The organism is Reyranella sp. (genome assembly GCF_052439685.1).
In the GTDB taxonomy this organism is placed as follows: Bacteria; Pseudomonadota; Alphaproteobacteria; order Reyranellales; family Reyranellaceae; genus Reyranella.
This window is the reverse complement of sequence record NZ_JBQVQG010000015.1, coordinates 1-56,543: the sequence shown is the minus strand read 5'-3', so window position 1 is coordinate 56,543 and position 56,543 is coordinate 1. Positions and strand designations below refer to the sequence as shown.

Annotated in this window: 51 protein-coding genes (1 of these 51 running past the window's edge); 26 read left to right on the top strand and 25 right to left on the bottom strand. The window is 66.2% G+C overall.

Going from position 1 to position 56,543, the window contains the following annotated elements:
• The 7 genes from ruvA to ACT6UX_RS18820 all read right to left on the bottom strand — a co-directional run.
• Positions 1-586 carry the 5' portion of a Holliday junction branch migration protein RuvA gene (ruvA, locus tag ACT6UX_RS18850; protein ID WP_444776690.1) on the bottom strand. 29 nt of this gene lie to the left of the window's left edge, so 586 of the gene's 615 nt are visible here — the first part of the coding sequence; its start codon is at positions 584-586; its stop codon lies off the left edge, out of view.
• Positions 583-1,074 carry a crossover junction endodeoxyribonuclease RuvC gene (ruvC, locus tag ACT6UX_RS18845; RefSeq protein ID WP_444776689.1) on the bottom strand — a complete coding sequence of 164 codons (492 nt, stop codon included), beginning with the start codon at positions 1,072-1,074 and terminating at the stop codon, positions 583-585. Before ruvC ends, ruvA begins: the two co-directional genes overlap by 4 nt.
• Positions 1,075-1,084: 10 nt before the next feature.
• Positions 1,085-1,843 (bottom strand): YebC/PmpR family DNA-binding transcriptional regulator, encoded by a 759-nt coding sequence (locus ACT6UX_RS18840; RefSeq protein WP_444776688.1) that lies wholly within the window; start codon positions 1,841-1,843, stop codon positions 1,085-1,087.
• 298 nt (positions 1,844-2,141) lie between these two features.
• Positions 2,142-2,948, bottom strand: a complete 807-nt coding sequence (locus ACT6UX_RS18835; RefSeq protein ID WP_444776687.1) for a TIGR00282 family metallophosphoesterase — start codon at positions 2,946-2,948, stop codon at positions 2,142-2,144.
• A 3-nt stretch (positions 2,949-2,951) separates the two neighbouring features.
• Positions 2,952-3,527, bottom strand: a complete 576-nt coding sequence (locus ACT6UX_RS18830; protein ID WP_444776686.1) for a 5-formyltetrahydrofolate cyclo-ligase — start codon at positions 3,525-3,527, stop codon at positions 2,952-2,954.
• 275 nt (positions 3,528-3,802) lie between these two features.
• On the bottom strand, positions 3,803-4,135 hold the full coding sequence (locus tag ACT6UX_RS18825) for a cell division protein ZapA (protein WP_444776685.1): 333 nt from the start codon (positions 4,133-4,135) through the stop codon (positions 3,803-3,805).
• A 108-nt stretch (positions 4,136-4,243) separates the two neighbouring features.
• Positions 4,244-4,477 (bottom strand): hypothetical protein, encoded by a 234-nt coding sequence (locus ACT6UX_RS18820; protein WP_444776684.1) that lies wholly within the window; start codon positions 4,475-4,477, stop codon positions 4,244-4,246.
• 215 nt (positions 4,478-4,692) lie between these two features.
• Here ACT6UX_RS18820 and tkt point away from each other — a divergent pair, with 215 nt between their 5' ends.
• The 3 genes from tkt (at position 4,693) to ACT6UX_RS18805 (ending at position 11,154) form a co-directional block, all read left to right on the top strand.
• Positions 4,693-6,681, top strand: a complete 1,989-nt coding sequence (gene tkt / locus ACT6UX_RS18815) for a transketolase (RefSeq protein WP_444776683.1) — start codon at positions 4,693-4,695, stop codon at positions 6,679-6,681.
• 14 nt (positions 6,682-6,695) lie between these two features.
• Positions 6,696-7,703 (top strand): type I glyceraldehyde-3-phosphate dehydrogenase, encoded by a 1,008-nt coding sequence (gene gap / locus ACT6UX_RS18810; RefSeq protein WP_444776682.1) that lies wholly within the window; start codon positions 6,696-6,698, stop codon positions 7,701-7,703.
• 115 nt (positions 7,704-7,818) lie between these two features.
• On the top strand, positions 7,819-11,154 hold the full coding sequence (locus ACT6UX_RS18805; RefSeq protein ID WP_444776681.1) for a hypothetical protein: 3,336 nt from the start codon (positions 7,819-7,821) through the stop codon (positions 11,152-11,154).
• A gap of 10 nt (positions 11,155-11,164) precedes the next feature.
• Here ACT6UX_RS18805 and ACT6UX_RS18800 read toward each other — a convergent pair whose 3' ends face one another.
• Positions 11,165-11,920: a GntR family transcriptional regulator gene (locus tag ACT6UX_RS18800; RefSeq protein WP_444776680.1), complete on the bottom strand. Its 756-nt coding sequence runs from the start codon at positions 11,918-11,920 to the stop codon at positions 11,165-11,167.
• 147 nt (positions 11,921-12,067) lie between these two features.
• Between ACT6UX_RS18800 and ACT6UX_RS18795 the strand changes: the two genes are divergently transcribed.
• From ACT6UX_RS18795 to ACT6UX_RS18760, 8 genes are read left to right on the top strand one after another with little or no spacing between them, the layout of a single operon-like run.
• Positions 12,068-13,153 carry an ABC transporter ATP-binding protein gene (locus ACT6UX_RS18795; protein ID WP_444776679.1) on the top strand — a complete coding sequence of 362 codons (1,086 nt, stop codon included), beginning with the start codon at positions 12,068-12,070 and terminating at the stop codon, positions 13,151-13,153.
• Between the two features lie 19 nt (positions 13,154-13,172).
• Entirely contained in the window at positions 13,173-14,192 is a 1,020-nt protein-coding gene (locus ACT6UX_RS18790) for an extracellular solute-binding protein (RefSeq protein WP_444776678.1), read from the top strand.
• The gene (locus ACT6UX_RS18785; RefSeq protein ID WP_444776677.1) at positions 14,189-15,028 is read left to right on the top strand and encodes an ABC transporter permease; all 840 of its coding nucleotides are present in this window, start codon (positions 14,189-14,191) and stop codon (positions 15,026-15,028) included. The genes ACT6UX_RS18790 and ACT6UX_RS18785 overlap by 4 nt, the downstream gene beginning before the upstream one ends.
• On the top strand, positions 15,021-15,842 hold the full coding sequence (locus tag ACT6UX_RS18780) for an ABC transporter permease (RefSeq protein ID WP_444776676.1): 822 nt from the start codon (positions 15,021-15,023) through the stop codon (positions 15,840-15,842). Before ACT6UX_RS18785 ends, ACT6UX_RS18780 begins: the two co-directional genes overlap by 8 nt.
• A gap of 13 nt (positions 15,843-15,855) precedes the next feature.
• Positions 15,856-16,329, top strand: coding sequence for an ureidoglycolate lyase (locus ACT6UX_RS18775; protein WP_444776675.1), 474 nt, complete (start codon positions 15,856-15,858; stop codon positions 16,327-16,329).
• A gap of 14 nt (positions 16,330-16,343) precedes the next feature.
• Positions 16,344-17,267 (top strand): polysaccharide deacetylase family protein, encoded by a 924-nt coding sequence (locus ACT6UX_RS18770; protein ID WP_444776674.1) that lies wholly within the window; start codon positions 16,344-16,346, stop codon positions 17,265-17,267.
• Between the two features lie 11 nt (positions 17,268-17,278).
• Positions 17,279-17,611 carry a hypothetical protein gene (locus ACT6UX_RS18765; RefSeq protein WP_444776673.1) on the top strand — a complete coding sequence of 111 codons (333 nt, stop codon included), beginning with the start codon at positions 17,279-17,281 and terminating at the stop codon, positions 17,609-17,611.
• Positions 17,608-18,531, top strand: coding sequence for an allantoinase PuuE (locus ACT6UX_RS18760; protein ID WP_444776672.1), 924 nt, complete (start codon positions 17,608-17,610; stop codon positions 18,529-18,531). Before ACT6UX_RS18765 ends, ACT6UX_RS18760 begins: the two co-directional genes overlap by 4 nt.
• Positions 18,532-18,534: 3 nt before the next feature.
• On the opposite strand, the gene ACT6UX_RS18755 is transcribed toward ACT6UX_RS18760, so the two are convergent.
• On the bottom strand, positions 18,535-19,854 hold the full coding sequence (locus tag ACT6UX_RS18755; protein WP_444776671.1) for an MFS transporter: 1,320 nt from the start codon (positions 19,852-19,854) through the stop codon (positions 18,535-18,537).
• A gap of 185 nt (positions 19,855-20,039) precedes the next feature.
• On the opposite strand from ACT6UX_RS18755, the gene ACT6UX_RS18750 reads away from it, so the two are divergent.
• Entirely contained in the window at positions 20,040-20,960 is a 921-nt protein-coding gene (locus ACT6UX_RS18750) for a class I fructose-bisphosphate aldolase (RefSeq protein WP_444776670.1), read from the top strand.
• A gap of 77 nt (positions 20,961-21,037) precedes the next feature.
• Here the strand turns inward: ACT6UX_RS18750 and ACT6UX_RS18745 are convergent, their stop codons facing one another.
• Positions 21,038-22,567 (bottom strand): hypothetical protein, encoded by a 1,530-nt coding sequence (locus ACT6UX_RS18745; RefSeq protein WP_444776669.1) that lies wholly within the window; start codon positions 22,565-22,567, stop codon positions 21,038-21,040.
• A 233-nt stretch (positions 22,568-22,800) separates the two neighbouring features.
• Between ACT6UX_RS18745 and ACT6UX_RS18740 the strand changes: the two genes are divergently transcribed.
• Complete coding sequence (locus ACT6UX_RS18740; RefSeq protein WP_444776668.1) at positions 22,801-23,316, top strand: ester cyclase; 516 nt, start codon at positions 22,801-22,803, stop codon at positions 23,314-23,316.
• Here ACT6UX_RS18740 and ACT6UX_RS18735 read toward each other — a convergent pair.
• Positions 23,288-24,352 (bottom strand): hypothetical protein, encoded by a 1,065-nt coding sequence (locus tag ACT6UX_RS18735; protein WP_444776667.1) that lies wholly within the window; start codon positions 24,350-24,352, stop codon positions 23,288-23,290. The two genes, ACT6UX_RS18740 and ACT6UX_RS18735, sit on opposite strands and share 29 nt — an antisense overlap.
• 127 nt (positions 24,353-24,479) lie before the next feature.
• Here ACT6UX_RS18735 and thiE point away from each other — a divergent pair, with 127 nt between their 5' ends.
• Positions 24,480-25,124: a thiamine phosphate synthase gene (gene thiE, locus ACT6UX_RS18730; protein ID WP_444776666.1), complete on the top strand. Its 645-nt coding sequence runs from the start codon at positions 24,480-24,482 to the stop codon at positions 25,122-25,124.
• Here the strand turns inward: thiE and epmA are convergent.
• Entirely contained in the window at positions 25,104-26,099 is a 996-nt protein-coding gene (gene epmA / locus ACT6UX_RS18725) for an EF-P lysine aminoacylase EpmA (RefSeq protein WP_444776665.1), read from the bottom strand. The two genes, thiE and epmA, sit on opposite strands and share 21 nt — an antisense overlap.
• 44 nt (positions 26,100-26,143) lie before the next feature.
• Between epmA and ACT6UX_RS18720 the strand changes: the two genes are divergently transcribed.
• From ACT6UX_RS18720 to ACT6UX_RS18700, 5 genes are all read left to right on the top strand, one after another.
• The gene (locus ACT6UX_RS18720; protein ID WP_444776664.1) at positions 26,144-26,497 is read left to right on the top strand and encodes an MmcQ/YjbR family DNA-binding protein; all 354 of its coding nucleotides are present in this window, start codon (positions 26,144-26,146) and stop codon (positions 26,495-26,497) included.
• 133 nt (positions 26,498-26,630) lie between these two features.
• On the top strand, positions 26,631-27,200 hold the full coding sequence (gene efp / locus ACT6UX_RS18715) for an elongation factor P (protein ID WP_444776663.1): 570 nt from the start codon (positions 26,631-26,633) through the stop codon (positions 27,198-27,200).
• A gap of 72 nt (positions 27,201-27,272) precedes the next feature.
• Positions 27,273-28,121 (top strand): inositol monophosphatase family protein, encoded by an 849-nt coding sequence (locus ACT6UX_RS18710; RefSeq protein WP_444776764.1) that lies wholly within the window; start codon positions 27,273-27,275, stop codon positions 28,119-28,121.
• A gap of 263 nt (positions 28,122-28,384) precedes the next feature.
• The gene (locus ACT6UX_RS18705) at positions 28,385-29,530 is read left to right on the top strand and encodes a flagellar motor protein MotA (protein WP_444776662.1); all 1,146 of its coding nucleotides are present in this window, start codon (positions 28,385-28,387) and stop codon (positions 29,528-29,530) included.
• Positions 29,531-29,535: 5 nt separating this feature from the next.
• Entirely contained in the window at positions 29,536-30,735 is a 1,200-nt protein-coding gene (locus tag ACT6UX_RS18700) for a peptidoglycan -binding protein (RefSeq protein WP_444776661.1), read from the top strand.
• 9 nt (positions 30,736-30,744) lie between these two features.
• Here ACT6UX_RS18700 and ACT6UX_RS18695 read toward each other — a convergent pair whose 3' ends face one another.
• On the bottom strand, positions 30,745-31,173 hold the full coding sequence (locus tag ACT6UX_RS18695) for a DUF1489 family protein (RefSeq protein WP_444776660.1): 429 nt from the start codon (positions 31,171-31,173) through the stop codon (positions 30,745-30,747).
• 175 nt (positions 31,174-31,348) lie between these two features.
• Between ACT6UX_RS18695 and ACT6UX_RS18690 the strand changes: the two genes are divergently transcribed.
• Entirely contained in the window at positions 31,349-36,325 is a 4,977-nt protein-coding gene (locus tag ACT6UX_RS18690; protein WP_444776659.1) for an alpha-2-macroglobulin family protein, read from the top strand.
• Positions 36,326-36,331: 6 nt separating this feature from the next.
• Positions 36,332-38,368, top strand: a complete 2,037-nt coding sequence (pbpC, locus tag ACT6UX_RS18685) for a penicillin-binding protein 1C (RefSeq protein ID WP_444776658.1) — start codon at positions 36,332-36,334, stop codon at positions 38,366-38,368.
• A gap of 6 nt (positions 38,369-38,374) precedes the next feature.
• On the opposite strand, the gene ACT6UX_RS18680 is transcribed toward pbpC, so the two are convergent.
• From ACT6UX_RS18680 to ACT6UX_RS18645, 8 genes are all read right to left on the bottom strand, one after another.
• Positions 38,375-38,968 (bottom strand): LysE family translocator, encoded by a 594-nt coding sequence (locus ACT6UX_RS18680; protein ID WP_444776657.1) that lies wholly within the window; start codon positions 38,966-38,968, stop codon positions 38,375-38,377.
• Between the two features lie 50 nt (positions 38,969-39,018).
• Complete coding sequence (locus ACT6UX_RS18675) at positions 39,019-39,927, bottom strand: hydroxymethylglutaryl-CoA lyase (RefSeq protein WP_444776656.1); 909 nt, start codon at positions 39,925-39,927, stop codon at positions 39,019-39,021.
• 67 nt (positions 39,928-39,994) lie between these two features.
• Positions 39,995-40,966: a hypothetical protein gene (locus tag ACT6UX_RS18670; RefSeq protein ID WP_444776655.1), complete on the bottom strand. Its 972-nt coding sequence runs from the start codon at positions 40,964-40,966 to the stop codon at positions 39,995-39,997.
• 270 nt (positions 40,967-41,236) lie between these two features.
• Positions 41,237-42,055 (bottom strand): ABC transporter permease, encoded by an 819-nt coding sequence (locus tag ACT6UX_RS18665; protein WP_444776654.1) that lies wholly within the window; start codon positions 42,053-42,055, stop codon positions 41,237-41,239.
• Positions 42,052-42,882 (bottom strand): ABC transporter permease, encoded by an 831-nt coding sequence (locus tag ACT6UX_RS18660; RefSeq protein WP_444776653.1) that lies wholly within the window; start codon positions 42,880-42,882, stop codon positions 42,052-42,054. The genes ACT6UX_RS18665 and ACT6UX_RS18660 overlap by 4 nt, the downstream gene beginning before the upstream one ends.
• An 88-nt stretch (positions 42,883-42,970) precedes the next feature.
• A complete protein-coding gene (locus ACT6UX_RS18655) occupies positions 42,971-43,993 on the bottom strand; it encodes an extracellular solute-binding protein (RefSeq protein WP_444776652.1) in 1,023 nt (340 codons plus the stop codon).
• A gap of 11 nt (positions 43,994-44,004) precedes the next feature.
• Positions 44,005-44,967 carry an ABC transporter ATP-binding protein gene (locus ACT6UX_RS18650; protein WP_444776651.1) on the bottom strand — a complete coding sequence of 321 codons (963 nt, stop codon included), beginning with the start codon at positions 44,965-44,967 and terminating at the stop codon, positions 44,005-44,007.
• Complete coding sequence (locus ACT6UX_RS18645) at positions 44,968-46,278, bottom strand: aspartate aminotransferase family protein (RefSeq protein WP_444776650.1); 1,311 nt, start codon at positions 46,276-46,278, stop codon at positions 44,968-44,970. It abuts the gene before it with no gap.
• Positions 46,279-46,430: 152 nt separating this feature from the next.
• On the opposite strand from ACT6UX_RS18645, the gene ACT6UX_RS18640 reads away from it, so the two are divergent.
• The 4 genes from ACT6UX_RS18640 (at position 46,431) to ACT6UX_RS18625 (ending at position 50,457) form a co-directional block, all read left to right on the top strand.
• Positions 46,431-47,189: a GntR family transcriptional regulator gene (locus tag ACT6UX_RS18640; RefSeq protein ID WP_444776649.1), complete on the top strand. Its 759-nt coding sequence runs from the start codon at positions 46,431-46,433 to the stop codon at positions 47,187-47,189.
• Positions 47,190-47,202: 13 nt separating this feature from the next.
• The gene (locus ACT6UX_RS18635; protein ID WP_444776648.1) at positions 47,203-48,132 is read left to right on the top strand and encodes an aminotransferase class IV; all 930 of its coding nucleotides are present in this window, start codon (positions 47,203-47,205) and stop codon (positions 48,130-48,132) included.
• A gap of 140 nt (positions 48,133-48,272) precedes the next feature.
• The gene (locus ACT6UX_RS18630; protein WP_444776647.1) at positions 48,273-49,157 is read left to right on the top strand and encodes a DUF2189 domain-containing protein; all 885 of its coding nucleotides are present in this window, start codon (positions 48,273-48,275) and stop codon (positions 49,155-49,157) included.
• A gap of 10 nt (positions 49,158-49,167) precedes the next feature.
• Positions 49,168-50,457: a solute carrier family 23 protein gene (locus ACT6UX_RS18625; RefSeq protein ID WP_444776646.1), complete on the top strand. Its 1,290-nt coding sequence runs from the start codon at positions 49,168-49,170 to the stop codon at positions 50,455-50,457.
• Here the strand turns inward: ACT6UX_RS18625 and ACT6UX_RS18620 are convergent.
• Positions 50,450-51,025 carry a disulfide bond formation protein B gene (locus ACT6UX_RS18620; RefSeq protein ID WP_444776645.1) on the bottom strand — a complete coding sequence of 192 codons (576 nt, stop codon included), beginning with the start codon at positions 51,023-51,025 and terminating at the stop codon, positions 50,450-50,452. The genes ACT6UX_RS18625 and ACT6UX_RS18620 overlap by 8 nt on opposite strands.
• The gene (locus ACT6UX_RS18615) at positions 51,026-51,235 is read right to left on the bottom strand and encodes a hypothetical protein (RefSeq protein ID WP_444776644.1); all 210 of its coding nucleotides are present in this window, start codon (positions 51,233-51,235) and stop codon (positions 51,026-51,028) included.
• A gap of 466 nt (positions 51,236-51,701) precedes the next feature.
• Between ACT6UX_RS18615 and ACT6UX_RS18610 the strand changes: the two genes are divergently transcribed.
• Complete coding sequence (locus ACT6UX_RS18610) at positions 51,702-53,252, top strand: class I SAM-dependent methyltransferase (RefSeq protein ID WP_444776643.1); 1,551 nt, start codon at positions 51,702-51,704, stop codon at positions 53,250-53,252.
• A gap of 39 nt (positions 53,253-53,291) precedes the next feature.
• Here the strand turns inward: ACT6UX_RS18610 and ACT6UX_RS18605 are convergent, their stop codons facing one another.
• Positions 53,292-53,837, bottom strand: a complete 546-nt coding sequence (locus ACT6UX_RS18605) for an invasion associated locus B family protein (RefSeq protein ID WP_444776642.1) — start codon at positions 53,835-53,837, stop codon at positions 53,292-53,294.
• Positions 53,838-53,944: 107 nt separating this feature from the next.
• A partial coding sequence (locus ACT6UX_RS18600) for a beta strand repeat-containing protein (protein WP_444776641.1) occupies positions 53,945-56,543 on the bottom strand: 2,599 nt, incomplete at its 5' end.

Here is a 56,543-nt window from a genome sequence, read left to right as displayed (position 1 = left end):
GAATCACGGCATCGAGCCCAGCGCCGTCACCGAGCCGCTGGATTGCCCGCGCCACCGCGCCGAACGCCTCGACCCGCTTGTACCCGAGATTGACCAGGGCGGAGACCGCATCCTCGTTGATCGATCCGGTCGGGCTCGCCGCCTCGCCGGCCCTGGTCTCCGCTGCAGGCGACGGCGCCACGCCGAACGCAGCGGCCTTGTCCTTCAGCTCGGTGACCAGCCGCGCGGCGAGCTTCGGACCGACGCCGGGGGGACGGCTCAGGGTCGCCCGATCCTGGGCGGCGATCGCGCGCGCGATCTCGTCGGGCGACAGGGTCGACAGGATCGACAGGGCCACGCGGGCGCCGACGCCCTGCACGGTCGTCAGGATGCGGAACCAGTCCCGCTCCTTCGTTTCGAGGAAGCCGTAGAGCGCAATGGCGTCCTCGCGCACGATCGTCTCGACCAGCATGGTCGCCGGTCCGCCGACCGAGAGGTCGCGCAGGGTACGCGCCGAGGCCGAGACGAGATAGCCGACACCGCCGACGTCGATGACGGCGCTGTCGGTATCCACCGAGTCGACGAGGCCCTTCAACTTGGCAATCACAGCGCGGCCTCGATGCGTCGCGCGGTGGCACGGTGATGGGCATGGCAGATCGCGACCGCCAGGGCATCGGCAGCGTCCTGCTTGGCATCGACGCCCGGCAGGAGCCGGCCGACCATCATGGCGATCTGGTTCTTGTCGGCGTGCCCCGTCCCAACGACCGACTTCTTCACGAGGTTGGTGGCGTACTCGTAGACCGGGAGGCCGGCCCGCGCCGGCGCCAGCATGACGACGCCACGTGCCTGACCGAGTTTCAATGTGGACCCCGGATTGACGTTCACGAAGGTCTCCTCGACCGCAGCCTCGACCGGCCGCTGCGCCTCGAGGACCTGGACAACGCCCTCGAACAAGTCCCTCAGCCGCTCCGCCAGCGTGCCCGTGGTCGCGACCTTCACGACGCCGTGGGCCACGTGGCGCAGCCGGTTGCCCTCGACCTCGATCACACCCCAGCCGGTCAATCGCAGACCGGGGTCGAGGCCGATCAGTCTCATCGCGCCCGGCTCAGGCCGCGAACTTCGCCAGAGCGTCGTCCGACACCTCGAAGTTGGCGTAGACGTTCTGGACGTCGTCGTTGTCTTCGAGCGCCGAGATGAGGTCGAGCAAGGTTTGCACCGTCTCACCCTCGATCGGTGCGCCGGTCTTCGGCCGCCAGGTCAGCTTGGCGACGCTAGGCTGGCCCAGCGACTTTTCCAGCGCCTCGCGCACGACGTTGAAACTGTCCTGAGCGCAATATATCTCGTGGACCGCGTCCTCACCCTCGCCACTCACCACGTCGTCGGCGCCAGCGTCGATCGCCTTCTCCAGGACCTCGTCGGCGCTGCCGACGGACAAGGGAAAGCGGAACTCGCCCAGCCGGTCGAACATGAACGACACGCTGTTGGATTCACCCAGGTTGCCGCCGTGCTTCGAGAACATCGACCGGACCTCGCCCGCGGTACGGTTGCGGTTGTTGGTCAGCGCCTCGACGATCACGGCGACGCCGGCCGGCCCGTAGCCTTCGTAACGGACCTCGTCATAGTTCGCGTCCGCATCAGGGCCTGAGCCGCGCTTGATCGCGCGATCGATCGTGTCGCGGGTCATGTTGGAGTCGCGCGCGGCGATCACGGCGGCCCGCAGACGCGGGTTGGACGCCGGGTCGGCGGCACCCAGCCGGGCCGCGGTCGTAATTTCGCGGATCAGCTTGGTGAAGATTTTCGCCCGCACGGCGTCCTGACGCCCTTTGCGATGCATGATGTTCTTGAATTGGGAATGCCCCGCCATCGCCAACAACCAGATTAGGTAACCGGAAAAGCCGCCTATACCACTTCTCGTGGGTTTTGGCAGGCTGCTGCGTCCTCTTGAGGCCTTCAGGACAAAAAAAGGCGGGGGCCGAAGCCCCCGCTAAATAACGTCGGAACCTTGATTCCGACGCCCCCTCTAACCTGGAAGACAGTCGCCGATCCGGCGAAAAACCGTTTAACATCAAAAGGATGCCGTTTTTTCCCCAGCCCGTCAACGACGCCGTTTCGCCACCGCTAATAGCTATGAAGCGACCCCAACGGATACAAGATGCGGGAAGTCAGGCAGCCGGCGCGAGCCGGCCGCCCGTCCGGACCGGCCGGATGGATTTCGCGAGCCCGGTCCGGTCGTCGGTTTCCACCACTGCCGCGCACAAAGTCCCCTCCCCCTCGGCCGGGGACAGGCGCTCGCCCGGCATCTTGCGGATGAATCGCTGCATCGCGACCTCCTTTTTCATGCCGATCACACTGTCATAATCCCCGCACATGCCTACATCGGTCTGGTAGGCGGTGCCGCCGGGCAGCACCCAGCCATCGGCCGTCGGGACATGGCTGTGACTGCCCAGCACGGCGGAGGCGCGGCCGTCGCAGAAGTGCCCGATCGACTGCTTCTCGCTGGTCGCCTCGCCATGAACATCGACCAGAATCAGGTTGGCGCTGCCACCGAGCGCATACTTCGACAGTTCGGCATCCAGCGCGCGGAAAGGATCGTCCAGCGCATCCATGAACAGCCGGCACATGACGTTGATCACCACGATCTTCTGGCCGCGTGCGGTCTGGAACAGGTTGGCACCCCAGCCGGGGGTTCCGGGCGGGAAATTGATCGGCCGCAGCAGGCGCTTGTCCTGCGCGATGTAGGGGATGATCTCGCGCTGATCCCAGGCATGGTTGCCGGTGGTGATGCAGTCGACGCCGGCCTCGTGCAGCTCGGCGCAGATTTTGGCAGTGATGCCGAAGCCGGCTGCCGCGTTCTCACCGTTCACCACGACGAAGTCGAGCCCCAGCTCGCGACGCAGCCGCGGCACGTCCTTGATGACCGCATCGCGGCCGGCGCGGCCGACGATGTCGCCGCAAAACATAATCTTCATGCGTCAGACAAAGGCGCAAGCGCGCCGGTCGGTCAACAGCCAATCGAGCCGCTGGTCGTCGGCACCATGCGGCACGTCCGCAACGAGCTGCAGGTCGAAGCCGACACCGACCGCCGTCACCTTGCGCCGCTTGCGCAGGTCCTCGAGCGAGCGGTCGTAGAAGCCGCCTCCGTACCCCAGCCGCCAGCCCTCGGCGTCGCAGGCGAGCAACGGCACAAGCAGGGCGTCGGGCTCGAGCGCCTCGGAGCCGGCCGAGGGCTGCAGCGTGCCGAAAACGCCGGCCTCCAGCGGGTCTCCCGGAGACCAGGCACGGAACGAGAGTCGCTGGCCACGCCCCTGCACCACCGGCAGGGCCAGCCGGCAGCCCTCGCCGTGCAGATGAGCCATCAGCGGCCGAATATCGATTTCGTCCTTGATCGGCCAGAAGCCGGAGACGGTGGCCGGCACGCCGATCGGATGTTCGAGGCGAAAGGATTCGAGCAAAGCCTCTGCTGCCGCCCGGCGCTCGTTTTCGCCCAAGGCCTGCCGGCGCGCGAGCATGGTCGCGCGCAACGCTCGTTTAGTCTCGATCAGGGTCATGACAGCAAGGGAAGCAAGTGGGGCGGCTCCACGATGGGCCGTGGCTCGTAGAACCTCCAAGGCCTGCAAAAGCAGGTGGGCGTCGTGTAGCCAAGACCAGGGTCAAGGCCAGGAACAACTCCCAGGAGTTCTTATTGGCCCCGGGGTTTTAAGCGGGCCGCGCGCCGCGCAGAATTCCGCCCCGCTCCCAATGTAGGGACTCGCGGCGACCATCGCAATGACAGGGCATCATACCGATGCAGATCCCTCGCGTCGCACGGGATGTCAGGATCCGCCTACGCGGCTCCTGACACTTTCTTTGACATCTTGTCGACGCGGGCCGTGATCAGCTCCTCGAGCGCGGTCGCCAGCGTGTCCGCGCTGTCGGTGGCGGTCACCCGCGCCGTCTCCGCGGCCTTCGCGACGCCGCGCGCCTCACGGCTTTCCTCGGCGAGCAGCAGCGAGGCAAAGACCAGAAGCTTGAACTCAGGCGTGCCTGGAAGCTGGCGGCGAAGCTCGTTTACCTTGCCGTCGACATAGGCGGCCAGCTCCTGGACACGCGCTTCCTCGCCTTCGCCACAAGCGAGTTCATAGGTACGACCGGCGATCAGAACCGAAACCTGCGGCATTTTCCGCTTCTCCTGCTTATTGCGCCTTGTTCGGCGTTTGAGGGGTTTTGTACTTTGCCACGTCGCGTGCGGTGACGCACGCCCGGGGCTGGGGAGAAAGCAGGTCCGTCAGGACTGGTCCGCAGCCAGCAGCGAGCGGATATATTCCATCGCCCGTTCGAGGCGTTCTTCAACTTCGGTCGCCACGCGCTTCAGCTCTTCATGTTCGCTTTCGACCTTGGCGAGCCGGGCGCCGAGGGCGTCGGAACGCTCCCGCTCGAGACGCAGACGTTCGTCGACCATCGATTCGAGCCGGCTCAGCGCGCTGTCGACTCGGTCCGTTACGGTGGCTGCCTTGGACATCGTTCCCCCGACAGCGGATCGCCGTTGGTCACCCGGCTGAATCTGCTCCATCCACCAAGATTAGGGGGTGTGCCTGTGAGCGGTCAACATCTTGACCCTGTGGAGGGTAAAACCCCGCAAGATGTTGGCTTTGCCCGTGTTTTTGCGCATTGACGGGCCAAAGGGTGGTCGTCATGTTGCGCGCCATCCGAAAAACCATACGGCACAAGCATAAAATGACCGACCAAACCGCTGCCCCGCGTGACATGGCGAACGCCATCAGGGCCTTGGCCATGGACGCCGTGCAGCTGGCGGATTCGGGTCATCCCGGCATGCCGATGGGCATGGCCGACGTGGCCACCGTCCTGTTCTCCAAGTTCCTGAAGTTCGACGCCTCGGAACCCAACTGGCCCGATCGCGATCGCTTCATTCTGTCGGCCGGCCACGGCTCGATGCTGCTCTATTCGCTGCTGCATCTCACCGGCTACGCCGACATGACCCTCGACGAGCTGAAGAAGTTCCGCCAGCTGGGCGCACGCACCGCGGGTCATCCCGAATACGGCCATGCCAGCGGCATCGAGACGACCACCGGTCCGCTGGGCCAGGGCCTCGGCAACTCGGTCGGCTTCGCCCTCGCCGAGCGCATCCTCGCCGAGCGGTTCGGTCGCGATGTCGTCGACCACTTTACCTATGTGATCGCGGGTGACGGCTGCCTGATGGAGGGCGTCGGCCAGGAAGCCATCACCCTCGCCGGCCATCTCGGCCTCGGCCGCCTCATCGTCCTGTTCGACGACAACGGCATCTCGATCGACGGTCCGACCTCGCTCTCGACGTCCGAGAATCACCAGAAGCGTTTCACCGCCGCCGGCTGGCACGTCCAGGCCGTCGACGGGCACGATGCCGACGCCGTCACGCGCGCCATCCGCAAGGCGCGTAACGTCACCGACAAGCCCTCGCTGATCGCCTGCAAGACGGTGATCGGCTACGGCGCGCCGACCAAGGCCGGCACCGCCGCCACGCATGGTTCGCCGCTGGGCAAGGATGAGATCGCCGGCGCCCGCGCCAAGCTCGGCTGGAACCACGAACCGTTCGACATTCCCGAGGCGGTGTTCTCCGCCTGGCGCAAGATCGGGGCCCGCGGAAAGTCCGCCCGCCGCAAGTGGACCAAGAACCTCGCCGCCCTGGGGGCGGAGGATCGCGCCGAGTTCGACCGCCGCCAGAAGGGCGACATTCCGCCCGCCGTCGGCGAGGCGATTGCCGCGTTCAAGGCGAAGATCGCCGCAGAGAAGCCTTCCTGGGCCACCCGCAAGTCGAGCCAGGAGGCGCTCGAGGTCATCAACCCGGTGCTGCCCGACACGGTCGGCGGCTCGGCCGACCTGACCGGCTCGAACAACACCAAGACCGCCACGCTGAAGGGCGCCTCGCGGGCCGATACCGCCGGCCGCTACATCTATTACGGCATCCGCGAGCATGCGATGGCCGCGGCGATGAACGGCATGGCGCTGCATGGCGGCGTTATTCCCTATGGCGGCACCTTCATGGTGTTCACCGATTATTGCCGGCCGTCGATCCGCCTCTCGGCGCTGATGGGCATTAGGGTCATCTACGTGATGACGCACGATTCGATCGGCCTCGGCGAAGACGGCCCGACCCACCAGCCGGTCGAGCACCTCCCGGCCCTGCGCGCCATCCCCAACCTGCAGGTGCTGCGTCCCGCCGACGCCATCGAGACGGCGGAATGCTGGCAGATCGCGCTGGAATCCAGGCACACACCCAGCGTCCTGGCGCTCACCCGCCAGAACCTGCCGACCGTGCGCGGCGCCGGGGACGAGAACCTGTGTGCCAAGGGCGCCTATATCCTCGCCGGTGACGAGACTGCCCCGATCCGCCTGATCGCGTCGGGCTCGGAGGTGCAACTCGCCCTCGCCGCGCGCGATCTCCTCGCCAAGGACGGACTTGCTGCTGCAGTCGTCTCCATGCCGTCGTGGGAATTGTTCGCGGCGCAGGACGACACCTATCGAGCCAAGGTGATGGGCGGCGACGGCACGATCCGCGTCGCCTGCGAGGCCGCGACCGGCTTCGGCTGGGAACGCTGGCTCGGATCGAAGGGCGCGTTCGTCGGCATGAAGGGCTTCGGCGCTTCGGCCAAGGCCGCGGAACTCTACAAGCATTTCGGCATTACGGCCGAGGCGATCGCACAAGCGGCGCGCCGTCTGGCGCAATAACGGAGGGAAGAAAGATGGCTGTTCGTGTTGCAATCAACGGCTTCGGCCGCATCGGCCGCAATGTGCTGCGCGCCATCATGGAATCGGGCCGCAAGGACATCGAGGTCGTGGCGATCAACGATCTCGGCCCGGTCGAGACCAACGCCCACCTCTTCCGCTTCGACTCGGTGCATGGCCGCTTCAACGGTGAAGTGAAGGTTGCCGGCGACACGATCGACGTGGGCCGCGGCCCGATCAAGGTCACTGCCGAACGCGATCCCTCCAAGCTGCCGCACAAGGCGATGGGCGTCGACATCGCCCTCGAATGCACCGGCATCTTCACTTCGAAGGAGAAGGCCTCGGCCCACCTGACCGCCGGCGCGAAGCGCGTGCTGGTGTCAGCCCCGGCCGACGGCGCCGACCTGACGGTGGTCTATGGCGTCAACCACGACAAGCTCACCAAGGATCACATCGTCGTCTCGAATGCCTCGTGCACGACGAACTGCCTGGCCCCGGTCGCCAAGGTCCTGCACGACGCGGTCGGCATCGACCACGGCTTCATGACGACCATCCACGCCTATACGGGCGACCAGCCGACGCTCGACACGATGCACAAGGACATGTACCGCGGCCGCGCCGCCGCACTGTCGATGATCCCGACCTCGACCGGCGCCGCCAAGGCCGTCGGCCTCGTGCTGCCGGAACTGAACGGCAAACTCGACGGCGTCTCGATCCGCGTCCCCACGCCGAACGTCTCGTGCATCGACTTCAAGTTCGTCGCCAAGCGCAAGACGGACAAGGAAGAGATCAACAAGGCCGTGAAGCTGGCCGCCGCCAACCAGCTCAAGGGCATCCTGGGCTGGACCGACCAGCCCAACGTCTCCATCGACTTCAACCACGACAGCCACTCGTCGACCTTCCACATGGACCAGACCAAGGTCATGGAAGGCACCCTGGTGCGTGTCATGAGCTGGTACGACAACGAATGGGGCTTCTCGAACCGCATGGCCGACACGGCCGTTGCGATGGGCAAGCTCGGCTGATCCCACCCGCCTTTCGGAACAAGTACGGGCGCCCCAAGGGGCGCCCGTTTCGTTTTCATGGCGCGCAGTCCGTCTGCAACTGCTAGCGTGACAGCGGGGAGACGGAGAAGAGCAAATGGCGGAAATCGTGGACGATGAAATCCTGATCTGGGTTTCCGCCGCGGCAGGCCCTTCGGGCGATGGCAGCCGTGACAATCCCTTCGACACGATCGCAAAGGCGCAGGCGGCTGCTCGCGAGGCGCTGCTCACACCTGAGTCGATCGACCGGGATGTCGTCGTCAAGATCGGCGCTGGCACCTACCAGCTACAGGAAGCACTGACCTTCGATGCGCGCGATTCGGGCCATGATGGCCACGTCGTGCGATACGTCGCAGCCGATGGCGAACGGCCGGTCATCACCGGCGGCATCGCGGTGACCGGCTGGACCGCGGTAACTCCAACCGATCTCACCCTCGCGCCGGGCACGCAGCTCTGGCAGGCGAGCATCGATCCGTCGATCGACACGAGGCAGCTCTATGTCGACGGCGTCCGGATGGTCCGGGCCGAGACAAACGCCGACGATACCTACCCGGTCGGCTTCCAGCCGAGCTATCAGCAGGAACAGAACGTATCGGGCATCAAGTATGTCGCCGACTTCGCGGGCAACCCGAACAGCCCCAACTGGAGCAATCCCCTCGACTGGGGAAACATCCAGGACATCGAGGCGGTGATCTACAGCCAGTGGAAGATGGCGTCGGTGCCGCTCACGCAGGTATCGGCCCCCACCCTTCCGGGCGCCACCGGCCTGATCGAGTTGAGCGATCCTGCCTGGACCAACGCCAACCTGATCCGCAATGCGCCGGTCGGCTCGCTGACCGACGGCTCCAACGTCGTCACGCTGATCGACAACGCTCCCGACAACTACCTCGCCGACGTGGATACCTACATCGGCAGCATCACGGTCGGCATGACGGTGAGCGGGCGCGGCCTGCCCAACGACCGCACCGTCACCGTCGTCGCGGTCGATGCGGCGACGGGCACCGTAACGCTGAGTGACGCCGCCGTGGCCACCGTCGCGGCCAGCCAGCCCGCCAGCCTCACCTTCATGGATCCCGTCACGAGGGATGTCGTGACGACCAATCCGAATGAATGGAGCTTCTGGCGGGTCTCCAAGTTCGTGAACGCCTACGAATTCCTCGACCAGGCCAACGAATGGTACCTCGACCGCGCGACCGGCACGCTCTCGCTCGTGCTGGCGGCCGGCGAGGATCCGAACACCAAGGACATCCAGCTTCCCGTGCTGGAGAAGCTGATCGACGGCAACGAAGCCTCCAACCTGAGCTTCGAGGGCCTCACCTTCGAGTATGCAACATGGCTCGAGTCCAACGGCGCCGAGGGCTATGTCGCCGACCAGAGTTCGTTCCGCGTCACGGGCACCGGCAACGAGGCGAACACGATCGGCCATTTCCAGCAGGTCGAGCGAACACCGGGCAACGTTTCGTTCCACGACAGCACCAACATCACCTTCGACGGCAACGTCTTCCGGCATCTCGGCGGCGTCGGAATGGACCTATCGGGCGGCGCGCAGGACAACCGCGTCACCTACAATATCTTCCAGGACATTTCCTCGTCGGCTGTCGTGCTGGGCGGCGTCTCACCCGAGGATGCGCGACCAGCCACGCCCCAGGGCGTCGTCAGCAACAACCAGATCATCGGCAATTACCTGGAGAAGGTGGCCGCGGAATATTACGACGCCGCCGGCATCTTCATCGGCTATTCGCGCGACGCCACCGTCTCGAAGAATTTCATCACCGACGTGCCGTGGGCGGGCATTGCGATCGGCTGGGGCTGGGGCCTGCGCGACGAAGGCGGCTTCCCCGGCCTGAGCGGCGCGGTGCCGGGCATGTGGGGCGACTACACGACGCCGACCATCATGGGCGGCAACCAGATCACCGACAATACGATCACGCGCTTCCTGCAGAAGTTGTGGGACGGCGGCGCGATCTATACGACGGGCTTCCAGGACGGCGATCCCGGCGGTGGGTTGAACGGGACGACGATCGCCAACAACCTCGCCTACGACAAGACACCGGGCGCCGGCAGCAACGTCTTCTACACCGACGGCGGCAGCCGCTTTCTCGAACTCGCCGGCAACATCTCGTTCGGCAACGACCAGGGCTACGTGAATTTCGGCCCGCTCTTCACGTCGAACGACCCGCTGAACAACGACAGCTATCCCTTCACGCTTTTCCCCAAACTGAACGCCTGGGTCGTCTACGGAAGCGACATCGGCGGCTGCGTCACCTACGGCGACATCCTCTATGCCGGCAACCTCTGGCAGAACCTGTGGGGCTCGCTTCAGCCGGTCTGGGATTCGATGCAGCCGGGCAGCGAGATCGTGCAGCTCTTCGAGGAGTTGATCATTTACCTGCTGACCGTCCAGGACAATTACGGCCAGTGGCCGGCGACGCCTCTCTACTTCGATCCCGGCCAGTACACCGACGCCAACGGCGTCGTCTATCCGACCGGACTGGATTTCCTGGGCAACGTCACGATCGACGGCCTGTCCTCGATCAACACCGACCTGTTGGGCGGCTTCGCCACGACCTCGAATACGCTGGCCTTCGTGCACGCGACCGAGACCTCGGTGTCGCGCGTCGACACGCTCACCGGCACGATTACGTTCGGCCTGCTGTCCCTGGTCGATGGCCATACCGAGACGATGCTGGCATCGGCCGCAGGTCGCAGTGCCGGGAGCCTCTCCTACGACGGCGCGACAGGCAGCGGCTGGCTGGCGACCGAAGGCCAGGCGCAGGGCAGCGTTGCTGCCGCGCCGCCGCAGATCGGCGCCGGCGTCTGGCTGCCCACGGCGACGCTCGACGGCATCGTGTCGTTGCCAATCGTCTGGCTGCATGTCGAGGGCAACAGCGCGCTTGCGAACTTCGAGGGCGGCTACCAGGCTAACTTCACCCTGGGCGGCAGCCGCTCCGTAGCGCATGCCGGTATCGCGGACGACGTGGCCGTCACCGTGAAGCGCCTCGCCGCCTTCGACAACGGCCTCGCCTTCTACGAGGCCGACGCCACGACCGGCGCCATTACCGTCGCGAGCGGCACTCTGACGCCCGGCGATGCCGGCTATCTGGAGGCAGCGCTCGCCAGCGCCACCGCCGCCGGACTGCGGCTCAATCCCGCTTCGCTCCCGGGCTATGGGCAGGAGGTGACGCTTACCGGACTGCCGCTGAACGACGCAAAGAGCTACGGCCTGCTCGTGCTGGTGAGCAACGATCCAGACACGATCTATTCGTCCTTCTCCGCGGCCAATCCGGGCGGCGCCACGCAGATGATGGCGTTCGGCAGCCCCGGCATCGGAATCACCTACGGCATCGAGGACGTGTTCGTGGGTAGCGGCCAGTCGGACCGCGACTACAACGACCTGATCGTGCGCATCCACCAGGCCGACCTGATGGTCTGAGCGGAACGCGTCAATCGCGGACCGGACCGCTTGCGTCGATGCCGCGGAAAGCGTCTTCGAGTGCGATCGGGATGGGCGGAGGGCGCCAGCTGGATTGCCATTCGGCCAAGCCGACCAGATGGTCGAGCATCAGCTTCGCCGCCTTGCGGGCGTCGCGCGCCAGCACCGCCTTGACGATGTCGGCATGGTCGTGCGGGCCGGCACAATTGTGGAAGCGCTCGGGGGCGGCCAGCGAGAAATGCATGGTCGAGCGCGTCAGCAGCCCGCGCATCAGGCGCGTGAGCTGATCGTTGCCGAGCAGCTCTGCCAGCAACAAGTGGAAGTCGCCGGAAAGGCCGAACAGCCGGCCACGATCGTCGTTGCGCAGCGCGGTGCGCTCCTCGGCGACGTGGGCGCGCAGCCGCTGAGCCACCCCATTGTCATGCCCCCGGCAGAGGCGCTGCACGATGCCGGTCTCCAGCATGGTACGGACCTCGTAAATCTCCCGCACCTCCTGGATGGTGAGCGCCGGCACGAAGGTGCCGCGGTTCGGCACCGTCTCCAGCCAACCCTCGTGCGCCAGCCGGTGCAATGCCTTGCGCACGCGCTCGCGACTTACCCTCAGCACGCGCGCCAGTGCCGGCTCGGCGAGCTTGGTGCCGGGCAGCAGCCTGCCCATCAACAGGGCACGGCGGATTGCCTCATACACGGCAAGATCGGTTTCCACGTCGCCCTTGCGGGCGCGGGCGGCAGCGGCACGGGAGGCTCTGGGGCGCGATCCCGTCATGTCAGACGTGGCCGGATAATGTGCACATTCTGATTTCGTATGTGCACAAATCAGGCCAGCCGGAAAGCGTCAGGCTCGAAGAAAGCGCGATTCCACGGGCATTTCACTTGGCACGCAGCTTGCGTCCTCTTCCATCGAGGAGGAACGATGCAAACGACCCCGACCGGCCGCACGCTGGATGTCGAGGACCTGAGCGTCCGCTACGGCCAATCACTGGCTGTCGACGGCGTGACACTCGCCATCGAGCCCGGAGAGGTCGTGGCGCTGCTCGGCCCCTCGGGCTGCGGCAAGACCACCCTCCTCCGGGTCATCGCCGGTTTCGTGCGCCAGGCCGCAGGCCGCGTACGCGTCGACGGCGCCACCATCGACCACCTGCCATCCAACCAGCGCAACATCGGCATCGTCTTCCAGAACTACGCGCTCTTCCCGCACATGACCGTGGCGGAGAACGTGGCCTATGGCCTGCGCGCCCGCGGCCTCAAGGGGCCGGAAGTGCAGTCGAGGGTCTCGCGCTTCCTCGAAACCGTACAGCTTGGTGGCTTCAAGGAGCGCCTGCCGCGCCAGCTCTCGGGCGGCCAGCAGCAGAGGGTGGCGCTGGCGCGTGCACTGGCCATCGAACCTTCGATCCTGCTGCTCGACGAGCCGTTCGCGGCGCTCGACCGCAACCTGCGGCTCGACATGCAGATCGAGATCAAACGCCTGCAGCGCACCCTGGGTCTCACGACCATCCTCGTCACCCACGACCAGGACGAGGCGATGAGCGTCGCCGACCGCATCGCCGTCATGAACAAGGGCAAGGTCGAGCAGTACGGCACGCCGGTCACGATCTACGACGAGCCGCAGACGCTGTTCGTGAACGGCTTCGTCGGCACCACCAACCTGATGAACGGGAGGATCGCCTCCCTGCAGAACGGCACGGCGACCGTCGCCCTGGACGCCGGCGCGACCGTCGCCCTGGTGGCGCCCGCGGGCCTCGGCCTCGGCGCGCCCGTGTCGATGTCGGTGCGGCCCGAACAGCTTTCACTTTCCGCGGTTCCCGGCCCCTCTGCCTGGAAGATCGAGCCGGGATTGGCGCTGCCCATCGGCGCGCAGCTCGTGCACGAGGCCCGGGCGACCGACGGCACCGTCCTGAAGATCATCGAGCCGCGCCGCGCGGTTTCCGATGGAGCGGCCCGCACCTTCTGCACCCTGGCCGCCGATGCGCGTCCCACGCTGTTTCCGCGTTCCACCTGACAACCACGGAGATTCTCCCATGTTCAGCCGCAGACGCCTGCTCGCCGGTGCCACCGCCCTCGGCGGCGCCTCGTTTCTTCCCTCGATCGCCCATGCCAAGGGTAGCGTCGCCGCTGCCATCTATCCCGGAACCTGGGAAGAGGCCTTCCGCGCCATCGTGGTGCCCGCTCTGAAGAAGAAGGACAGCGTCGACCTCGAGCTGCAACCGCTCTTTGCCGTCGACCAGGTCGCCAAGGCCAAGGCCGCCCGGGGCGCGCCGCCGTTCGATGCCTTCGTGCTCGACCCGGGCCCGCGCATCACCGCCATCCAGGACGGGCTGTTCGACAAGATCGACATCAAGAAGATCAGCAATGCCTCAAAGCTGCCGGCCGGGCTGGTCGACGAGTGGGGCATCGGCGTCAACGCGCAGGTCGTGGGCATCGCCTACAATCCCAAGAAGGTCCCTGCCCCCAAAGGCTGGAAGGACCTGTTCAGCGATCCCTGGGTGTCCCGGCTCGGCATCACGGGTTTCCAGACCACCTTCGGCACGGTGTCGCTGATCGAGATCGCCAAGGTCTTCGGCGGCTCGGAGACCAACATCGAGCCGGCGCTCGTCGAACTGAAGAAGGTGCTGCCCAAGATCGCCGCGGTCGGCCAGCCGGCCGCCATGCCCGGCCTGTTCCAACAAGGCCAGTGCGACGTGATCTACACCAACACCCAGACCGTCGCGACGCTCAAGGGCCGCGGAGTCGACATCGAGTTCGTCAAGCCCGAGACAGGCGCCATCACCTTCCTCACCACCCTGCACATCGCCAAGGGCGCCGCGGATGTCGAGAACGCCTACAAGTATCTCGACATCGTCGCCGGCAAGGACGTGCAGGAGGCGCTGACAAAGCCGCCGTACAACTTCATCCCGGTCAACAAGGACGTGCCGGTCCCGGCCTATCTGCCGATGAAGAGCCTCGACGAGATGTCGAGCTACGTGCGGCACGACTGGGCGAAGATCAATCCGCTGCGCGCAGGCTGGATCGAGAAGTTCAACAAGGAAATGGCGAAGTGAGAAGGCTGGCGGAGTGGCAGCTCGCGCTGCCGCTCGCGCTGGCCTTTGCATCGATCTTCCTGGCGCCGCTCCTCATGCTGGTCGGCGTCAGCTTCTTCAATGACGACAAGATCAGCCAGCCGGGCTTCGGTCAGTGGGCCAAGTTCCTCGGCGATCCCTTCAGCTACAAGGTGATCGCCGACACGATGCTGCTCGGCCTCAAGACCGTGTGCGCCACCATCGTGATCGGCTATCCGCTGGCGCTGATCTATCTCGACGCCTCGCCGCGCCTGCAGAAGGTGCTGATCTTCATCATCGTGATGCCGCTGCTGCTGTCGGTCGTGGTTCGCACCTTTGCCTGGATCGTGGTGCTGGGCCGCGAGGGCGTGGTGAACACGCTCCTGCTGCAGCTGGGCATCATCTCCGAGCCGCTGCGGCTGCTGCAGACCGAACTCGGCCTCGTGATCTCGCTGACCCAGATCGAGATGCCGCTGATGCTGCTGCCCCTGATCAGCGTGATGTCACGGCTCGATTCCAACCTGCGCGACGCCTCGTCCGCCCTTGGCGCCTCGCGCTGGCGCACGCTGTTCAAGGTGATCGTGCCGCTCAGCATGCCGGGCCTCGTCGCCGGCTGCCTGCTCGTCTTTGCGAGTTCCACGACCGCCTTCATCTCGCAGACCGTGATCGGCGGCGTCCGCCTGATCTATCTACCGCTGCTGATCTGGCAGCAGTCGCTGGTCGTCTTCAACTGGCCCTTCGCCGCCGTGGTCTCGCTCACCCTGCTCGTCTCGGTGCTGACGGTGGTGAGCGCCCTGTCCTATCTCGGCCGCCGCTCCGGAGGCTACGTCCATGGGTAGGCGCCGCAGTCTAGGCGATCTCTCCTACAGCCTGGTGATCGGCAGCCTGGCCGCCCTGGCGATGCTGATCATCGTGGCGCCGGTGGTGATCGTGCTGACGACCTCCTTCACCGAGGGGCGCTCGCTCAAGTTCCCGCCGACCGGCTTCTCCCTGCAATGGTACGAAGCGTTGTTCGACCCCTCGCAGTCGAGACAGATCCACCGCGCCGTGTACAACTCGCTCGAGGTGGCCGCCTGGTCGACCGGCTTCGGCATGCTGTTCGGCAGCATGGCGTCGCTTGGGCTGGCGCGTAACCGCCACAGGCTAGCGCGCATGGCCGACGGGCTCTTCATGTCGCCGCTGGTCCTGCCCGGCCTCACCTTCGGCCTGGCGGCGCTGATGTATTTCACCCTGATCGGCCTCCGGCCGTCCCTGAACCTCATCATCGCCGGCCATATGATCGTGACCGTGCCGTTCATCATCCGAACGACATCCGCAAGCATCTCCCAGCTCGATCCCGCGCTGAACGATTCCTCGCAGAGCCTGGGCGCGAGCTGGTTCTACACGCTGCGCCGCGTGACCCTGCCGCTGATCGCGCCCGGCATCTTCGCCGGCGCGTTCCTGGCCTTCATGGCCTCGATCGACAATGTGCCGGTGTCGCTGTTCCTCTCGACGGCGCGCACCGACATGCTGCCCATCCGCATGTGGGGCATGATGGAATCGACCCTCGATCCGCGCATCGCCGCCGTGTCGGGCGTGTTGATCACGGCGGCCTTCCTGTTGATGCTGATCATGGAATGGACGGTGGGACTGACCCGCCGCATGCGCGACTGACGAGGACCCGCCAATGGAACTGATCCCCGAGCCCCTCACCAAAGAAGCGTTCGCTCCGTTCGGCGACGTGATCGACGTGCCCGACGTTCCGGGGCGCACCTACTACGAGGATGCACTCGGCAACCTGCGTCCGACCGCGCATGCGAGCCTCTCGGTCAGCCTGAAGGCAGAGACGCCGGACCGGCCTCTGCACAGCGACTATCTAGAGCGCCACGAATTCTCCTCCCAGACCTTCATGCCGCTCGACGTAAGCCGCTACCTGATCGTCGTTGCGCCGCACGCCGCCGCGGGCGGTCCCGACGCAAGCGGGATGAAAGCCTTCATCGCCACCGGCAAGCAGGGCGTCACTTACCGGCCCGACACCTGGCATCACGGCCTGACCGTGCTCGACCGGCCGGGTCGCTTCGCCGTGTTCATGTGGCGCGACGGCGGCAAGGGCGACGAGGAATTCGTGCCGGTGCCGCCCTTCACTGTCCGCATCCCCTGATCCGGAGCCCGACGATGCAATACGAGGTCCGCCGCGATTTCATCGGCTATGGTGCCAACCCGCCTGATCCGAAATGGCCCGACGGCGCCCGCATCGCCGTCAACTTCGTCATGAACTACGAGGAAGGCTCGGAGCCCTCCATCCAGGACGGCGAAGGCCATACCGAGATCGGCCTGAGCGACGCGAGTCGCATGGGACAGTCCATCCACGGTCGCGACCTCGCCGCCGAAGGCCTGTTCGAATATGGCAGCCGGGTCGGCTTCTGGCGGCTGATGCGGCTCTTCCAGGAGCGCGGCCTGCCGATGACCATCTTCGGCTGCGGCCTGGCGATGGAGCGCAATCCCGAAGCCTCGGCCGCCATCGCCAAGTCGGGCTTCGACGTCTGCTCGCATGGCTGGCGCTGGATCAAGCATTACGAGCTCGACGAGGCCACGGAGCGCGAGCATATCCGCAAGGCCATCGCCGCCATCCAGAAGATGACCGGCGAGCGGCCACTCGGTTGGTACTGCCGCTACGGACCCGGTGTGAACACGCGCCGCCTCGTCGTGGAAGAGGGCGGCTTCCTCTACGACAGCGACTATTACGGCGAGGAGCTGCCCTTCTGGGTTACCGTCGACGGCAAGCCGCAGCTCGTCGTGCCGTACTCCGTCACCAACAATGACGGTCAGTTCGGCGCCTCCATCGGCACGTCGGACCAGTGGTTCTCGTTCGTGCGCGACGCCTTCGACATGCTTTACCGCGAGGGCGCGACGCAGCCCAAGATGATGTCGATCGGCCTGCACATGCGCCTGATCGGCCATCCCGCACGCGCCGTCGGCCTGCAACGCCTGCTCGATCACATCCAGAAGCATGAGGGCGTCTGGGTGACCCGCCGCCTCGACATCGCCCGCCACTGGATCAAGACCCATCCCTATCCGGGCAGGGGCCTGAATGAGTAATATCGCGCGTCATGGCAGACCAGATCATCGTGGTGCGCGACTGGAAGCAGACCGAGGCAGCGCTGCTGGCCGCGCGCGCGGCGGGCTCGGCGCCGGTCCTGCTGACGCCTGAAGATGCCGCCTCCTTCTACGGAGCAGGATATCTCGGTGCCCTGCAGGAGCGGGCACGAGAGGAGTTTCCGGACGTGGCCTTCACGCTGATCGTCGATTGCGGCGACGCGCCGGGCTATGCGCTGGCCTGCCTGCGCGCGGGAGTACGCACCCTGTCGATGCGTACCTGGAACGACAAGATTGCCGACATCGCCCGTCAGATGGGGGCCGAACTGGTGAGGAGACCTGCATGAGCTGGCAACCGAAACGCGACCTGATCGGCTATGGCGCCAATCCGCCCGATCCGAAATGGCCGGGTGGCGCGCGCATCGCGATCAACTTCGTCGTCAACTTCGAGGAAGGCTCGGAGCCGTCGGTGCAGGACGGCGAGGGCTACACCGAGACCGGCCTCACCGAATCGAGCACCTCCTCGCAAGGGCTGAAGGGTCGCGACCTCGCCGGCGAGGGCATGTTCGAATATGGTAGCCGGGTCGGGTTCTGGCGCATCCACCGCGCCTTCCAGGAACGCGGCATGCCGCTCACCGTGTTCGGCTGCGCGCTGGCGCTGGAGCGCAATCTGCCGGCCGCGGAAGCCATTCGGGCCGCCGGCTGGGATGTCTGCTGCCATGGCTGGCGCTGGGTCCGCCACTTCCAGCTTTCCGAAGCCGAGGAGCGCGAGCACATCCGGAAGGCCATCAAGTCGCTGGAGCAGACGGTCGGCGAGCGGCCGGCCGGCTGGTACTGCCGCTATGGACCCAGCGTGAACACGCGCCGCCTGCTGATCGAAGAAGGCGGCTTCACCTACGACAGCGACTATTACGGCGAAGAACTGCCCTTCTGGCAGACGGTCGAGGGCAAGCCACACCTCATCGTCCCCTATTCACTGACCAACAACGACGGCAAGTACGCTGCCGGCATGGTCCACTCGGAGCAATGGTTCGGCCTGGTGAAGGACGCGTTCGACGTCCTCTACAAGGAAGGCGCCACCCAGCCCAAGATGATGTCGGTCGGCCTGCACCAGCGCCTGATCGGCCATCCCGCCCGCATGGCCGGCCTCTGGCGCTTCCTCGACTACGTGCAGAAGCACGAGGGCGTCTGGGTCACCAAGCGCCTCGACGTCGCGAAACACTGGATCGCAACGCACCCGTATCCCGGGAAGGGCCTCAACGAGTAGGGCTCAGACCTTCGCGCGCCCGGCAACCATGCGGACCTTGCCGGGCGACGCGAACCAGATCGAGGCGGCGCCCAGGACGCTGAACGCCAGCGCCACGATGAAGGCCAGGCGATAGGCGCCCTCGTAATCGTAGAGCACGCCGGTGATCCATGGGCCCGCGGCGCCGCCGGCCAGCAGAGAGACCATGATGATGCTGAAGATCGATCCGAAGTGCGGGCCCTCGAAGATCTCGGCGACCACCGATCCCATGAGGCTGGTGAAGGAATAGCCCAGCACGCCCTGCGACAGGACCATGAGGTAGAGCAGCGGCTCCGATGGGCCGGCGCCGAGTGCCAGAAGGGCCGCGTAGCAGATCACGAAGCCGGAACCGGCGATCGTCCAGACGATCTCGCGACCGATCCGGTCCGACAGACCGCCCAGCAGGATCTGGCCGGGGATGCCCACCATCGCCACGAGGCCGAGCGCCCAGGCCGCCTGCATGGGGCCGAAGCCGATCTCGACCAGGTACTTGGTCTGGTGGACCTGCACCGCGTACCAGGCATAGCCCGTGCTGAAGAAGCCGATGCAGAGCCACCAGAAGCGCCGTGTGCGCACCGCCCGCGCGACCGTCCACTCGATGGCGACCCAGCGCGGATCGACGATGGCCGCCGCACGCCGCGCCGCGGCGGTGCCCACCTCCTTCGCTCCGTCGGGCAGCAGGCCCAGGTCCTGAGGGCGTTTGGTCACGATCAGGTTGATCGGCAGCAGCACGAGCAGGGTCATCAGCCCGAGCGCCCAACAGGCGCTGCGCCAGCCGTCCGTCAGGATGATCGTCTGTAGCCACGGCAGAATCAGGATCGCGCCCACGCCCACGCCGGAGAAGGCCAGGCCGGTCGCCAGCGCGCGGCGCCGCACGAACCAGTTGGGCAGGTATTGCGACTGCACGGAAAAGCTCATGCAGTTCGCCCCCGCCCCCACCAAGACACCGAGCGTCGCGTAGAGCTGCCACGGCGAGTCGATCACCGTGGCGCCAAGCAGGCCCGCCGCCGTCAGGACGACCCCGATCTCGATCACGAATCGCGGCCCGCGCCGGTCCATGGTCCGGCCAACGACCGGACTGATCACCGCCGACACCAGGAAGCCGAAGGAAAAGGCGCCCGCCGCCAGGCCGCGATCCCAGCCGAATTCGTCGACGATCGGCGGGAACATCAGCGAGAAGGCGGTGCGGGTGGTCACGCTAACCGCCACGGTCAGAAAGGCGATCGCGATGATCACCCAGCCGAAGTAGAAAGGCAGGCGCGCCGCTAAAGACGCGGGTCGCGCGGGCAGTTGGGGTGACGGCACCGACTTATTCCTTTTTCTGCGTTTCGCCAGACGCATCGTGGCCCGGAGGGGGTGACAGCCTGTCCCCGCGCCCGCCCCGAGGTCAATGACGTGGCAGGTAGTCGGGCCTCCCGGCCCCCGCCGGGGCTTGAACCGCTTCTCTAGCGCCGCTATCACCGCGCGACCGCAAAAATGGGAGACCGGACGTGAAGATCACCCGCACCGTCAAGAAGATCCTCGACAACTACGAGAGCGATTGCCCCGGCACCAAGGCCAACCTGGCCCGCATCCTGATGCACGGCCGCCTGGGCGGCACGGGCAAGATGGTGATCCTCCCCGTCGACCAGGGCTTCGAGCACGGCCCGGCCCGCTCCTTCGCGCCGAACCCGGAGGCCTACGACCCGCACTATCACTATCAGCTGGCCATCGATGCCGGTCTGAACGCCTATGCCGCTCCGCTCGGCCCGCTCGAGGCCGGCGCCGACACCTTCGCGGGCGCCATCCCGACCATCCTGAAGTGCAACTCGGCAAATTCTCTGTCGACCAACAAGGACCAGGCCGTGACGGCCACGGTTGGCGACGCGCTGCGGCTGGGCTGCTCGGCGATCGGCTTCACGATCTATCCGGGCGCCGAAGACCAGTACGAGATGATGGAAGAGATCCGTGAGCTGTCGGCGGAGGCCAAGTCGGTCGGCCTCGCCGTGGTCATGTGGTCCTATCCGCGCGGCGGCAAGCTCGACAAGGCCGGCGAGACGGCGATGGACGTCTGCGCCTACGCCGCCCATATCGCGGCCCTGCTCGGCGCCCACATCATCAAGGTGAAGCCGCCGACCAACGTGCTGTGGCAGCCCGAGGCGAAGGCCGCCTACGAAAAGGCCAACGTCGACATCTCGACCATGGCCGCCCGTATCAAGCACGTGATGCAGGCGACCTTCAACGGCCGCCGCATCGTCGTCTTCTCGGGCGGCGAAGCAAAGGACCTCGAGGGCCTGTTCACCGAGATCCGCAGCCTGCGCGACGGCGGCGCCAATGGCTCGATCATCGGCCGCAACACCTTCCAGCGCCCTCGCGCCGAGGCGATCGACATGCTCGACAAGATCATCAGCATCTATCAGGGCAAGATGTAAGAACGGCCGCTGATATCGGCTCTCAGGGGCGTTGGATGACCTTCGGGTCGCCCAACGCCCTTTTTACTGGTGGCGGCCTACTTGGTGGCGCGTTGCGCCTTGCAGTTGAACTCGATCCGGCGGGCGGGCGTGGCCTGCGGAGGCGGAAGCTCGTTCACCGCCGGGGGGGTCCTCGGCCAGACGCCTGAGGCAAGCCGGGCTTCGATCAGGGGGACGAGATGCTGGAGGATCACCCAGCCCTTCATGCGCGTCCCGGGATAGGTCGTATGGACACCGTCGGCGTACAGGTCGGGATCGAACGGCATCTCGGCCGCGATGTCGATGAAGTCGATCCCATGCGTCCGCGCATACTTCGCCAGCACGACGTTCTGGAAGTTCGCCAGGCGCTCGATATCGCGATAGCGGTACGGGAACATGTAGAGATTCAGGTAATCCCAGGTCATGCGGTTGCGGATCGGATCGAGTTTCAGCCCGTCCTTCGCCATCCACATGAATGAAGTCACAGCCAGTTCGCTGCCGACCGGAGCCAGATCGGCCCGGATTTCGTCGAGATCGCCCAGAATGGTGGACAGTTCCACCGGCAGATCCTTGCGCTTGATGTCGGGATCGGCCTCGGACAGGCCCTTCGGCCAGACCAGTTCATAATCCGGCTTGGGCGCCTCGTTCCCTTCGGACTCGAGCTTCATGACCGCCACGAGCGTGTAGATGCGCCGTGCGATGTCGGAGTAGCGTGAAAGGTCGGCCAGCCATCCCTTGGAGGCCTCGTCGAGATGAACCATTGGCGCGGGCTTCTTACCCGTCGGCATCGACGGCACCACGCTCGAGAGGACAAACTGGTTGCCGCCCTCGTGATAAATTACGAGGTCTGGCCGCGCGGGCACGACCTCGGTGCGCACGACCGCCTCGATGCCCGTCGACCCGATGGATTCGCGCCCTGCATTGCCGACCTCGAAGCGTATGTCCGGCCTGTTCTTCGCCGCCCACAGATTGAGCCAGTGCCCGATGAATTCGGGGTAGGAATAGGGCATCTGATGCGTGTCGCTGGTCGTCGAGGCGCCCACGAAGACGATCCGGACCGTGCGCGGGGAGCGGGCGAATGCCATCGGCGGTCCGCGCCAGCCGAGTTCATTGGTGACCAGTCCGATCGGCGTCGTCGTGCTTGGCTGAAAGCGAAAAGGCGGCTGCGGCTTGCCGTCCGCCGGATCGAAGAGCATGAGCCAGCCCGGCGCGTTTGCGAAGAACGGCGATTCGCAGGGGTCGCCCACCAGCACCGAGTTCCATATCTTCAGCGCCTCGGATGACTGGAAGGGATTGCCCTGTTTCTGGAGGGCGCGGTCCAGCTCCTGCAACGACGCCGGCACCGGCTTGCGGTTGGGCAGCGGCGGCGGATCGCTGAAGAACCAGTCGCGCTGCACCGACGGCGCTCTGGGCACCTCGTCGAGGCGCTCGGCCGTGGTGTCGTTGCCGATGTTCACGAGACGAACCGGAAGCTCGAGCTGGGTGAGTGGCATCCGGTCAAGAATGCGGGCAGCCCCTTCGGCCAGGACCAGACCGACCAGGATGGACACGCAGACCGTGGCCGCGTTCGCCAGAATCCGACCGCTCAACTCGTCCCTCTTCTGTCAAAATGTTTCACGATTGCCATTCACGGCGCGACGATCCGGCCCAGCGCCCCACCGGGCCAGTCGATTCATCTCTAGCGTTACGTTGGCCGGAAAGTCACAATTTTTTCCGCTGAAATGCAGGCCACGCTCGCTCGCGCGACGTGCATAGCATCGTTCTTTGCCGCGGCCAGCGAGCGAGACGCCGCAGGTCCCCCAGGCATCAGGAGGCTGAACACATGACCGGACACCGCAGGCACCCCGAACTGCCCGAAGAGGCGGAAATCGACCTGACGCCCGCCCATCTCAGCGTGCAGAAGAATGTCGTGCGCGTTTTCTACAAGGACCTTTGGGACAAGGCCGACCTCTCGCTCGTCGCGCAGATTTTCCACCCCGACTTCACCTTTCGCGGCTCGCTCGGTCCCGTGCTGGTCGGGCATCAGCAGTTCAGCGCCTATGTGCGCTGGCTCACCGACACGCTTGACGATTACACGTCCGATATCCTCGAGCTTGTGGAGGAAGGCCACCGCGTGTCGGGCAAGCTGCGCTTCCATGGCGTTCACCGCCGAACGCTGTTCGGGGAACCGCCGACCAATGGCCGGGTCTGGTGGTACGGCGCACCCATCTTCACCTTCGATGGGCCACTGGTGCGCGACCTGTGGGTACTCGGCGACGTCTACGGGCTTCGCTCCCGCCTCGATCCGGCGTGGTCGGAGCGGCTGAGTTTCAATCGGGCTGCAGGCTCGAGCTCCTGATCTCGAGCAGATCCTTGTCGCCAACGTATTTCGCGATCTCTCGCGCGATCAGTTCGTGGGCGTCGCGGTTCGGATGCCCGTCGCCCACGATGTAGAGGTTGACGCCCTTGTCCCGCTCCCGCTGGAAGGCCTCTGTCAGGTCTAGCAGTTCGATGTCGCCGATGACGCGGGGCAGCGCTTTGGGGGCCGAGTAGTAGTTCGTCGGCAGATAGACCACGAGCAGCTTCGCGCCGATCTGGTCCGCGGATCGCTGCATTTCGCGCAGGAGGTAGGCCAGCGCCTCCTCCTTCTTTTCGTCGGTCGGCGTACCGTAAGTGGCGAGGCCGTATTCGATCCGACCGCGCACCACGTCGATCCCATGCGTGAACCAGGTCACTGGATCGAGGAAGTCGCCGGCCAGATGGCGCTGGAAGCGCTGCACACCGTTGCTCCGGGGCCTGGCGATCGATGGCTGCCCCGCCTCGTTCCAGGCGACGTGCGAGGCGCTGAAGCAGAACGGGTAGTAGGACGGCAGGCACGGCGAGACGTTCCGCTCCAGGTGATGCGCGATGATCCCGTAGACGATGAGCTTGGGCGAAAGGTCGGCGTTGCGCCGCAGCATCTGCACCGACTGGGTGGTTCCGTAGGCCGCCATCGCGAAATTCGAGACGCTGGTGTCGAGGTCGCGCGCCAGGTGGCGCGCATAGGTCTCTTCGTTGGCGAGCGCATATCCCCAGCTGAAGGAGTCGCCGACAACCAGTATGTCGACCTGCTCCGGGCTCTTCCGGCCCGGCCCGTCGACCCGCGCGCCCCGATCGTCGGTGTAGATATCGAAGGCAAAGGTCTGGCGGTCGCGAACGGCGGGATAGATGCGCCTGGCATGAGAATCGGGATTGGCCCGCCCGCCGATCTCCGGATCGAACACCAGCAGACCGCCACCTTCCGCTATCAGGGGAATGCGCGGAACCGTCAGATACGCGGCGACGGCGATCCCGACGAGAATGCTGGCGGCGGTCGACGCCAGCACCAATAGAAGAGTCTTACTGGCTTTTTTCATGGTCCGTGGCAATCAGGCTTTCGGCAGCTAGCCTGAGACAAAGCGTGAAGGCAATGGAAGGCTTCTGCAGACACCGCTCGACGGCGCCCCCCGTTCCGCATAAACCAGCCGAAAATCAGGCTTGCCCGTGACCCGTCTCTATCTGATCTCCCCTGCTGAAATCGACCATCCGTCGCTGTTTGCCGACGAGCTGCGGGCCGCCCTCGACGGCGGCGACGTGGCGGCCTTCCAGCTTCGGCTGAAGGACGTCCCCGATGAGGCGATCATCCGTATCGCCGACACGCTTCGGCCGATCTGCCAGCAGCGCGGCGTCGCCTTCATCATGAACGACCGACCGGACCTGGCCGTGAAGCTCGATTGCGATGGCGTGCATGTCGGTCAGGACGACATGCCCTATGCCGAAGCGCGCCGGATCGTGGGACCCAACCGCCAGGTCGGCGTGACTTGCAAGGCGTCGCGGCACCTCGCGATGGAAGCGGCCGAAGCCGGCGCCGACTACGTGGCTTTCGGCGCCTTCTTCTCCTCCTCGACCAAGCCGGTGACGACGCCGGCCGATATCGAGGTCGTCGAATGGTGGAGCGGCCTGATGGAAGTGCCCTGCGTCGCGATCGGCGGCATCACCATCGAGAACTGCCGGCCATTGATCGAAGCGGGTGCGGATTTCCTCGCCGTCGCCAGCGGGGTCTGGAGCTATAAGGACGGTCCGGAAGCGGCGGTGCGCGCCTTCAACGAACTGTTCGAGGCTCACGAATCAGCGGACGGGGAGCCATAGCACCTCCTCGATGTGCGAGGCGCCGCTCGCCAGCATGACCAGGCGGTCGAAGCCCAGCGCAATCCCGGAGCAGTCCGGCAGGCCGTGATCCAGTGCCGCCAGGAAATCGTCGTCGACCGGCCAGCGCACGCCATAGAGCTCGTCCTTCAGATCCATGTCCGCCACCAGACGCGCCCGCTGCACGGCAGGATCGGTGAGTTCGCCGAAGGCGTTGGCGAGTTCCACCCCGCAGACATAAAGCTCGAACCGCTCCGCTACTCTGGGATCGCCGGGCTTGGCGCGGGCAAGCGCCGCCATCGAGATCGGATACTCGCAGAGGATGGTCGGCCGGCCCATGCCGAGCTTCGACTCAATCTTCTCGAACATGATGCGGAAGAAGACATCCTCCCAGGTGTCGCCGGCATGCATGGCAATGCCCGATGCGCCGGCCAGCGCCTGGGCATTGCCTACCGTCGCGAACAAGTCGACACCGGCATGGCGGACGAAGGCCTCGGCCACGGTGAGCCGCTCCGGTTCGGCCCGGGGATCGCAGACATGCCCGGCCCAGCGCATCTCGTCGACCCCGGTCGCGCTCAGCAGCGCGCGGCAGTCGGCCATGATCGTGTCGTAGCCTGCCCCCGCGCGGTACCATTCCAGCATCGTGAATTCAGGATGATGCAGGGCCGATCCTTCCGCATTCCGGAACACGCGCGCGAACTGGAAGATCCTTGGCAGGCCGCCGGCCAGCAGCTTCTTCATGGCGAATTCGGGCGAACTGTGCAGCCAGCGCTCGCGCTCCTCACCGTCGGGCAACTCCCACTCCGTGGCGAAGCCCGTGAGATGGACCTCGGCGCCGGGGGCCGCCTGCAGGATCGGGGTCTCGACCTCGACGAAGCCTTCCGAGGCGAACCACTGCCGCAGCGCGGCCTGGATCCGGCCACGCGCCTGAAGATGCGGCAGGCGCCGCGCCAATTTATCGGGACGCCACTCGGTCATGCCCAAGCATCGCACGCGCAAGGCACGGCGTGTAGGGTGTCGACATGACGCCGAAGCAGATCGACGCCTATTGCCGCAAGCTGCCGGCTGCAACGCGGAGCGTGCAATGGGAAGGAGTCACCGTGTTCAAGGTCGGGGGCAAGATGTTCTGCTTGATCGGCCCGCCCGGCCATTCGGTGGCTCGGATCTGCTTCAAGTGTCCGCCCGAGCATTTCGAGGCGCTGTCTCACGCCGCGGGCTTTAAGCCGGCTCCCTACCTCGCCCGCGCGAAATGGGTCGCCCTGGAAGATCCCGCGATCCTGACGCCCGCCGAGACCCGGGCGTACTTGAAACAGGCGCACTGCGTCATCGCCGCCGGGCTTTCGAAGAAGAAACGGGCCGAATTGGGCCTGAAATAGCGCCCGAAAGCCCTGGGGGGCCCGGTTGCGACCCCGTGCTGCCTTTGATAGAAGGCCGCGCCGGCCTCGAACCGCTTCCGCGGACGAGGCCGAATTCCATTCATCCGAGACAGCGGTAAGGCCGGGTAAGCTCATGAAAGTCCAAGTCAATTCCATCCGAGCCGGCAATGTCATCGAATACAACGGCAAGCTCTGGGTCGCCTCGAAGGTTCAGCATATCAGCCCCGGCAAAGGCGGTGCGTTCGTGGCCATCGAGGCCAAGGCGCTGCGCGAGGGCAACAAGCTGCAGGAACGCTTCCGCTCCGGCGAGACCATCGAGCGCGTCCATATCGACGAACGCGAGTGCACCTACCTGTTCAAGGACGAGAACGGCTTCACGTTCATGGACAAGGAGACCTTCGAGCAGCTCGTGGTCGGTGCCGACGTCCTCGATGAGGACCAGTCGCGCTGGCTGCAGGACGGCATGGAAGTGACCGTGTCGCTCTACGAGGGCACGCCGGTCGGCGCCGAGCTGCCCAAGACGGTGACTCTCGCGGTCGTCGAGGCCGACGCCGTCGTGAAGGGCCAGACCGCCTCTTCGTCCTACAAGCCGGCCATCGTCGAGGGCGGCATCCGCGTCATGGTACCGCCGCACATCGGCGTGGGCACGCGGCTGGTGATCAACACCGAAGAGGGCACTTACATGGAACGCGCCAAGGATTAGGCGCGCACCGTGGCCCTCCCCACCAATCGTCCCCCGCGCGAGACTCCCGTCGCCCGTGTCGGCCGCGCGCCGATGGGCGAAGCGCGCGAACGTTCGGGCCCGCCCGAGCGCAAGTCGCTGGCGCAGCGCTCGGCCACGATCACCGTCATGATCCGCGCCGCCTTTGCGGCCGCCAAGAACCTCAAACGCGACTTCGGCGAAGTCGAGCATCTGCAGATTTCCGAGAAGGGCCCCGGCGACTTCGTCAGTCATGCCGACATCAAGGCGGAGCGAACCCTGCGCGCCGAGCTGTCGCGTGTCCGCCCCGACTACGGTTTCCTGGGCGAGGAAGGCGGCGAGACCAAGGGCGACGGCCGCAACCGCTGGATCGTCGATCCGCTCGATGGCACGACCAATTTCCTGCACGGCGTGCCCCACTTCGCCATCTCCATCGCGCTGGAGCGAGAGAAGGAGATTATCGCCGGCGTCATCTACCAGCCGATCTCCGACGAGCTGTTCTGGGCCGAAAAGGGCAACGGCGCCTATATCGACACGCCGAATGCCCGCTCGCGGCGTTTGCGCGTCTCGGGACGCAAGGACCCGGCGCGTGGCCTGATCGGGACCGGTATCCCTCATATCGGCAAGGACAATCACGCTGCCTATCACGCCAAGCTGGCGGCCGTGACCGAGCGCACTGCGGGCGTCCGTCGCTGGGGCGCCGCCGCGCTCGACCTCGCCTTCGTGGCGGCGGGCCGCTACGATGCCTTCTTCGAGTTCGGCTTGGCGCCCTGGGATGTTGCTGCAGGCATTCTCATGGTGCGCGAGGCCGGTGGCCTCGTCGGCGACATTTCTGGCCAACCCTACGAACTCGGTGGCCCGTCACTCCTCGCCAGCAATTTCGGACTGCGCGACCCGATGGTCGAGATCCTTTCCAAGGCCTGACGGACGACCTTCGTCCGCGAGGCCTGCCGCGAGCGGTTGAGCCGGGGGCGACCATTCGTTATGGTCGACCGGCCAAATCCCGTGGAAAGGCAACCGTTTATGCCCCCCTTTTCGGCCGCTGTCCCCAGCCGCGCCGCTTCTGGTTCCTGCTCCGGTGACACTGCCTCACCGCGCGGCGTGAAGCGAGGCGGCACCGGGATGCCGGGCGAACTGCGGCTGCCCACGGCATGATTCCACAAACGACGCAGGCACCGGAAGTCCGCATGAGTAACCCGCTTCCGTATCTCATTCGCATGCTGCTGTTCCTCGGGATCGTGGCCTGCATCGCCTACCTTCTCCACCATGACCTGCTGCGTGTGTTTCTGAACACGCCGATCCTGAACAGCGTCATCCTGGGCGTCCTCGCGATCGGCATCTTCTTCGTGATGCGCCAGGTCCTGTCGCTTTGGCCCGAGGTACGGTGGCTGCGGCGTTTCCAGCATCGCGAGCCCGGCGCGCCGCTGCTCGAGACCGATTCGATCGAGCTGATCGCGCCGATGGCCGCCATGATGGGCGATCGCCAGGACAATTTCCGCCTCTCCCCCACCGCGACGCGTGCCGTGCTCGACGGCATCGCCAGCCGCCTCGACGAGCGTCGCGAGCTCAGCCGCTACATGATCGGCCTGCTGATCTTCCTCGGCCTGCTCGGCACCTTCTGGGGTCTGCTCGAAACGATCGGCGCCGTCGCCGATGCGATCGTCGGCATGCAGGTCACCGGCGGCGACGCCGTCCAGATGTTCGCCAAGCTGAAGCAGGGCATCGAGGGCCCGCTCAAGGGCATGTCGACCGCCTTCGGCGCCTCGCTGTTCGGCCTGTCGGGCTCGCTCGTTCTCGGGTTCCTCGAACTGCAGGCCAGCCAGGCTCAGGGACGCTTCCACACCGAGCTGGAGGAATGGCTGGCCGGCGCGACGCGGCTTTCGAGCGGCACCCTGCAAACCGAGGGGGAACAGGGCGTCTCGGCCTATGTCGAGGCGCTGCTCGAGCGCACCGCGGACGGACTGGACGATCTTTCCCGCACGCTGCGCCGTAGCGAGGAGGGACGCGAGCAGGCTGCCATGGCCAACGCCACGCTGGTCGAGCGCCTGACCTCATTGACCGAAAGCATGCGTACGCAGCAGGCGCTGTTGGCGCGCCTGGCCGAACAATCGATTGAGCTGCGGGGCACCGTCGCGCGCCTCACCGAGCGTAAGCCGGAAGCCGAGAGCGACGCCCTCCTCGCGCATCAGCGCAACATTGAGGCCGGCCTCGGTCGGCTGATCGAGGAAAGCGTGCGCGGTCGCACCGCACTGGCCGACGAGCTGCGCGGCGAGTTCCGCCTGCTCGCCCGCACCATCGCCTCGTCGCGCAGCGCGACGCCGGGTGATCACTAACCGCCATGGCAGCCGCATCCCGCCGTCGCGGAGGAGGTTCGGCCGACTACACCTGGCCGGGCTACGTCGATGCGCTGACGACGCTGCTGATGGTGCTGATATTCCTCCTGTCGCTCTTCAGCGTAGCTCAGTTCACGTTGACCGATACGCTGAACACCCGCGACAGCGCCATCGAAGCCCTCAACAAGCAGCTCGGCAGTCTCGCCAGCGTGCTCTCGATCGAGCAGGCGGCGAGCGAAGGCCTGAAGCAGGACCTCGAGAAGCTCACCCTGCAGCTTCGCCAGAACCAGACCGAGCGCGACCGCCTGGGCGCCGATCTCGCCGCCCAGCGCACGGCATCGGATGCCCTCAAGATCGAGCGCGACCAGCTCACCGAACGCCTGACTTCGATGTTGGCGGAACGCGAACGGCTGGCCGCCTCGCTCGAAAGCTCCAACAAGGAAGCAGCGGCGAAGGCCGGCGACCTTCAGAAGGAAATCGAGCGCCAGCGCCTGGAACTCACCCGCCTCGCCGCCTCGCTGGCCGCCGCCAACCAGGACAAGGGCAAGCTATTCGGCGATCTCACCGAAGAGCAGAAGCTCAGCGCCGAGCAGAAGGCCGCCGTCGTGCGGCTGACCGCCGAGCTCGCGGCCCTCAAGGGAGAGCTGGCGCGGCTCAGCACCGTCCTCGATGCCGCTGACGTCAAGGCCAAGGAACAGCAGGCGCAGATCGTCGATCTCGGGCAGAAGCTCAACCGGGCGCTCGCCAGCAAGGTGGAGGAGCTGGCGCGCTACCGCTCCGAGTTCTTTGGCAAGCTGCGCGAGGCGCTGCGTGGCCAGAGCGACGTGCAGGTCGTCGGCGATCGTTTCGTGTTCCAGTCGGAAGTGCTCTTCGCCTCCGGCTCGGCCAAGCTCCAGGAGAGCGGCGAGAAGCAGCTCGCCAACGTCGCCAAGCGCCTCGTCGAGATCGCCGCCACGATCCCCAAGGAGGTCAACTGGGTGCTCCAGGTCGACGGGCATACCGACAGCAAGGCCATCGCCAGCGCACAATATCCGTCGAACTGGGAACTCTCCGCCGCCCGGGCCATCGCGGTGGTCAAGTTCCTCCACAGCGAAGGCATTCCGAACGATCGCCTGGTGGCTGCCGGCTACGGCGAGTACCAGCCGCTCTCCTCCACCGACGCCGCCCGCAACCGCCGCATCGAGCTGAAGCTGACGAATCGCTGAAGCCGGTCTCTACAGAAGCCCAAGTCTCTTCAGTTCGGCCGCCATCTCGGCCGGCATGTCGGCGGTGTCGCCGCTCGACAGGTCAGGTGGCGCACGCTCGGGGTCGAGGTAGCGCCAGCCCTGGAAAGGTTTGCAGGCACGGGGGGCGGTCTCGATCAGGGGGCGCTTGAGCTTGATCCGGCAGAATTTCTTGCCGCTCTCCTCGTCGAAATCCTCCTCGAAGCCGACCAACTCCTGGCGGCAGCGGATGACGCCGCGCACGACCCAGTAGAGCGAGCCGCCCAGCAGATCCTCCGCCCGACGTGGGGAGTTGCGGGTATAGACCCAGTGCGGCGAGCGCGCCGACTGCCCCCGCTCCCGGCGGCGCGCCGCCTGGACCGTCTTCATGTGGGCGAGATCGTCGACCCCGACCGCCAGCTTGATGAGATGCAACGCCATCGCCTGCGCTTAGTACGCCGTCGGCCGCTTGCTCAAGCGCAGCCTATCCACAGCATGGCCGTCGCGAGCGTGACCTGCGCGCCACAGGCTGCGAGAATTGCAGACTGGGTTTCTGACTCCACACTGTCTGCACAATCCAAGCTCTATTGTCCGGTCGCTTTTTGCGAGGGTTCCTATGAATCGATCGACGCTGGCCGCCATGGTTGTGGCCCTGATGCTGGGCTCCGGCATTGCGGGTTACCTGATCGGGAGGCCGGGCGATTCCCTCGACCGTCCCGCGCCGGCGCCCACGACCGCCGTGGCACCTCCGGCTACGGTACCGGCCACGCCACCCCCGCCGGCCAGCCCGCCAGCCCAGACGGCGCAGTCCTCCGCACCCGCTCCCATCGCCCAGCCGGCCGCGCCGCCGTCCGCTCCCTTCTCCTTCCGTCGCGTCGCAGTCGATTCCAGCCGCAGCGAGGCCGAAGCCTGCCTCGCCTTCAACAAGCCGCTCGCCACCGCCGACGTGAAGTACGGCGACTTCATCCGCATCGAGCCTGAAGCCAAGACGGCGCTGCGCACCGTCGACGACCGGCTGTGCATCGCCGGCCTCACTTACGGCCAGGACTATACCGTCAGGCTGCTGGCGGGTTTTCCGGGTCGCGACGGCGAGAAGCTGCGCGACGAGCAGAGCGTCAGCGTGGCGCTGGGCGCCCGTCCCGCCGTGGTGAACCTGCCCGGCAAGGGTTTCATCCTGCCGCGCGGCAGCGCCGCGGGTCTGCCGGTCACGACCATCAACGTCTCGAAGGTCGGAGTCTCGGTCTATCGCGTGAACGAGCGCGGCATCGATCGCTTCTCCGCCGACCGCTACTACGATGTCGCCTTCCCCGGCTCGGAGCCCATCACTGAACCCTGGTCGCTGCGAAGCTGGCTGAACGGCAGCAATGGTGCCGAGCAGTGGACCGGGACGATGGACGTGCGCAACGTGCCCAACCAGGCCGTCGTCACGGCGTTCCCGATCCGCGAGACCATCCAGAACTGGAAGCCCGGCGCCTATTTCGTCGTGGTCTGGAATGCCGCCAAGCCGCCGTCGCGCGACTATAACGACGACGAATCGACGAGCGGCAGCGCGGCCGGCCTGTGGGTGATCGACACCGACATCGGCCTCACCTCGTTCAGCGGCGACGACGGGCTGAACGTCTTCGCGCGCTCGTTGCAGACCGCCCAGCCACTGGCCGGCATCGAGGTTACCGTCCTGTCGCGCGGCAACGAGCCGATCGGAAAGGTGGTCACCGGCGCCGATGGCCGAGCGTCTTTCGCAGCCGGCCTGCTCAAGGGCAACGGTGCGGCCGAGCCCGTCGCCGTCATGGCGCAGGATCCGGCGAAGAAGGAATTCTCGCGTCTCGAACTCACCAAGTCGGCCTTCGACCTGTCCGACCGCGGTGTCGACGGCCGCGCTCAGCCTGGCCCGGTCGATGCCTTCCTCTACACCGAGCGCGGCATCTACCGCCCGGGCGAGACCGTGCAGCTGATGGCGCTGATGCGCGACGACGCGGCCAACGCGCTCTCCAACCTGCCCGTCACGCTGATCGTCAAGCGGCCCGACGGCAGCGAGTTCACCCGCTTCACTCACGCGCTGCAAGGCTCGGGTGCCGTCGCGCAGGCGATCGACCTGCCGAAGTCCTCGCGGCGCGGCCGCTGGTCGGTCGCCGCCCATATCGACCCCAAGGGCGCGCCGGTCGGCCGGGTCGAGTTCTCGGTCGAGGATTTCGTGCCCGAGAAACTCAAGATCGAGCTGACGCCCGACGAGCCGATCATCCGGCCCGGCAGCGTGAACCGCTTCGTGCTGTCGGCCGATTTCCTCTATGGCGCCCCGGCCTCCGATCTCGCCGTCGAAGGCGACATGCGCATCACCGTCGATGACAACCCGTTCGCGGCGTTCGCCAAATACCGCTTCGGCCCCGAGGACGATCGCGAGAAGTTCGAGCCGCCCTTCATCGAACTGAAGGGCGAGAACACCGACCCGGCCGGCAAGTCGAGCCTCGAATGGGCCGGTGACCTCGCCAAAGAGACGGTCCTGCCACTGCGGGCCCAGATCCAGGCGCGCGTCTTCGAACCGGGCGGCGGCCGCGCCACCAAGACCGAGAAGGTCATGCCCGTGCGCACCCGTGACACCTATATCGGCGTCCGTCCGACCTTCGAGGGCCGCTATTCACGCGAAGGCGTCGACACCGAGTTCGACGTGGTGGCGGTCGACGCGGCCGGTACCCAGATCGCCCGTCCCTCGGTCGAGTACCGGATCGAACGCATCACCAACGTCTATCAATGGTTCCAGGTCGACGGCCGCTGGCGCTGGCAGTCGGTCAAGAACACCCGACTGATCACGGCCGACAAGGTGACCCTCAAGGCCGACACGCCGACACGCCTCTCGCAACGGCTCGACTGGGGCCAGCACAAGCTCACCATTATCGACAATGACAAGAACACCTCGACCAGCCTCACCTTCTACGTCGGCTGGTACGGCGGCACTGAAACCGAGGAGGCCCCCGATACGTTGCGCGTCGCCAGCGACAAGCAGAACTATGCGCCGGGCGACACGGCCCGCCTGCGCATCGAAGCGCCGTTCGCCGGAGAGGCGCTGATCGCCATCGCGACCGACCGAATCGTGTCCACCCAATCGGTCCAGGTGCCGGCCGGCGGCACGACCGTCGACATCCCGGTGAAGGGCGAATGGGGTGCCGGCGCCTACGCGCTGGTCACCGCCTGGCGACCTCTGGCCGCGCCGGCGGAGCGCACCCCCACGCGCGCGATCGGCGCGACGTGGATCGGTCTCAACCCGGCCCTGCGCACGCTCAGCCTCCAGATCGGCACGCCCGAGAAGATAACGCCCCGCCAGCGCATCGAGGTGCCGGTGAAGGTGTCCAACCTTCAGGCCGGCCAGGAGGCCTTCGTCACCCTGGCCGCGGTCGACGAGGGCATCCTGCAGCTCACCCGCTACAAGACGCCCAATCCCGCCGATCACTATTTCGGCAAGCGTCGCCTCGGCGTCTCGATGCGTGACGATTACGGCCGCCTGCTCGACACACGCGCCGACGAACTCGGCCGCATCCGGGCCGGCGGCGATGCCGGCGAGATCGGCGGTCTCGACATCGTGCCGACCCGCACCGTGGCGTTGTTCAGCGGTCAAGTGAAGCTCGACGACAAGGGCGAAGCGAAGATCGCCTTCGACATCCCCGACTTCATCGGCCAACTGCGGCTGATGGCGGTGGCTTACGACAAGACCCGCGTCGGCTCGGGCGAGCAACGCCTGTTCGTGCGCGACGCCGTCACCGCCGATGTCGTGCTGCCGCGCTTCCTCGCGCCTAAGGATCTCGGGCGGGTGGCGCTGTCGCTGCACAATGTCGACGGTCAGGCCGGCGACTACCGCGTCACCCTCACCGCCACTGGCTCGATCTCGCTCGAACGGCCGGTGACGGAGACGAAGCGCCTTGCCGCCAACCAGCGCGAGCTGCTGACCTGGCCGCTGCGCGCCGGCGAGGCGGGCTTCGGCAAGGTGGCAGTCGCCGTCCAGGGGCCGGGCAACTTCGCCGTCCAGCGCGAGTGGGACATCCAGGTGCGGCCGTCGCAGACGCCCAGCGCCGTCGACACCGTGGCGCGACTTGCACCAGGCAACGAGGCCACCGTCGACCGCAACGTGATCGCCGCTTTCGCGCCGGGGACCGCCCAGGTCAGCGCCTCGCTGACCCGCATTCCCGGCATCGACGTTGCGGGGCTGCTGCGCGCGCTCGACAAGTATCCGTTCGGTTGCCTCGAGCAGACGACCAGCCGCGCCATGCCGCTGCTCTACTACAACGACGTGGCAATGCTGGGATACGGCCCGACCGATCCGCGCATCAACGAGCGCGTACAGGATGCCGTCTATCGCATCGTCGACATGCAGCTGCCCGACGGGTCGTTCGGCATGTGGGGTCCCTTCTCCACGCCGGCGGCGGAATGGCTGCAGACCTACGTGCTCGACTTCCTGGTCCGCGCAAACCAGCAGCAGATGTCGGTGCCCTCCGCCTCGCTGCAGCGGGCGCTCGGCTGGCTCAACAAGACCGCCGACAAGCTGTCGCCCAACGCCCAGGCCTATGCTTGGTATGTGCTGGCGAAGTCGGGCTACGCCGATCCCGGCAGGGTCCGCTATTTCCAGGACACGAAGGCGGCCGAGATGAAGGGCGGCATTGCCTGGGCGATGCTGGCCGCGGCGCTGAACCAGGTCGGCGAGCCGGGGCGCGGCCGCCTCGCCTTCGCCACGGCGCGCCAGCGCATCGACGAACGCGACCCGTCCGACTATTACGGCTCGCCGCTGCGCAACCGCGCCGCCCTCGTCACGCTGGCCGTCGAAGCGGGCGGACGCGAGGCCCTGACCGAAGTGACAAGCCTCGTCGGCGAGCGTCTGGCGGCATCGATCGGGCTCACCACGACACAGGAGCAGGCGTGGCTGGTGATGGCCGCGCGCGCCATGAGCGGCAGCACGCAGCTCGCCTACTCCGTCGACGGTCAGCAGCGCCAGTCGGCTGCCGAGCCGGTGGTGTTCAATCCCGACGCGGCAGCCCTCGCCCGCGGCCTCAAGCTGCGCAACGACACCGACCATCCGATCTGGATGCAGGTGACGGCGCGCGGCGTGCCGGTCGATCCGCAGCCCGCGGCGACGGCCGGCATCAGCGTCCAGCGCGAGTTCCTGAAGTTCGACGGCGAGCCCAGTTCGCTGGGACACGTCGTGCAGAACGAGCGCTTCATCGTCTCGATCTCCGGCCGCAACCTGGAGGGCGGCTACCACGAGGTGGCCCTGCTCGACCTGCTGCCGGCCGGTTTCGAGATCGAGGCGGTGCTGAACGACGAGACGGCGAAATCCTTCCCGTTCCTGTCGGACCTCACCGAGACCCGCATTGCCGAGGCGCGCGACGACCGCTTCTTCGCCTCCTTCAACATGGGAATCCGGCCCTACAGGACATGGTGGGATTCCTCGGCGAAGAACCCGAACTCCTATCACGTCGCCTACATCGTTCGCGCCGTGACGCCCGGCACCTATGCCGTCCCGGCGACGAACGTCTCCGACATGTACGCACCGCGGGTCTATGGCCGGACGGCGATGCGCACGATGACCATCGTTCCGGCGGGAACGAAGTAGCCAGCCATGCGGCTCAGGCCCCTGCTGGCCGGTCTCGCCGTTGCCGCCACGACCCTGGTGGCAACGGCGCTGGCGCTCGACAGACTCTTCCCGCCCGACCTGTCGCGCTACCATGAGCGGTCGACCGAGGTGGTCGACGCCAATGGCCGCCTGCTGCGTGCCTTCACGACAGCGGATGGCAAATGGCGTCTCAAGACGTCGGTCGACGATGTCGATCCGCTCTATCTCGCCCTCCTCAAGGCCTATGAGGATCGCCGTTTCGACTCCCATTGGGGTGTCGATCCTCTCGCGACACTGCGGGCGGCCGGTCAGCTTGCCGAGCGCGGCCGTATCGTGTCGGGCGCCTCGACGCTCTCCATGCAGGCTGCCCGCCTGCTCGATCCGCGCCCGCGCAGTTTCACCACCAAGGCCATCCAGTCGGCCCGCGCGCTGCAGCTCGAATGGCGTTACTCGAAGCGCGAGGTGCTGGCGATCTACCTCACCTTGGCGCCGATGGGCGGCAACCTCGAGGGCGTGCGCGCCGCTTCCCTCGCCTATTTCGGCAAGGAGCCGCGCCAGCTCAGCGCCGCCGAGGCCGCCCTGCTGGTCGCCATCCCGCAATCGCCCGAACGGCGACGCCCCGACCGCGCCACCTCCGTGGCGCAGAAGGCGCGCGACCGCGTTCTGGCGCGCGGCGTCGAACATGGCGTGATCGATGCGCCGCTGTACGAGATGGCGAGCAGCCGTCTCGCGCCCGACCGAAGGCTCGCCCTGCCGATGCAGGCGCCGCATCTCGCGACCTGGCTGGCGGGCCAATCGCCCGGTACGACCGTGCCGACCACGGTGCGCTACGAACTGCAGCAGGCACTGGGCCAGTTCGTGCACGAGGAGCGCCGCGCGCTGGCCGACGGTGCCGAGATCGCCATGGTCGTGCTCGACAATCGCACCGGCGGTGTCGTGGCGTGGCTGGGCGGCGACAATTTCTTCGGCCGCGCCGGCCAGGTCGACCTCGTGCGCGCCCGCCGCTCGCCAGGCTCGGCACTGAAGCCCTTGATCTATGCGATGGCCTTCGACGATCGCACGCTGCATCCCGAGACCCTGGTCGAGGATGTGCCGGTGCGCTTCCGCGACTGGCTGCCGCGCAACTTCGACCGCGATCACCAGGGCGCGGTGACGGTCCGCCGGGCCCTGCAGCAATCCCTGAACGTGCCGGCCGTGCTGGCGCTTGAGAAGGTCGGGCCGCAGCGCTTCCTCTCCACCCTGCGCACCGCCGGCGTGGCGCCCGGCCTGCCGCCGGGCGACAACGGCAATTCGCTGGGCGTGGCACTCGGCAGCGCCACGGTCTCGCCGCTCGAAATGGCGGGCCTCTATGCTGGCCTCGCCAGCGGCGGCAGCTTCGCGCCGCCGCAAGTCCGCCGCGACCGGCCGAAGCTCCAGCCGCTCCGCCTCATCGGGCCGACCGCCGCCTGGTACGTCTCTGACGTGCTGGCCGAGGCGCCGCTGCCCGAGGGCTTCGCCTCACTGCCCGTGGCGCTGCGCGAGCGCCGCATCGCCTTCAAGACCGGCACCTCCGCCGGCTATCGCGACGCCTGGGCCGCCGGCTACAGCGCCAACTGGACGGTCGTCGTCTGGGTCGGCCATGCCGACGGCACGCCCCGCCCCGGCCAGCTCGGCCGGCTCTCGGCGCTGCCCATCCTGTTCAAGGCCTATGGCCGGCTCCCCGCCGAGGACAACCGCGCGATCCGCCCGCCCGCCGACGCGATCAAGGTCGCGTCCCATCGCGAGCTGCCGCCGCGCATGCGCACGCTCGCCCCCTATGCCGAAACCAGCGGCGGCCCGCGCATCGCCTATCCACCGGCCGACGCCCGCATCGAGCTGGCCACCCGCGAAGCCGTCGTACTGAACGCCATGGGCGGTCAGGGCCGCCTGCGCTGGCTGGTCGACGGCCGCCCGCTCGACGGCACGCGATGGGTGCCCGACGCCGCCGGCACGGCGCGCCTGGCCGTCGTCGACGAAGCCGGACGCTCGACCTCGGTGACCGTCAGGATCGTGCAGCGGCAGTAGAAGCACTCACACGAGGAACGCCAGGGCGACCGATGCGACCAGGGCCGCGGCAAAGACGAGGTTGATGATCTGGTTGGTGCGCGGATCGCGGAAGAAGCGCGTGAGCGCCGCCCCGGCGAGCAGCCACGCCACGTTCACCGCGGCGATGACCACCGTGAGCACAACGAGCTTCAGCGCCACGTCGGCGCCAAACCGGTCGGGCAGCAAGGTGAAGCCCGAATAGAGCGCGGCCATCGCGATGTAACCCTTCGGGTTGACCAGCGACAGCAGAAGACCGGCGGCGATGGTTGGAGGCTCACGCCGGGCGCTCGCCTCCATAAGAGGGCGCGCGGTCGCGATGCGCCAGGCCAGCCACAGGAAGTAGGTTGCGGCCAGGATCGCCACGACGGGCGCGACGCCCGGCAAGGCAAGCAAGAGGCCGACCGTCCCGCTTGCCACGATCGCCATCACCGCGACCATACCAGCGACGATGCCCGCGAAATACCCGATGACCTGGCGAGCACCGAACGCCGCGCCGGCCGCCGCGAGGCTCAGCGTCGCCGGACCGGGGCTACCGGCCAAGGCGACGGCGGCGATCAGGAATCCGGGAAGCGCCTCCATGTCCCGATATGGCGGCGGGCGTGGGCTCCCGTCTTGAACGTTCGTGAGGCCTAAGCCGCCACCTTCGCCTTGAGCGCCTGCGCGACCTTGGACGCCGGCTCGCGCCCGAGCGCGGTGCAGATCGCCCGGCCGGCCGCCGCGACCGCTTCGAGATCGACGCCGTGGTCGATACCGAGGCCGTTCATCAGGTAGATCACATCCTCGGTGCCGACATTGCCCGAGGCACCCTTGGCGTAGGGGCAGCCGCCGAGACCGGCGACGGCCGTGTCGAACACCGCAATGCCGCGCTCCATGACCGCGAGGATGTTGGCCAGCGACTGGCCGTACGTGTCGTGGAAATGCGCGGCGATCTTTTCGCGCGGCATCTTCTCGGCCACGGCGTCGATCATGGCGACGCATTCGCCGGGTGTGCCGACGCCGATCGTGTCGCCGAGCGAGACCTCGTAGCAGCCCATGCGGAACAGCCGCTCCGACACTTCGGCCACCTTGGCCGGAGCCACCTTGCCGTCATAGGGGCAGGCGATCACGGTCGAAACGTAGCCGCGCACTTTCATGCCGTGCTTCTGCGCCGCTTCCATCACCGGCGCGAAACGCTCGAAGCTCTCGTCGATCGAGCAGTTGGTGTTCTTGCGGCAGAAGGCCTCCGACGCTGCCGTGAAGATCGCGATCTCGCCGACCCCGGCCTCGACCGCGCCGTTCATGCCCTGCTTGTTCGGCACCAGCACGGGATAGCTGACACCGTCCTTGCGCTTGATACGTGCCATCACCTGGTCGGTGTTGGCCATCTGCGGCACCCATTTGGGCGACACGAAGCTGCCGGCTTCGACCGCCGAGTGGCCGGCCGCCGACAGCGCGTCGATCAGCGCGACCTTGGCCTCGACCGAAACCGGCTTCGCCTCGTTCTGCAGCCCGTCGCGCGGGCCCACTTCGACGAGCCGCACGCTCTTGGGATGATTCATCGTTGCCTCCCGATCCTGGGGCCACATACTGCACCAGCGGAAAGGCCGCCAGACAGGAATTTCGCCCCTACGGCGTCTGCGAAATATGCGCCGTGCGATCGTGCCCGGGGTGGCTGAACATGATCTCCAGGGTGCGCAGGTAGGTGTGCAATCCGGCATCCTGGATCGGCAGGACGTGGGCATCCTCCCCCGATTCGTTGTGGTGCGAATGCCAGTAGCCGGGCGGCGTGATGAAGCTGGCGCCGGGCGCCCAATCCTCGCGCCGACCGCTCTTGATCATCCCCGACTCGTCGAGTTCCGTGCCGATCATCGTGTAGCAACCAGGCTTGCAGTCGATCACGAAATCGACCGCCACCGATTCATGGCGATGCGGGTACTGGACCGCATCCTTCGGCAGCAGACCGAACATCGTCCACATCGTGTGGGTGATCGTGCGAGTGCTGGGGAAATTCCGGTTGGCGAGCAGGACGCTGACGCGGTTGGCGTTCGCGGTCCTGGGATCGGTGGCAATCTCCGTGAGCTTCTGCTGCGCCTTGCTGTGCTGATAGAAGGTCGGCTTGAAACGCGCGACCGTCGGCGCGGCGCCGAGATAGCGCAGCAGGGGCGCGTCGTGCACCCAGTAGAGCCCGGCCTCGCCATCCGAATGATGCAGGGCATGGCCGTGCGCCGGCAGCACCATGTAGTCGCCCTGCGACCAGTGGATGGTCTCGCCACACGCATCCGTCCGTCCGCTGCCGCGAAACACGAAGAACACCTGGCTGGTCGCCTCGGCCGAAGTCATCACCGAGCCACGGATGATCCGGATGAAGTTGGCGCAGAGCGCGGGGGTAGTCGCGGGGCCGACGATCCCCAGCTCCTCGCTCACGTCGAGCGGCTGCACGCGCGTCGGTCCCTCGTCGAAGAAGGACGGCGAGAAGGTCCGGTACGGCACCGGCGGGATGATGCCTTGCTGGATCGGGTTCGCGGCCGAGCTGTAGTCGAAATACTGCGCGTCGCTCGTCAGCAGGTCGTAGTTGGGGAAACCTTCGATGCCAGCCACACAAATCTCCTCGTCTGGGATCACGTAGGACACGGTCCGTTCAGCGAGGGCAGCTTGTAGCCTCCCCCGACTTCAAGTCCACGAAGGAAAACTTGGTAAAGAAGCCGTTTGAGGCGGGGAATGGCCTCGCTAGCGGCACTTCACAGCAATATTATTGCGCGTGCACCCGGCCCGGCCCTGATTCCGAGGGGGTGCGACTCTGGTTTCGATTGTTTCGTTTATTTCGTTTGTTTCGTTTATTCGCAGGGACTTCGACTTTTCAGCGGCCTGCTAGACCACCGTCTCCTTCAGCTTTCCCGCCCGGCCGAGCACGAAGGCCACGGCGGCCAGCGCCAGGACGGTGAAGGCGATCAGCAGGGTCGCGACGGCCGTGATGGTCGGGTTCACCTCGAGGATCAGCTCGTTGAACATCTTCTTCGGCACGGTCTCGTACTTGCCGGCGATGAACGAGGTGACGATGACCTCGTCGAAACTGCCGATGAAGGCGAAGATCCAGGCGGCGAAGACGCTGGGCGCCAGATTGGGCAGCACGACCTTGCGCATCGTGTAGCCCCACGAGGCACCGAGGCTCCAGGCGACCTGTTCGATCCGCTGATCGAATTCGCGGATCGCGACCCCCAGCACCATCATCACCAGCGGCACGTTGAGCAGCGTGTGCGCGACCACGAGGCCCACCAGCGAGCCCAGCAGCCCGACCTTGGCCAGTCCAAGATACAGCGCAATGGCCACGATGATCGTCGGCACGATCAGCGGCGCCATGAAATTGCCTTCGGCCCAATCGCGGCCCCGGAAGGTGCCGCGGCGCAGCCCGTAGGCCGCGAGACCGCCCAGGACCAGCGCCGCCACCGAGGAGATGGCGGCGACGAAGGTCGAGGTCCACATCGCCTCCATCCAGCGCGGATCGCCGAAGAAGGTCTCGTACCAGCGCAGCGACAGGCTGGGCGGTGGAAAGGTCAGCGCCCGCGCCGAGGAGAAGGACATCGGAATCACGATGATCAGCGGCACGGTCAGGAAGACCAGCCCGAAGATGCCCATGGCCGCCAGCCCGCGCCGCGTCCAGACCGAGCCGCCGATCGCTTCGCGCGTCATGCCGAGGCCTTGCGATCGAGCCGACGGTAGGCGGCGAAGATCAGCAACGTCACGATCAGGAGGATCGTCGAAATCGCCGAGGCCTGCTCCCAGCGCGGGATCTGGTTGATCAGCGTGTCGAGCAGGTTGGAGATCATCGGCACGCGGCCGCCGCCCAGGATCGCCGGCGTCACGTAGAAGCCGAGACAGAGGATGAAGACCAGCAGCGCGCCCGCGGCCAGCGCCGGCAGGGTGAGCGGGAAATAGACCTTCCAGAAGATGGTGCGCGGCGGAGCGCCCAGAGAGGCGGCGGCCTGCAGCAGCCGGTCGTCGATACGGGTCATGGCGGCGAACAGCGGCAGCACGAGGAACGGCAGCAGCACGTTGGCCATGCCGATCGTCACGCCCAACTCGTTATACAGGAAGGAGACGGGCGCATCGGTGAGGCCGCTCCATTGCAGCGCGCGATTCACCAGCCCGCCATTGCCCAGCACGACGATCCAGGCATAGGTGCGGACGAGGATCGAGACCCAGAAGGGCAGCACCACCATCGCCAGCGCGATCATGCGGCCCCGTCGGCCGAGGCCCCTCATCCAGTGCGCCAGCGGATAGCCGATGATGATGTTGGCCAGCGTTGCGATCAACGCGATGCGCATCGTGTTGCCCAGCACGCGCAGATAGACCGGCGCCTCGAGCAGGCCTTCGTAGTGCTCGAGCGTGAAGCCCCGCCCCTTCTCCCAGAAGGCAAGGCCCAGCATGTAGACGATGGGTGCATTGAAGGCGACGACCATCAGCACCAGCAGCGGCGCGATGAATCCGAAACCTTCGAGGCGACTGGCTTTGTTCATGACGAAAAAACTGTCATCCCGAGGCCGAGGGACCCTTACGACCGCGCAAAAGTCCCTCGCTGCGTTCGGGATGACAATGCGTGTTTCCCTAGAGCCCGAGCTTGAAGGCTTCCCACTTCTTGTTGACCGCCTCGCCATTGGCCGCCCACCATTCGGCGTTCTGGAACCACTGGACGGCCTTGTTCTGCTTGCTGGACGGGAACTCCGACAGCTTGTCCTTCGGCAACAGCGCATCGAGCTCGGGGCTCGGACCGGTGTAGGAGACTACCGTCGCCGCCTTGGCCTGGTTGGCAGGCAGCGACATCTCGTACATCAGCTTGTAGGCGGCGGCGCGATCCTCGGGCTTCGAACCCTTGACGATCGAGAAGTAGGACAGGTCGGCCATGCCGCCCGCAAAGTTGCAGCCGAAGGCCGGATCGCCGACGACGCGGCCCGACCAGCAGATCACGTACTGGACCTCGTTGTCCTTCATGAGCTGCGGCGGCTGCGCGCCGGCCTTCCACCAGACGGCGATGTCCTTCTTGATCTCGTTCAGCTTCTTGAAGCCGGCATCGACATCGAGCGGAAACAGCTTGTCGGCCGGCACGCCCGTCGCCATGACGGCGAACGGCAGGCTGTAGTGCGGGAAGTCCGGCAGGCAGCGCTTGCCCGGAAACGCCTTGGTGTCGAAGAACTCGGCCCAGTTCTTGGGCGCCTTGGCACCGGCCCGCCAGGCCATGATGGTCGAGAAATACTGGTAGCCGAAGCCGTACTCGTTCCTGGCTTCGGGGAACATCGGCGCCGGATTGACGGCGGCCCAGTCGATCGGCTCGATCAGCTTCAGGTTCTTGGCCTGCACCAGCGTGCCCGAGCCCAATTCCATCAGCACCGTGCTGGTCTGGCCGCTCTCGACCAGCGCGCGCAGCTTGCCGAGCGAGTTCGGGCTCTCGCGGATCACCTTGATGCCGGTCTTCTTGGTGAAGGGCTCGATATAGCCCACCTCGATCGATTCGCCGGACTTGCCGCCCGACTCGATCATGCGGATTTCCTTGACCTGTGCCCGCGCCGTCCCGGACAGGAGGCTCACGGCCGGCAGGGCTGCGGCGGCACCGACGAACGTACGTCTCTTCATCTCGATCCCCTCTATGTTACCGGCCAGGCATCGGCCGCTTCCCACGAAACGCTCACACGCTCTCCCGGCGCGTGCGCCGTGCCGAGGAACGGCACGGACGCCACGACCGATTGATTGCCTTCGAGGGCCAGGTGGTAGCGCACCATCTGCCCGAGATAGATCGCCTCGACGACCCGCGCCGGCCGACCCTGCCCTTCGCCGGCCAACCGGACACGCTCGGGGCGCACCACGCCCTGCCCGCCGTCGGGCATGTCGACGAAGTTGGCGATGCCCAGGAACTCCGCCACGAAGCGATTGGCGGGCTTGAGATAGGCCTCCGCCGGCGCCGCGACCTGCTGCGTGCGGCCCTTGTCGAGCACCATGATGCGGTCGGAGAGCGACAGCGCCTCCTCCTGGTCGTGCGTCACCAGGAGCGTCGTGACACCCAGCGTGCGCTGCAGCTGCTTCAGTTCGACCTGCAGCTCCTCGCGCAGCTTGCGGTCGAGCGCGCCCAAGGGCTCGTCGAGCAGCAGGATGTCGGGCTTGAAGACCACGGCCCGCGCCAACGCCACGCGCTGCTGCTGCCCACCCGAGAGTTGCGATGGGCGGCGTGCCTCCAGACCATCGAGACGCACCAGCTTCAACGCGTCGCGTGCCAGCCGGTCCGCCTCGGCGCCGCCGATCTTGCGGACGCCCAGCGGGAAAAGCACGTTCTCCAGCACGGTCATGTGCGGGAACAATGCGTAGGACTGGAACACCAGGCCGATGTTGCGTTCCTGGGCGGTCGCGTTGGTGACGTCGCGCCCGCCGATGAAGATGCGGCCCGAAGTCGGCCGGTTGAGGCCGGCGATCAGAGACAGCAGCGTCGTCTTGCCCGAGCCGCTCGGTCCGAGGATGGTAACGAACTCGCCCTGCGTCACGGAAAGGTCGACCTGGTCCGCTGCAGCGAACGTGCCGTAGCGCTTGGTGACGCCTTCGAGACGGATATCCGACATCTAGACGCGGGCCACTTTCGCCATGGCGCGATCGGCGGCGGCGAGCGTTTCCTCGATCACCGGCCTGTCGTGCGCCGTGGAGAGGAACCACTTTCCGGCCTGCTGGGCACGAACCCCCTCTTCCTGCAGGGCCGCGTGGAAGGCCAGCATTCCGTCGCGGTCGCAGGCCGCCGATTCGCGATAGTTGCGGGGCGCCGGACCGGAGGTGAAGAAGGTCTGGAAGATCGCCGGCATGCCCTGAACCAGAATCGGCAACTTGTGCCTGGCAGCCAGCGACGCGAGGCCCTGCATCAGCTCGGTGCCGCGCGCTTCGAGATCGCGATAGACCGCGCCGCCATCCGCTTCAAGGATATCCAGTGCCGCAAGAGATGCCGCCATGCTCTGGACGTTACCGTTATAGGTCCCGCCATGCATCACGCCCTTGTCGAGCAGAGTATCCATGATGTCGCGCCGGCCGGCGACCATCGCCAGGGGGAAGCCTGCCGCCACCGCCTTTGCATAGATACTGAGATCGGCCGTCACGCCAAATTTCGCCTGGGCGCCGCCGAGGCCGACACGGAAGCCGGTGATCACCTCGTCGAGGATGAAAAGCGCCCCATGCTTGCGGCAGAGCTCCTTGACGCCTTCGAGATAGCCGGGTGCCGGCGGGATCGCGCCGCCGTTCACCATGATCGGCTCCATGATCACCCCGGCGATCTCGCCGCGATGGCGCTCCAGCGTCTGTTCCAGCAGATCGAGATCGTTCCAGGTGCAGACGGCAACGTCGCCCAGCACGCTGGCGGGCATGCCCGGCGAACCGGCGACCGGTACCGGCGCGTCGGCAGGCCCAGCCTCGTTCAGCGGCGGGCGGGCGCTGATGAAGGCCTGGTCGCTCCAGCCGTGATAATGGCCCTCGAACTTCAGGATCTTGTCGCGGCCGGTGAAGGCACGGGCCAGGCGGAAGGCCATCAGCACGGCTTCGGTTCCCGAGGTCGTGAAGCGCACGACCTCCGCGCTCGGCAGCAGCCGGCACAGTCGCTCCGCCAGCTCGGTCTCGCGCGGATTCTGCGCGGCAAAGAGCTGGCCCTCGCCCAGAGACCCAGCAACAGCTTCCACGACCGTCTTCGGCGCGTGCCCCAGAATGGCCGGTCCGTTGCCCAGAACGTAGTCGATGTGGACGTTGCCATCGACATCGTAGAGCCGGGCGCCCTCGCCGCGCGCGAAGAACAGCGGCACGGGTACACTGGCATAGCGCACGTTGCTGCTGACCCCGCCGGCCAGATGCTTCCGGGTCTTTTCATAGAGTGCGATCGATTTCGCGTAGGAGCGCATATCCCTCACCCAGCAAGAACGATGCCCGCGACCGAAGTGCGCGGAAAAATAATGTGATCACAAATCCAGGCGAGCCTATCCGCCGCTTTCCACCCCAGCAATGCATTTTTGTGATCACAAATTCCGGGAGCCTGGTTTAAGCTCCGCAACCGATGCCTCGCACCGCGCCCCCTCCGGACGCTGCCGATACCTCGCTCCGTCAGCAGGTGTATTCCTCGTTGCGCGAGGCGTTGACCATGGGCCGGTTCGCGCCCGGCCAGAAGGTCACCTTCCGCTACGTGGCCGGCGTGCTGGGCGTCAGCCTGACGCCGGTACGAGAGGCGCTGCGCCGGCTGGTCGCCGAGGGCGCGTTCGAAATGAACCCCAACCGGTCGGTCCGCGTCCCGCTGATGACGCGCGACAAGGTCCTCGAACTGCGCGACATCCGGATGGAACTCGAAGGTCTCGCCTCGGCCAAGGCCGCCCTCGCCGCATCGCGCGGCCAGATCGCCGACATACGCCGCGCCGCCCGCGAGATCCTCGCCGCCCGCACGCGCGGCGACAGCGCCACCGACCGCCAGAAAGTGCGTGAGTTCCATTTCGCCGTCTATGCGGCGGCCGCGCAGCCGACCCTGCTGCGCCTGATCGAAGGGCTGTGGCTGCAGACCGGCCCTTACATGAATCTCCTCTACCCCGACTTCATCTCGTCGTCGCGTGGACCGGCCGGGCGGCAGCGCCTGATCGACGCGTTGCAGGCGGGCGATGCGGCGGCCGCCCGCCGGGAGATGGAGAACGACATCCGCCGCGCGCTTTCCTATGTGGCGGGCCTTGCCGACGAGAACGGCAACATCGCGCCGGCGGTCCCGGCGACCGTCCGGAAGCGTCGTCGCCCGTCAGCGACCGACGCCGCCTTCGAACTTCAAGTCAACTGATCAGGAGAACATCATGGCTCAGCAGCTCAGCAATCAACGCATCGCCTGGTTCAACGGCAAGTTCGTGCCGGAGAACCAGGTCATGATCCCGTTCCGTGACCGCAGCTGGAAATACGGCGACGGCGCCTTCGACATGACCCGCACCTTCAACGGCGTGCCGTTCCGCCTGAAGGAGCATATCGAGCGCTTCTACCGCTCGCTGCGCTACCTGCAGATCGATCCCGGCCTGTCGCCGAAGGAGATGATCGCGCACAGCGAGGAGGTGGTGGCGCGCAACGAACATCTGCGCGCCGAAGTCGGCGACTGGTGGCTGGGCCAGCGGGTCAGCCGCGGCGTCGATGCGGTGGGCGACGAGGGCTGGGAGAATGTCGGCCCGCAGGTCGTGATCGAGATGACTCCCCTGCCGCTCTCCAAGCGCGGCAAGCTCTATCGCGAGGGCGCCGAAGCGATGACCACGACGGCGCGCCGCATTGCGCCCTCGATGCTCTCGCCGCGCGCCAAGACGCACAATTATCTCAACATGATCATGGCCGAGAAGCCCATCAAGGCGCTCAATCCGGACGCCTGGCCGATCCTGCTCGACGAGAACGGCAACCTCGCCGAGGGCCTGGGGAGCAACATCTTCATCGTGCGCGAAGGCCAGCTCTTCACCCCGTCGGAGCGCTATGTGCTGCCGGGCGTCAGCCGCCAGATGACCATGGACATGGCCAAGCAGATCGGCGTCGAGTGCACGCCGGGCGACATCGACCTGTTCGATGCCGCCAACGCCGAGGAGATGTTCCTCACCTCGACCAGCCTCTGCATCCTGCCGGTGAAGAGCTTCAACGGCGCGCCGGTCGGCGACGGCAAGGCGCCCGGCCCGATCACGAAGAAGCTGATCGACGCCTATTCCAAGAGTGTCGGCTGCGATTTCGTGGCCCAGTACCTGAAGTTCTCGCAGTAGCGAGACAGCACTCCTCGCAGTGCAGGGAGAGGGGGAGACTTCCCCCTCTCCCGGGCGTAGACTCCTTCTCGTGGTAGATCGCGCTTCGTCGTGATCGCGACGGACCGCGACCTTCGAACTTCGTTCGCAAGGAGGCAGTCATGGCCATGCAACCCCACGTGCGTAATCCCCTCGAATGGGGATGGGACCATCTCAAGCAGACAAGCCAGGCCGTCGGGTCGACGGCCAACACGATGGACGGAGCCTGGGAGGATCGCGCGATCGCGCCGCCCACGGTCCGCCGCATCACCGCTGCCGATGTCGGCGATTCGCTCGCCAAAGGCTTCCGCGATTTCGGATCTGCCCGCACCGATGTGGTGATGCTCTGCCTGCTCTATCCGATTGCAGGCCTGGCGATCTCACGCATGGCCTTCGACTACGGCATGCTGGCGCTGGTCTTCCCGCTGATCGCCGGTTTTGCGCTGATCGCGCCGCTGTTCGGGCTCGGCCTCTACGAGATCAGCCGCCGTCGCGAGCGCGGCCTCGAAACGCACTGGACCGACGCCTTCTCCGTCGCGCGCTCCCCGAACATCGGCTCGATCCTGGTCATGGGCCTGCTGCTGCTGGCGATCTTCTGCCTGTGGCTGTTCGCGGCCAACCTGCTCTACACCGTCACCCTGGGGCCGGACGCGCCCGTCTCGGCCCAAGCCTTCGTGCGCGATGCGCTGACCACGCCGCAGGGCTGGACGATGACGATCGTCGGCGTCGGCATCGGTTTCCTGTTCGCCCTCCTCGTCCTGGTGATCGGCGTCGTGTCGCTGCCGATGCTGCTGGATCGCAACGTCGGCGTCGGCACCGCCATTGCGACCTCGGTCCGCGCGGTGCGGATGAACCCGGGGCCGATGGCGATGTGGGGCCTCATCGTGGCGGCAAGCCTCCTGGTCGGCGCACTGCCTCTCCTGATCGGACTCGCCATCGTGCTTCCCGTGCTAGGCCACGCGACATGGCACCTCTATAGAAAGGTCGTCGTGAACCAAGAAGACTAAGAGGGAGAGGATGCTCGACTGGACGGTGAAACAGCCGGCCGACGGCATGGTCGTCGCGCCGGACGAGCGGCTGCCATGGCCGCAGACCGTGGCGCTGGGCATCCAGCATGTGGTGGCCATGTTCGGCGCCACCGTGCTGGGCCCCCTGCTGATGGGCTTCGATCCCAACGTCGCCATCCTGATGAGCGGCGTCGGCACGTTGATCTTCTTCGTGGCCGTGGGCGGCAGGGTTCCGAGCTATGTCGGCTCCTCGTTCGCCTTCATCTCCGTGGTCGTGGCCGCCACCGGCTATGCCGGCCAGGGCGCCAACGCCAACATCGCGCTGGCGCTGGGCGGGATCGTGATCTGCGGCGCCCTCTATGCGCTGATCGGCCTGGTCGTGATGGCGAGCGGGACCGGCTGGATCGAGCGGCTGATGCCGCCGGTGGTAACCGGTGCGGTAGTCGCGGTGATCGGCCTCAACCTGGCCGCCGTGCCGGTCAAGAACATGGCGCCGACTTCCTTCGATGCCTGGATGCAGGCCGTGACCTTCCTGAGCATCGCCCTGGTCGCGGTCTTCACGCGCGGCATGACCCGGCGGCTGCTGGTGCTGGTCGGGCTCATCGTGGCCACCCTCGTCTATGCCCTGCTGGCCAACGGGCTCGGCTGGGGCAAGCCGATGAGCGGCGCCCTGCTCGAGCAGGCCGCCTGGTTTGGGATTCCCGCCTTCACGACGCCGGTCTTCGACACCAGGGCGATCGTTCTGATCGCGCCCGTCGCCCTGATCCTGGTCGCCGAAAATCTCGGCCATTTGCGCGCCGTCAGCGCCATGACGGGCCGCAACATGGATCCCTATGTCGGCCGTGCCTTCCTGGGCGACGGCGTCGCGACGATGCTGGCCGGCGGCGTTGGCGGCACCGGGGTCACGACCTACGCCGAGAATATCGGGGTGATGGCTGCGACCCGCATCTACTCGACCGCCCTGTTCGTGGTCGCCGGCCTGTTCGCCATCCTGCTGGGCTTCTCGCCGAAGTTCGGCGCGCTGATCCACTCCATCCCGCTGCCGGTGATGGGTGGCGTCAGCATCGTCGTGTTCGGCCTGATCGCCGTCGCCGGCGCCAAGATCTGGGTCGACAACAAGGTCGACTTCACCGAAAGCCGCAACCTCATGGTTGCCGGCGTCACGCTCGTGCTGGGCACCGGCGACTTCACCCTGAAGTTCGGCGAGTTCGCCCTGGGCGGCATCGGCACCGCGACTTTCGGTGCGATCCTGCTGAACGCGGTGCTCGGCGCCGCGCGATCACCCCCATCGTCTAGGTGAGGAACCGATATCCGAACGTGTGGCATTCGTCGAAGCCGCATTGGAGCACCACCGCCGCAAAGTTGATGGCGCAAATCACGACGACGTAAACCTCCAGGATGCGTGCCGCCCGCGCGAGCGGTGGCAGCGCGGTTTGCGGCCGAATGCGCGGCGCCCCGAAAAGGGCGAGCCGAAGCGCCAGGGCCAGCAACAGCGACACTCCGATCGCGACCGACCAGACCGGCATGTGGGCGCCGAAGACCGCGCTGCCGATGTAGGCGTGTCCGGGGCGCGGGACGACATCCAGCAAGGTCTGCCTCGCGGCGATGACCAGAAGCAGAAGGGCAAAGAGCAGGGCGATGCCAGTGCCTCGCTCCGATTCCTGCGTGCGGAGTTGATGAAACAGCCCGAAGCAACAGCCGAACATGGCCACTCTCTGGAGCAGGCAGAGCGGACACGGAATCTCCGCGAATACAAACTGCATGACCATCGCGGCGGTCAAAACCGCGGACAGAATCACCGTCAGCAGCAGCAGGCTCAGTCGGTCCAGCATGACGACGGTAGAAGGATCGAGGCGCAGCCCGCGCATTCAGGCGTGTCCCGGGGCGGCGGCGGCATGCCTCAGCTCGACCTGCAGCCAGGGCATGCGGAAGCCATCGTCGGGGCTGTAGATCTCCCAGAGGAAGAGGCCGATGGTGAAGGCCGCAGACAGGGAAAGCGATACCGCCGCCGCTCGCGGCAGATCCAGAAGACGGAGCACAAACGCCGCCACCAGCAATGCGAAAGTGATGGTCATCATTGGAACGACTGCCCCCGTCAGGAATTACCAATATGCACGAGAGGCTGCGTCTCTCGATCAATATCTTGCGATAGCGAGAAGCAAAATCCTCCGATCAGACGGCGGGTCTCCTTCCAAACTGAAACGATCAGCCGTGACCGGCGACCACACCGGGCCCAACAGGGTCGGGCACTCATTCCGAGACTAGTGTGCCGGATCGAACGAGATTTCAGAGCGCGCTCATTCGAACTTCACCCGTACTGCGCCTTCGGGCACCCTGCTCGCCTGATCGCCATCGCGGGCGCCAATATCTGAGTCGTTGGCAGGATGGATTTCATCGAGAGGCTCGCACCCGCCACCACCGCAAAGACCAATGCCACGCAACACGGCCTCTTGTGGCTGGCGGAGGCGCCGTATGCGAAACAAGCATCGCCTTCATGGCCGCGCCGGTTTTGGCCCCGGAGCGCAACAATCGGGGATGTGAGCGATGGCGACGCAGTGGGGAGAGGGCTATGTCACGGACCTGGAGTACACAGCCGGCTACTATCGCGAACTGAATCCGTCGCTCCTCAAGTTCGCCTGCCTTCATGCTGGCATCCAGCCGCCGGCCATCGGGAATCTGACCTATCTGGAACTGGGTTTCAGACAGGGGCTGAGCCTCAATATCCATGCCGCGACCTGCCCCGGAACTTACTGGGGAACCGATTTCAATCCGTCCCATACCGCCCGTGCAGGCCAGTTCGCTGACGCGCATGACGGCGGCATGCATCTTCTCAACGATTCGTTTTCGGAGCTGCAGGCGCGATCCGATCTGCCGGATTTCGACGTCATTGCGCTGCACGGCGTCTGGTCCTGGATCTCCGATGCCAACCGCCGGGCCATCGTCGATATCGTGCGCCGCAAACTGAAGGTCGGGGGCATCCTCTCGGTTTCCTACAATTGCGATCCGGGCTGGGCCGCCCTGCAACCGCTCCGGCATCTGATCTATCTTCATACACAGATGGGCACCGCGCCGGCGGGTGGCCGGGCCGCCAGCGTCGAGCAGGCTCTCGCCTTCTCCAGCAAGCTCGAAGAGGCGGGCGCTCTCTATTTCCAGAACAATCCGCAGGTCGGTCCCTTCCTCAAGGCCATCTCGTCGATGGACCGGAAATACCTGGTCCATGAGTACCTCGGCGAGGACTGGCAGCCGATGGCGTTTTCCCAGGTCGTCGACTGGTTCGCACCGGCGCGCGTCGAGTTCGCGGCGTCAGCCAACCTGCTGGACCAGGTCGAGAACCTGATGTTGAATCCGGCCGGCCGGCAGCTCGTCGCCGAGACCGGCAATCGGGTGCTGCGCGAGACGCTGCGGGACTATCTCGTGCATCAGCGCTTTCGGCGCGACACCTTCGTAAAGGGTCTGCGGCCGCTTTCGGCGGTCGACCGGCTCGAGCAGCTCGATCGTCAGCTGATCGTCCTGAAGAGCCTGCCGTCCCAGGTCCCGTCCAAGGTCACCGGGCCGTTTTTCGAAGCCAATCTCCAGGCCGATGTCTATGGGCTGTTGGTCGAGGCTCTGGCAGCGAACGATCATGCGCCCAAGACCATTGCCGAATTGCGTGCGCGGGGAGCGGCACGGAACGTCAGTACTGCCCATGTCGTCGAGGGCGTGGCCGTGCTGATCGGGATGGGTCATGCCGTGCCCGCGGAGCCGGCCACCGCGGAAAGCCGCCGTCGCTGTGCCGCCCTCAACCGGGCACTGTGCGAAAGGGCACGCCGTGGCGACGAATTTCCCTGCCTTGCGTCGCCCGTCGCCGGCACGGGCATCGAGGTCTCCCGACTTCAGCAATGCTTCCTGTTGTCGCTCGCGAATGGCGCGCCCGACGACGCCGCAGTCGCCCGCGACGTCTGGACCATGCTGTCAGCTCTGGGTCAGGGCGTTCTCAAGGATGGCAAGGGGCTCGAAGGTGCGGAGGCCAATCTCGCCGAACTCGAGCAGCAGGCGGCCGCCTTCCGGTCGGAGCGCTTGCCGCTGCTGCAATCCCTGGGCGTGTCACTGGCCTGATGCCCGGCGCGTCACCCTGCGAAGGGGTGAACCGGCCTGCTACCGGCGGATGGCCGCTAGAGCCTGGGCAAAACCCTTCATGTTGATCGTGAAGGTAACGGTTCGGCCATCGGCCGTCTGAAGGACCGCCTCGCTCTGAACCAGGGCCGAGGCTTCCTTGGCGAAGGCGTCGTCCACGGGCAGCGTGGCGCTGCAGAAGGCCGCGTCGCACGCGGCGATGGGCACCTTGCGCGATTTGTCCGCAAACTTCAGCTCGAGGCCTGGGGGAATCGAGAGGCCTGTGCCGAAGCGCCAGGCGTTAGTCGGGGCGCCGTCCTTGTTGAGGCCGAGGATCCAGACGAACACCGGACGGCGCTGATTGTTGGCTTCCTGCGCGATCACCAGTTCCGCCGAACAAACGCGCTTTTCCTTGGGATCCACGCCATCACGGCAGGTTACGGTCCAGTTGTCGTAGGTCAGGATTTCGGTTCGCGACTGCGCGGCGGGAGAATTAGACGCGACAGGGGGCTTCTGTGCCTGGGCCGCGCCAACCGACGCCGCCACACCCAGCGCAGTGCACACGGCCACGCAGCGGATCGCCTGCATCAAACGAAATGTCACTGTACGAAGGTCCTTGCGAATTCGAATTATATCGCCGGAGGTCGTCCTCGATGCGGGCGACTGCTCCGGTGATCTCTCTCTTCTCTCCGCACTCAGAACTGCTTGCGGAGACCGATGTTGAAGCTGGCGCCCGAGAACTGGCCGCCGAAGCGATAGTCGCCGCGGACGAAGCCAAGGAAGTCCTGCTCCGTCAGCTTGAAGTTCAAGCCTGCGGCAACCTGCCCGAAAGTGCCGACCCGATCGGCCAAGGTCTGGAAGGTGTAAGCGGAGCCCCCGGTATTTATGGTCGCGGTCGCCTGCACGGGAGCCGCGAATTCGTTCCACACCGAGGCCTGGAGGAAGGGTCCCAACTGTATCGTCGGAGTTGCCTCGAACGTGGCGCCGACACTGGCGCCCGCCCTTCCCAGCAGGGAGGTGATCGGCTGGAAGCCGATTGACCCGGACGTGCCCGTCAATGCCGGATTGAAGGCCACGCTGTCGAAATTGTAGGTGCCCCAGGTGAATCCCAGCAGGGGCTCCACATAGTAGCGCTGGTTGAAATCGAACCGGTTCGCGAGCTTGGCGTTGACGGTGACGCCGCGGCCGTTGAGCGGCGTGTTGGGCGCCAGGAGGTAGCCGCCTGCGGCGCCCCCCGCCAGATCGCCACTGAAGGACCGCACGGTGCCGCTGTACTGATCGTACCGGACGTCCACTTCGGCCGAGAACGAGCCCTTGGACAGGTTGGCGTAGGCCGCCACGTAGGGCACCTCCACCGAGATACCGGTATTGGTGCTGCTCGTGGCTCCACCGGGCAGCGGTGTCGTGAAGTTCGAATTGGTGTTCAGGTTCGCATAGCCTCCGAACACGCCGACGATGACGTTCCACTGGCTGTCCGAGATGTTGAACATACCGAAGTCTGCGCCCACCTGGACGCCACTGAAGGCGGTCGTGCCCTGGCTGTTGCCCGAGGCCGGCGCACCCAGCCCGTAAGTCGTGCTGCCCAGGTTGGTGTTGGTGCTGCCGTACATGATACGCACCCAGGGGCCGCCATTGATCTGATCGCGCTGCGGATTGTTCGGCCTCGAGACGATCGGCGACTCGCCCTGGAAGAAGCCGGCGTTCAGCGACGTGATCATGCTCGACAGGCCACCGGCGACGCCGGCGATCGGGCCGCTGTTGAAGACCGACTGCAGGGTGGCGTTCTGCCCGCCGCCGCTCTGGACCAGGTAGTTGTTGATGAGGCCCGAAGACAGCGACGACACGATGCCCGTATTGGTGACCGCGAGCGATCCACCGCCGTTGAGCGCCAGCACCGTCTGCGGCGCGGCGTACACCGGCGTGGCACCACCGGGGCTGACGTTCGTGAAGGTCATGGTCTGCGCACCACTCGACGCGCCGTTGACGGTCAGGCGGCTCGTGCCGTTCGTGTCCACGGACGTGTTGATGACGCCGATCCCGCCCAGGCCGCCGGTAATGGTCATCCTATGGGCGGAAGCAGGCGTGATGGTGGTGTTGGAAGATATGATGCCGGTATTGATGAACGTCCCAACATTGAAGGTGTTGTTGTTGCCCGTATAGGTCAACACACCGAGGTTGGTGAGGGTGTTCACCCCGGCGACGGTTCCATTGAAGTTATTGAACGTGCCACCGGCGTTGTTGACGATGTTCCCGCCCAGCGCGTTCCACGTGCCCGTATTGTTGATCGTGCCCGTATTGCTGTCCACGGCGCCGTTCCACGTGCCGCCGACATTGTTGGCGATCGTGCCCGTGTTGGTGGCGACATCGCCGTTATAGACACCGGCGTTCGAAACGCTGCCGGCATTGTTCAACGCATCGAACACCGTGCCGAAATTGGTCAGCGTGCCGGTGACGAGGTTGTTGATACCGCCCGCCTGGGAGTCGAGGATGCCGCCGGCTCCCACGTTGATGGTCGCCCCGTTGGTCAATCCCGAGCCGCCGATCTTGAAGGTGCCGCCCGTCACGTCGACCGAGCCGCCGATGACGGTCGCACCATTCTGAGCCGTGAAGGTGCCGCCCGTCACCGTCGTGCTGCCATTGGTTTGGGTGAAGCCCGCCGTCGTCAGCGTGCCGCTGCTCGTCAGCGTACCGCCCGCAACCGTCGTCAGGCCGGCAACCGCCATCGTCCCGGCATTGGTGGTGCTGCCACTCGTCTGCGCGAATTCCGTGGCCGTCAGCGTGCCTGCCGCGCCCACGGTGATTGCCGCGCCGTTGTTGATCAGGCCAACACCGTTCGCCGCGGCGGTTCCGCCCGTCACATCGAACGTGCCCCCAAGAAGGGCCGCACCACTGGCCGCCTTGAACGTCCCGCCGGTCACCGTCGTGCTGCCCGCGGTCTGCAGGAAAGTATCGGTGGTCAGCGTGCCGCTGGTCGTCAGCGCGCCGCCCGCAACCGTCGTCAGGCCTCCGATTGCCATCGTCCCGGCATTGTCGGTGCTGCCGCCCGTCTGCGTGAACAGCGTTCCCTTCAGGGTGCCGGCCGCGCCGACCGTGACCGCCGCGCCGGTGTTCACCAGGCCGAGACCGTTCATCTCCGCGGTGCCGCCCGTCACGTCGAACGTGCCGGCAGCGAGTTCGCCGCCAAGGCTGCTCGTAAATGTTCCCCCGGTCACCGTCGTGCCGCCCGCGGTCTGCAGGAAGCCCGCCGTCGTCAGCGTGCCGCTGCTCGTCAGCGTGCCACCCGCGATCATGGTC

What these genes read in the sequence shown, in the direction of transcription:
- ACT6UX_RS18630 (WP_444776647.1), top strand. Translation starts at nt 48,273, where the DNA reads ATGGCCATGCAACCCCACGTGCGTAATCCCCTCGAATGGGGATGGGAC.
- ACT6UX_RS18760 (WP_444776672.1), top strand. Translation starts at nt 17,608, where the DNA reads ATGAGCTGGCAACCGAAACGCGACCTGATCGGCTATGGCGCCAATCCG.
- ACT6UX_RS18770 (WP_444776674.1), top strand. Translation starts at nt 16,344, where the DNA reads ATGCAATACGAGGTCCGCCGCGATTTCATCGGCTATGGTGCCAACCCG.
- ACT6UX_RS18830 (WP_444776686.1), bottom strand. Translation starts at nt 3,527, where the DNA reads ATGACCCTGATCGAGACTAAACGAGCGTTGCGCGCGACCATGCTCGCG.
- ACT6UX_RS18625 (WP_444776646.1), top strand. Translation starts at nt 49,168, where the DNA reads ATGCTCGACTGGACGGTGAAACAGCCGGCCGACGGCATGGTCGTCGCG.
- pbpC (WP_444776658.1), top strand. Translation starts at nt 36,332, where the DNA reads ATGCGGCTCAGGCCCCTGCTGGCCGGTCTCGCCGTTGCCGCCACGACC.
- ACT6UX_RS18640 (WP_444776649.1), top strand. Translation starts at nt 46,431, where the DNA reads ATGCCTCGCACCGCGCCCCCTCCGGACGCTGCCGATACCTCGCTCCGT.
- ACT6UX_RS18800 (WP_444776680.1), bottom strand. Translation starts at nt 11,920, where the DNA reads ATGACGGGATCGCGCCCCAGAGCCTCCCGTGCCGCTGCCGCCCGCGCC.
- ACT6UX_RS18840 (WP_444776688.1), bottom strand. Translation starts at nt 1,843, where the DNA reads ATGGCGGGGCATTCCCAATTCAAGAACATCATGCATCGCAAAGGGCGT.
- epmA (WP_444776665.1), bottom strand. Translation starts at nt 26,099, where the DNA reads ATGACCGAGTGGCGTCCCGATAAATTGGCGCGGCGCCTGCCGCATCTT.
- ACT6UX_RS18610 (WP_444776643.1), top strand. Translation starts at nt 51,702, where the DNA reads ATGGCGACGCAGTGGGGAGAGGGCTATGTCACGGACCTGGAGTACACA.
- ACT6UX_RS18710 (WP_444776764.1), top strand. Translation starts at nt 27,273, where the DNA reads ATGGGCGAAGCGCGCGAACGTTCGGGCCCGCCCGAGCGCAAGTCGCTG.
- ACT6UX_RS18675 (WP_444776656.1), bottom strand. Translation starts at nt 39,927, where the DNA reads ATGAATCATCCCAAGAGCGTGCGGCTCGTCGAAGTGGGCCCGCGCGAC.
- efp (WP_444776663.1), top strand. Translation starts at nt 26,631, where the DNA reads ATGAAAGTCCAAGTCAATTCCATCCGAGCCGGCAATGTCATCGAATAC.
- ACT6UX_RS18650 (WP_444776651.1), bottom strand. Translation starts at nt 44,967, where the DNA reads ATGTCGGATATCCGTCTCGAAGGCGTCACCAAGCGCTACGGCACGTTC.
- ACT6UX_RS18775 (WP_444776675.1), top strand. Translation starts at nt 15,856, where the DNA reads ATGGAACTGATCCCCGAGCCCCTCACCAAAGAAGCGTTCGCTCCGTTC.
- ACT6UX_RS18820 (WP_444776684.1), bottom strand. Translation starts at nt 4,477, where the DNA reads ATGTCCAAGGCAGCCACCGTAACGGACCGAGTCGACAGCGCGCTGAGC.
- ACT6UX_RS18790 (WP_444776678.1), top strand. Translation starts at nt 13,173, where the DNA reads ATGTTCAGCCGCAGACGCCTGCTCGCCGGTGCCACCGCCCTCGGCGGC.
- ACT6UX_RS18655 (WP_444776652.1), bottom strand. Translation starts at nt 43,993, where the DNA reads ATGAAGAGACGTACGTTCGTCGGTGCCGCCGCAGCCCTGCCGGCCGTG.
- gap (WP_444776682.1), top strand. Translation starts at nt 6,696, where the DNA reads ATGGCTGTTCGTGTTGCAATCAACGGCTTCGGCCGCATCGGCCGCAAT.
- ACT6UX_RS18825 (WP_444776685.1), bottom strand. Translation starts at nt 4,135, where the DNA reads ATGCCGCAGGTTTCGGTTCTGATCGCCGGTCGTACCTATGAACTCGCT.
- ACT6UX_RS18645 (WP_444776650.1), bottom strand. Translation starts at nt 46,278, where the DNA reads ATGCGCTCCTACGCGAAATCGATCGCACTCTATGAAAAGACCCGGAAG.
- ACT6UX_RS18660 (WP_444776653.1), bottom strand. Translation starts at nt 42,882, where the DNA reads ATGAACAAAGCCAGTCGCCTCGAAGGTTTCGGATTCATCGCGCCGCTG.
- ACT6UX_RS18695 (WP_444776660.1), bottom strand. Translation starts at nt 31,173, where the DNA reads ATGGCGTTGCATCTCATCAAGCTGGCGGTCGGGGTCGACGATCTCGCC.
- ACT6UX_RS18765 (WP_444776673.1), top strand. Translation starts at nt 17,279, where the DNA reads ATGGCAGACCAGATCATCGTGGTGCGCGACTGGAAGCAGACCGAGGCA.
- tkt (WP_444776683.1), top strand. Translation starts at nt 4,693, where the DNA reads ATGACCGACCAAACCGCTGCCCCGCGTGACATGGCGAACGCCATCAGG.
- ACT6UX_RS18690 (WP_444776659.1), top strand. Translation starts at nt 31,349, where the DNA reads ATGAATCGATCGACGCTGGCCGCCATGGTTGTGGCCCTGATGCTGGGC.
- ACT6UX_RS18735 (WP_444776667.1), bottom strand. Translation starts at nt 24,352, where the DNA reads ATGAAAAAAGCCAGTAAGACTCTTCTATTGGTGCTGGCGTCGACCGCC.
- ACT6UX_RS18720 (WP_444776664.1), top strand. Translation starts at nt 26,144, where the DNA reads ATGACGCCGAAGCAGATCGACGCCTATTGCCGCAAGCTGCCGGCTGCA.
- ruvC (WP_444776689.1), bottom strand. Translation starts at nt 1,074, where the DNA reads ATGAGACTGATCGGCCTCGACCCCGGTCTGCGATTGACCGGCTGGGGT.
- ACT6UX_RS18740 (WP_444776668.1), top strand. Translation starts at nt 22,801, where the DNA reads ATGACCGGACACCGCAGGCACCCCGAACTGCCCGAAGAGGCGGAAATC.
- ACT6UX_RS18805 (WP_444776681.1), top strand. Translation starts at nt 7,819, where the DNA reads ATGGCGGAAATCGTGGACGATGAAATCCTGATCTGGGTTTCCGCCGCG.
- ACT6UX_RS18615 (WP_444776644.1), bottom strand. Translation starts at nt 51,235, where the DNA reads ATGATGACCATCACTTTCGCATTGCTGGTGGCGGCGTTTGTGCTCCGT.
- ACT6UX_RS18705 (WP_444776662.1), top strand. Translation starts at nt 28,385, where the DNA reads ATGAGTAACCCGCTTCCGTATCTCATTCGCATGCTGCTGTTCCTCGGG.
- ACT6UX_RS18620 (WP_444776645.1), bottom strand. Translation starts at nt 51,025, where the DNA reads ATGCGCGGGCTGCGCCTCGATCCTTCTACCGTCGTCATGCTGGACCGA.
- ACT6UX_RS18665 (WP_444776654.1), bottom strand. Translation starts at nt 42,055, where the DNA reads ATGACGCGCGAAGCGATCGGCGGCTCGGTCTGGACGCGGCGCGGGCTG.
- ACT6UX_RS18835 (WP_444776687.1), bottom strand. Translation starts at nt 2,948, where the DNA reads ATGAAGATTATGTTTTGCGGCGACATCGTCGGCCGCGCCGGCCGCGAT.
- ACT6UX_RS18605 (WP_444776642.1), bottom strand. Translation starts at nt 53,837, where the DNA reads ATGCAGGCGATCCGCTGCGTGGCCGTGTGCACTGCGCTGGGTGTGGCG.
- ACT6UX_RS18700 (WP_444776661.1), top strand. Translation starts at nt 29,536, where the DNA reads ATGGCAGCCGCATCCCGCCGTCGCGGAGGAGGTTCGGCCGACTACACC.
- ACT6UX_RS18680 (WP_444776657.1), bottom strand. Translation starts at nt 38,968, where the DNA reads ATGGAGGCGCTTCCCGGATTCCTGATCGCCGCCGTCGCCTTGGCCGGT.
- ACT6UX_RS18635 (WP_444776648.1), top strand. Translation starts at nt 47,203, where the DNA reads ATGGCTCAGCAGCTCAGCAATCAACGCATCGCCTGGTTCAACGGCAAG.
- ACT6UX_RS18780 (WP_444776676.1), top strand. Translation starts at nt 15,021, where the DNA reads ATGGGTAGGCGCCGCAGTCTAGGCGATCTCTCCTACAGCCTGGTGATC.
- ACT6UX_RS18795 (WP_444776679.1), top strand. Translation starts at nt 12,068, where the DNA reads ATGCAAACGACCCCGACCGGCCGCACGCTGGATGTCGAGGACCTGAGC.